Origin of the sequence: Marinococcus halotolerans DSM 16375 (genome assembly GCF_000420725.1) — a bacterium.
Classification (GTDB): domain Bacteria; phylum Bacillota; class Bacilli; order Bacillales; family Marinococcaceae; genus Marinococcus; species Marinococcus halotolerans.
Genome location: NZ_ATVM01000007.1, coordinates 57,672 through 115,178 on the forward strand (window position 1 = coordinate 57,672; position 57,507 = coordinate 115,178).

Genomic DNA, 57,507 nt, shown 5'->3' on the forward strand with positions numbered 1-57,507 from the left:
GTAGCCTCAATCAACCGTTCCTGTACATCTTCAGCCAGCCGTTCGCTTCTTTCAGCCTCGTGCTCCCCGTACCAGTAGCTTTCATCGCCGACACCTCCGCCGGCATTTACATGGACGCTTACAAACGCGTCCGCATCTGCATTGTTCGCCACCTGTGTCCGTTCATCGAGTGACAAGTACCGATCCGACTCCCGGGTCATTACAACGGTCGCTCCCATTGCCTCCAAATCGCGCTTCAGCTTCATCCCGGTGTCTAGTACAATGTCTTTTTCCTCGAGGCCGTTCGCTGCTGCCCCGCCGTCATAGCCGCCGTGGCCCGGGTCAATGACCACCGTTTTGCCCCGAAGCGTGCCGGGAGCGCTTTGATTCAATTCCCCGTCGATTGCTTCTAGCGTATTAGGACCGGCGATGCCATCAATCGCAAGCCCATACTCCCGTTGAAAAGCCGCTACCGCGTCCGATGTTTCGCTGTCGTATTCCTCGGTGTATTTACCCTGGTAGTATTCCAGCTGATGCAGGTCCTTCTGCAGATCAACCACTGCCTGACCGGTGCTTTCTGCTTTCAACACCCCGGGATCTGTGTTTTCCTCTTCTTCCTGCACTTCATCCAGCTTAGTCAGCGTTTCCGGCCCGGCCACCCCATCAATTGACAGTTCATATTCCTGCTGGAATTCCTCCACCGCTGCTTTTGTCTGAGGACCAAAATACGTGGTCGGCTGATCTGTTACATGAAAGCCGGCTTCGTTCAGTTGTTCCTGAAGCGCCTGAACTTCTTCTCCCTCATCATTAATACTGAGAAGATCGTTTGAAGTGTTTGTTTCTTCTGATTCTTCCTCCTCTGCTTCCTCTTTACTTTCCAGAACTCCCTCCAGAGCGGATAATGTTTTCGTGCCGGCAGCGCCATCGGTGGTCAGGTCGTTTTCTTCCTGAAACTCCTCTACCGCTTTTTCGGTTTTCGGGCCAAAGTAAGTGGTTGGCTCATCGGTAACGTGAAAACCGGCTTCGTTTAAGTCCTCCTGAAGAGCCTGAATACGCTCACTGCTCTTCCCTATGGAAAGTGAAGCCGTATTTTCGCTTTCCTCAGTTTCTTCTGTTTCATTTTCCGGTTCACTTTCAGACTCTGGTTTTCCCCCGACTTCTTCTAGTTCCTCAAGGGTGTTCGCCCCGGCTACCCCATCGATTGTAAGCCCTTCGGCCTTCTGGAAATTTTCTACCGACGTTTCGGTAAGAGGGCCGAAATATGTTGTCGGCTCATCGGTGACATGAAACCCGGCTTCATTTAAGTCCTTCTGAAGTTCTTTTATGTATTCACTGTCGTCACCTGATTTATATGTGCCAGAAGCAGAGGCACTGCCGCTATTATTAAGAACCGTATTTAATTCTTCCAGGGTTCCTTCGTCTGCGGTTCCATTATCCTGAAGCTGATATGTACGCTGGAATTCCTGAACGGCTTCCCTTGTTTTGGGGCCAAAATATGTAGTAGGAGTATCTGTGACATGAAATCCTGCTTCATTTAAATCCCGCTGCAGTTCGGCAACATGTTCATTGCTGTCGCCCTCCTGCAATTCATCCGAGGAAGCTGCACTGCTTTCGTCGGTCTCGCCCAAAGCCTCCCAGGTGTTGGGACCCGCAATACCGTCAACGATTAAACCATTTTCCTTTTGAAACTCCTCTACTGCTCCACTTGTTTTGGGACCAAAATATGTAGTTGGGTTTTCTGTGACCTCAAAGCCAGCTCCATTAAGTGTTTTTTGCAGTTCCTTTACGTCTCCTCCAGAATCTCCTTCCTCCAGCGTTTCCCCTGCTCCTTCTGCCGTCTGGGCATACAGCGGGAAGATTGATGCAAGAACCAAAGCTGTGCCGATTGGCAGCAAATACCTGCGTGTTGAAATATCTCATACCTCCTGATTAGTGTAATAAACTGTACTGCCCGTCCATTCTATCGACACTGCAGAGGGGTCACAATAGTTCCAAATTGTATTCTTTAATGATGATGTGCTCAGCAATATTACAAATGTTACACCAACTTTTTCATCTTTTTACCTTTGAATGAATGGAAATTCATAGGATTCCTTGCAAAACATACCTGTGTTGCATAGACTCTCTTGTATACATAAAGAACTAATTATAAATACCTAAAAAGGAGTTTTTATTTGTTTAAGCCAGGTAAATTTTTATTGTTCAGCACTGTAGTTGGGTCTGCTTCTCTTTACCTGTGGCAAGCTGGACCATCGGAGGTTCAGGCGTATAATTATGACAGTCTGCCATTAAGCGAACCCTCCTCTGGTGAAGACGTGCTTCAGCTGCAGCAGGACTTAAATGAAGCAGGGTTTCATGTGACGGATAATCCCACCGACTATTTCGGCCCACTCACAGAAAGTGCGGTAGAGGATTTCCAGCGGGCTAATGGGCTTGATGTGACCGGCGAAGCGGGAACACAGACCATTGACGTTCTTTCCAACGAGTTGGCAGACGGATTCCGGCGGGGCGACAGCGACGCCGCTGTTCAGGCCTATCAGGAGGGTTTAAATACGGCCGGCTTTCATGTGACCGACAGCCCAACCACCTACTTCGGTCCTAAAACGCAGGAGGCTGTAGAAGATTTTCAACAGGCCTACAACATCCAGATCAGCGGCATGCTGGACGCGGAAACGGTCGAGGCTCTGGAGTATGCTGCCTCTTCCCCCGAAAGCTTTCAAAACGGAGACCGGCATAAAGATGTACAACGCCTTCAGGAACAATTAAATGAGGCAGGTTTTCATGTAACGGATAATCCAACGATGTATTTCGGTCCGCGGACAGAGGCTGCCCTGAAGGATTTTCAGAAATCGGCCGGACTTTCTGCGGATGGCATCGCCGGAGAAAGCACATTGCAGCTGCTTGAACAGGACGCGGAAGGCTATGCCAACGGCATGGAGCACGAGGACATCCAAACGTACCAGCAGATGCTGAACGATGCCGGGTTTCATGTGACCGATGAACCGACCACCTACTTCGGGCCGCTGACCGAGCAGGCTGTAAAGGACTTTCAGCAGTCATACAGTCTTCCGGTTACTGGCATTCTTGATGATGAAACCATAAAGGTTTTGGAAACAGCCAGCGAACCCCCGGAGGTTCTTGAAAATGGCGTGCGCCACGCTTCGGTCCAGGAGCTGCAGCAGCTATTAAATGATGCCGGCTTCCACGTGACGGATAACACGACTAATTACTTTGGTCCAAAAACCGAAGAAGCGCTCCGTGAATTCCAGCAGCTTTACGGCCTTGAAGAAACAGGCACAGCTGACAGCGAAACCATGGAGACCTTGGAAGCCTATATCGATCAGACAGAAAATGCCCTGGAGCGCGGAGATTCAGGTGAAGGCGTCGAAGAAATGCAGACCAGCCTGAACGCACTTGGCTACAATGCAAAAGAAGATCCAGACGGATCTTTTGATGATTCTACAGAAGAAGCTCTTCAGAAATTCCAGACAGAGCAGGGTATCCCTGCGACTGGCATATATGACAGCGTTACAGAGGAAACCCTGGAGGAACTAGCAGCCGAATCGTTCCCTTCTCCTTTCGAGCATGAATTGCAGGAAGGAGACGCAGGAGACGACGTCCAGCTTTTGAAACAGCATTTAACAGCCGCAGGGTTTGAAACGAACTCAGGCGACAGCTTTGATTCGGATATGACGGCCCGGGTGGAGGAATATCAGGAGGAGCAGGAGCTTGCCGTCACCGGCACAGCTGATGCTGCCACACTAACATCTCTGCTTGAAATGGAAAGCAAAACCTATGACTTCTACGGTAAAGACCAGAACGGCCACGGCGTCGGCATGACCCAGTGGGGAGCTTACGGCATGGCCCAGGAAGGTAATAGCTACGAAGAGATTCTCAAGTATTATTATACTGACATTGACGTTACCACGAGCAGTGACTACCAGAACCGCGATATCCGCGTACTGCTCGGCGAGACCGACCAGAATTCCGCCACGATCGAAAGCGGCGAAAGCTACGACATCGTGGATGCAGACGGCGAGCCCGTGCTTGAAGATCTGGAAGGCACTACAGAGATTTCTTACGGCTCCGATGGGAGCGGCGAATTTGTTATTACTAACGGAGAGACGGTCGCAACGACCGAAAAAGCGATATCCACAGAGGGAGACGGAACGTTCCAATACGAGGGCACCGAATATAGAGGCAGTCTTCAATTCAAGAAATCGGACATTGATGGCATCCAGAGCAGCTGGGTGATGGATGTGGTCAACCATGTCGACATCGATGACTATCTCGAAGGCGTCGTTCCTTACGAAATGTACAGCAGTTGGGATGAGCCCGAGGCATTTAAAGTTCAGGCCGTAGCCGCCCGGGCCTATGCCTTCACCCAGGCTTCCCCGGAAAGTAATTTCGATGTATACGACGATACTCGCTCCCAGGTGTATCACGGCATTCCTACTGGCCCTCAGGATAAATCGATGATTCTGGATGCCATCCATGACACAAGCGGTACTGTACTCACCTATGACGGGCAGCTTGTGGAAGGGATTTATTCCGCCTCAGCAAGCGGCCATACCGAGGATGCAGAAAACGTATGGGGCAGTGAGTTTGACTACCTGACAGGCGTGGAGGATCCGTATGATGGTTCTTCTTATGCGCAGGTCAGCTGGGAAGAATCCTTCTCCACCGGAGACATTTCCAGCATGGAATATTTCCAGGAGGAGGAGAAAGGGGATGTCCTTGCTCTCCGGCCAGTAATGGAAAATGAACGACTGCAGGAAATGAACGTCGTTATGGAAGAAGAGACGATTACTTTATCCGGCGACCAGTTCCGGAGCGCCGTGGACTCCAATGAAATGGACTCCAACATTATGCGTATTGAAGAAAAAGAATAGCAAAAAACCCCCGCGTATTTAACTGGCAGAACCGGTTACAACGCGGGGATTTTTATTTACTGAATGTTTAAGAAAGCTCCCGGGTGATACGGGCGCCCATCTGCCGAAAGAGTCCAGGAAGATCCTGGTAGCCCCGTTCGATTTGGTAGACGTTTGTGATACAGCTCCGGCCTTCAGCTGCCAGGGCACCGATAACTACCGCCGCCCCACCCCGGATATCACGTGCTACCAGCTCCTCCGAGCCTGTCCAGTCTCCGGTGCCTGTAAACGTAGCAACCTGGCCTTCCGCCCCGTTCACGCATAGAAAGCCCCCGTCTTCGACCGTACCTGAAGCACCAAGTTTATTTAGCTCCCAGACGTATTGAAATCGCCCGTCGAGAATCGTTTCTTTGATAGAGCTGTTTCCTTCGGCTCTTGCCATCATCACTCCGTGAAGCGGCTGAATATCTGTATGGAAGCCGGGGTAGGCCGAGGTTTCAATCGACACTGGCTCGAGAGGCTTTTCCCACGATACATCCAGGTAGTTGTCATCATGGTCCTCTATGCGAAGACCTGCATCGCGCCATACGTTCACTTCTTTTTGAAGGAAATGGGCACCTGTGTTGTGAATGCGTACATTTCCTTTCGTGGCACCCACTGCCGCAATCACTGTAGAAGCAATGATCCGATCGCCCATGACGTGATGCGTGGTGCCATGAAGGCTTTTTACCCCATTGATGATCATTGTATTGGAAGATTCACTCTCCCATCCGATATCTGCTCCCATGTTATTCAAAAGCTTCATAACGTCGATCACTTCCGGATTAATGGCTGCATTTTTCAGCGTTGTCCGGCTCCCCTCTCTCGCCACCGCGGCAAACATGACGTTTAGCGTGCCGCCAAACGTTGGGTAGTGAAATTCAATGTCCTTGTCTTCAGCGGAGGCTCTGGAGCTGAAAACAATGCCTTCATCCAGTTCTTCTGCCTTGTGTCCCAACGTGTTTAAAGCCATGGTATGCAGATCGTGTTTTCTGCTGCCGATATTGCAGCCTCCCGGGATGGGCAAAAACAAAGACTCTCCCCACCGGGCGCTGCCGCCAAGAAGCAGCAGTGAATGCCGGATCCTGCTTGCTTTTGTCCGGTCGATCCCCTGATCTTCCCATGTCCTCTTCTGGACGATTAATGAATCCGCTCCCGAACGCTGAATGTCTACTCCAAGTTCTTCAAGCAGTTCCATAATGAGACGAACATCGTTCAGTTCAACAGGAACACTGTGCAGAGTTACCGGCTCTTCGGTGAGGGAAGCTGCCACCAATGCCGGGAGTACGGCGTTTTTCGCTCCTGGCACATAAACATCTCCTGTGAGTGGTTTTCCGCCTTCGATCTCATAGTAAGGGGAGCCGGCCGTTGAAAAAGCGGATGTCTTACGCTGTTCCATGCCTGGTGTCATTCTTTTTCTCCTTTCGGGGGACTGTCTTCAGAGCATCCGGATCTATAGCCACTCATCCATACGACTTCCGGCTCCAGATTCACGCCATAGGCTTTTAAGACGCTTGCGTGCATCAGCTCCATCAATTCCGACATTGATTTGGCAGAAGCACCGCCGGTGTTTATCACCCAGTTTCCATGCTTATCGCTAATCTTCGCATGGTTATTTTCGTACCCTTTTAAGCCGGCTTCTTCGATTAATTTCCCGGGAAATGGTCCGGAGGGCGGGCTTTTGAACGTGCTACCCACCGTAGCCACACCCTTCGGGAATTTCCGTCTCCGGATTTCCATTGCTTCCTTCGTTTTCCCCCGGACAGCTTCGGGATCTTCGGCATATTTATACTGAAAACAACCGCCTAATATAACGACTGAACGGTGCAAAAACATGCTGGTACGGAAATTCATATCCGTTTTCTCCCCCGGGGCGTGAATAATTTCCCCGTTTTCATTCACATACGTTACAGTGCGCAGTATGCCTTTTGTCTCTTTTCCGATACAGCCGGCGTTCATTGCCACCGCGCCTCCAACTGTCCCCGGGATCCCGGCGAAAAACTCAAACCCTTCCACTCCCCTGGCGGCCATATTGGTCGCCAGTGCCGGAAGAGCCATGCCGGCATAAACAAACACTTCTCCGCGCTCTTCATCCACGGTAATGCTTTTTAAATGCTTATTCAAATGAACCACAATCCCCGGAAACCATTCTTCGTCCACGAAAACGTTCGAGCCGTTGCCCATGGTCATAAGAGGCAGATCATGCTCATTTGCAAAACGCACCACTTCGCACACTTCTGCTTCTGTACGCGGAGCAGCATAATACCGCGCCGTGCCCGGAAGCTTCCAGGTATTCATTTTTTCCAATGATTTATGCTCTTCTAATACAAATGACATTCTTTACCTCCAATGCTGAGACATCAGCCGAATTTATTCCGGCGCTTTTCTTTTAGCTTTTCCTGAATAACCGGCCACAGTTCGAGTTTAAATACGTAATAATTCATTTTGGCCAAAAATAGCAGTGCTCTCGCTTTTTGCAGCCATGACGGTTGTTTTCGGCTTTCCGCGCGTTCATTTATCATAGCTTCAATCTGCGGGGAGACGGCGTTAATATCATAGTTCTGCACTACATAATCCCTGATTCTGCTCCTTGTTTCCGCATCCACCCTCAAGTATTCGAGCAGTTCATCGTAATCAGTGGACGACTCAATGTTTCTGCCGGCAAAATTATAGGCAGCAAGCTCCTGGATGTTGTCTTCGGTCACTAATTTAAATTGATATGATTCATTGACTACGATGCCTGGCTTTCCCAAATATAAGCCGTCGATGATGCTTCTGCCTTTTCCGGCGACCATGTCATAGTCCGGGATTTGTTCATGTACGTTCGGCACGTGGCCGAGTATATGCACGCTCAAACCGTATGCATTCTGCCATTCCTCGGCTTTTTGCCTGACTTCCAATTCATTCTTTCCTTCCCCGGCTATCGTGAGTGTCACTTCCCGGCTGGTGCTTCGGCTCAATTCGAGCGCTGTATTAAAAACGTTATATACGGAATGAATTTTATCATAATCCAGCCTGCTGATTAAAAGAAGGTTCAGCTTTTTCTCCTGTTTCGGAAGCGTCCCAAAATCAGGTTCCGGATAGTAGGTGAAGTCCAGCCGGTGGGGGAACACATGAATCTGTTCCACAGGAAAGTGATATTTCAGCAGATCCTGCTTATTTTCTTCACTGAACACGATGACTTCATCGCGTTTCATAATAACCGAAAACTGAGGGAAGACACTGCTCCCGGGAATTAAATATAAAGCCGGTGTTCCCGTCCACATAGTAATGAACCTGGTAAAGTACACGTTCATCTCTGTGATGGCAATGATAACATCAGGCTTCTCTGTTTGGATGCGGTGCAGAAAATGCTTAAGCAGCCTGAGGTTTTTCAGCGGCTTCCGGCTTTCAAATTTATCAATATCAAACAGCTGATCGACACCGGCATCCCGGTATTTTTCCGTGCCGTCCGTAAATTCCCCGTGGACCGTCACCTCATGACCCATCCGTCTGCCCAGTTTGGCATATTCCAGTAACGAAAAGGAAGCTCCTCCGCTAAAGCGGCCGTTTTTCAGCAGTAACTTCATTTTCTTCCCCCTGCTTTCCAGCTGTAGAATCACTTCGTTCTCTATGCGCCTGCTTCATGATTTTCCGCGCATGGCAGCATATTTTTTCTTCGCATACACTGCTATTTCTGCGATGTCTGCTTTTTTAATGATCAAAATGTCCTTTATGTTCAGCTGTTCTTTCCGGGCATACAGGCGGGCGTAAACGACAGCGCCGATAATATAGCTTATGGTGGAAGCAATCGCTGCTCCGTTAATGCCGAGACCCGGGATTAGCATAAAGTTTAAAACAATATTAATAATAAGCGGCAATGTAAAAGCTCTGATCGCATACAGCGGATACCCCCTGCCGGACATATCCGGGTGCAGTACCTTTGCCACGCAGAGCGCTATGACGCCGGGCATTAACAGCTGCAGCACAGTCGCCGACGGCACATACACTTCTCCGTACAGCAGCCGTATCAAAATCGGGGCAAGCACGATGATACCTGTACAAATGACGATAATCACCGGGTACGAGACCCGCAGGACTTTCACCGCCCGACGCACCGTTGCTTGTTCATTTGTGCTCGTAGCCCCTTTGGCAAAGAGCACCAATCCAATTGCAATCGGCAGCTGCCAGACGAGCTCTGCCATATTCGTTCCCACTGAATACAGCCCGATTTGATCGTCTTCCACTAAATACCGCAGAATAAAAATATCAATTTTGTAGTTCAGCGTTAATAAAAATAACGCCAATGCGTACGGGATCCCCCTCTTGCATATTTTCCATATCACACGGTAATCAAGGCGGAACTTCCAATTCACGTATGTATTTACCTGGATGAGAAAGTACAGTGAGATGCCAAGCGGAATCAAAAACTGCACGAGTGCTCCGCCGCGCACCCCGAAACCAAGCAGGGCCACAAGCAGAATGACACCGAAAAACTGCACGTTCGCTTTAATAATTTCACCGAGATTAATGGCTCCTATTCTATTCTTTCCGTGAAGAATGCCTTTATAGTAACCATGAAAAAGCTTCAGCGGCAAAGAAGCTAAAGCAATCAGCAGCACGAGCCAGTCGTATTCATCGCTCATGGAAAAATAAAAATACAGACCGACAACAGCCGTCGTCGCAGCTGTTGTAAACAGCCATATGCTTAAGACAGCTGAATTGATTGTATCTACTGAATATATCTGCTTTCCGGTAAAATATGCAGCCGACTGCCGCACTCCGAGATCGGCCAGGGAGTAAATAATATTAGGCAGGACAAAAACAGCAGTTACAATTCCCTGCCCTTCCGGCCCCAGCACTCTTGCCATAATGACGGAGGAAATGAACGTGCCAAACAGCAGCAGTATTCTTGTCCCAAATGAAGTGATAATATCGAATACGGTACTGCGCGGCCGTGTCTGTTGGTTCTTCATTTTATACGTTCCTTTTCAGTTCGTTGTATAGAATTGTATTTTTACGCAACATTTTTATCTTATCATACTCCGCCTGTAAACAGATGAGAGTATGTTAATGAGACTATGGGCTCTACGAAAGAAAACGCAGCACCCGGCTGCGTTCTTTCTTAAGCTTGTAGCACTAAGTGTTTAGAATATTCTGGTACACTTTATCAATTTTTGCGGCCTGGACTTCGACATCAAATTGTTCACGTACTTTCTGCATATTATTTTTACCCATCAGCTCCCGAAGCTCTGGACGTTCGAGCAGCAGCTGCATGCGGGCTGTCAGAGCCTCTACGTCACCGGGATCGATAATAAAACCGTCCGTGCCTTCTGTGATCATCTCCGGAATGCCGCCGACCCGTGTCGAAATAACCGCTGTTCCGTAGTTCATCGCTTCTAAAATCGCCATCGGAAAGCCTTCATTATATGAAGGAAGCACCATCACGTCTGCTTTTTGCAAATACATTTCTCTTTCCTTTTCCCCGGCCCAGCCAAGCACATGCACACAGTGCTCCAGGTTTTTTTCCTTCACCAGGGCTGCCACCTTTTCTACTTCACCGTCTCCGGCAATATGTACATGAAAGCCGCTGTGCGTTTCTGCGATCCGGCCGCATGCCTCCACTAAATCATACACACCCTTTCTATCTCCAAGGCGCCCCATAAAAAGAAAGTTTACCGGCTTTTCACTTTTGTCGTATGTATAGTTTTTTAAGGCGATGCCGTTTTCTATAACTGCAATTTTTTCAAGCGGAACAATATGACGGAAAAACTCCTTCCAGTAGTCGGAAAGCACCACTACCCGTTCACTTAACTGAAGAATGTACTGCGACAGCTTTTTTTCCAACGAATTCATATCCGTATAAAAGCTTTCAAACCTCGAACCGTGAATATGGAGCACGGTCGGAATACCTTTCTTTTTCAAATATAAAACGAACAGAGCTTTGCGGTAAAAACTCCCTGCCACCGAGGCATGCAGGTGAACGATGTCCGGCCTGTTATGCTTTACTTCCTTGACCAGCTGATAAAAAGCACGGATAAACATTTTCACCCGGACAGCTTTTGATTTATTGATATAAGAAGGGATCAGTTTAAAATCATATTTTTCCACCAGCGAAGAGGAAAGGACATTTTTCAGCACGGACACAATGCCGCCTTTGTCCTGTAAGTGTGAGCCGATGATAACTACTTTAGGCAATCAAAAACCCCGTTTCTTTTCATATTTAATTTAAAACAGGCCGAGAAACTTTTTCTTCTGCCTGACCTTTAACGGCTCATCAAGCAGCGGATCTTTATTTTCAATAATACGTTCGGCGTTATCCAAAAAGGTTTCCACGTACTCTGATCCGAGATAATGATCGATGTAATCATAGGCTTCGCGCAGGTCAAACGGGCGCATATCGATGTTGTGGGCATCCGTCGACACAATATGCGTTAAATTGTGGGTGACCATGTCTTCAGCAAACTGCTTGATGCTTTTGTTTACTTTACCGGTGAAGCAGTGGGCGGTAACCTGCGTGAGGGCACCGTTTTTCACGAATTCATGCAAAAGATCCGGCTGCTCGCGGAACGCCTTCGTCCGCTCAGGGTGTACGATGACCGGCACATAGCCCTCCACCTGCAACTCAAACATCAGCTGCTTCGCGTACCGTGGTATCTGCGCACTTGAAAATTCCACAAACACATAGCGGCTGTGATTGAGACCGATCGAAATGCCTTTTTTTAAATCATTGAGCAGTTCGCCGTTAATCCGGTTCTCCTGTCCCGGAAGCACCTTCACGTCAATACGGGCGCTTTTCAGTGACTCGTTAACGTAGTCCACCAGGTGCGGAATGTCGTGGCCGCTGTTGTCCCAGGCGCCGTTTTTGTGGTGCGGTGTAGCAACGACGGTATGTATGCCGTTTAACTGCGCGGCTCTTGCCATTTCGATGCTGTCCTGAATGGTACCGGCCCCGTCATCAATGCCGGGGAGTATATGTGAATGCAAATCAATCATAATCATTTGCTCCTTTACGTTTTTTCCATATCAACAGCTTATCACATTTTTATTTTTTTCTGCATGGTTATTCTCTATACTGGGACTTATATGATTGGAGTGATTACATGGACTACCGCCAGCTTGTCTATTTTATGGAGGCTGCCCGGCTCGAAAGCATCACCCGCGCCGCTGAGCACCTGTACGTTACCCAGCCAACGATCAGCAAGATGCTGCGGCAGCTCGAAGAGGAATGGGGAGTAACGCTGTTTGACCGTTCGCGTAAAAAACTGACCCTTACCGATGCCGGCGCAGTCATGCTCGAGCAGGCAAAAAAAATACGTCACGCCTACCACGGGCTTGAGCACGAGCTCGATGCCCTCCGCGGCTTAAAGCGTGGGCAGCTCCGCATCGGCCTGCCGCCGATCTTAAGCTCCTCCTTTTTCACCCGGGTGATCGCTCCTTTTCACGAAAAATATCCGGAAATCACCCTGCATCTTGAAGAAAACGGCTCGAAAAAAATTGAAGAGGCTCTGCTGCACGGCGAGCTCGACGTCGGGGCCGTGGTCCTGCCGACCGAGGAATCGCTTTTTCATACCCACCCGTTTGTCGACGAACCGCTCCAGGTCGTGCTTCCTGCCCGCCATGAGCTTGCAGCCCAGCCCGATGTCAGTCTGACCGAACTTAGCCGTGACCGTTTTCTTCTGTTTAACCAGGATTTCTCTCTGCGCCAGCAGATCATTACCGCCTGTCGGGATATCGGGTTTATACCCAGCATTCTGTCGGAAAGCTCCCAGTGGGATTTTATTGAGAAAATGGTTGCGAGCGGTCTCGGCATTACCTTACTACCCGAAAGTATCTGCCGGGAGCTTGGCGGCGAGGTCGTTATCCGGCCGCTTGCCGGAGAATCACTCCGTTGGAGGCTCGGCCTCATCTGGCACCGTGAGCACTACCTTTCGTTTATCGCAAAAGAGTGGCTTGATTTCTCCATTCCAGTGCTATCTCAAATGAAGCAGGAGGATTAACGATTTTAACATAGACACAGGTTATGATAATTATATTAACCATTCATTTTTATTATGGTTTCATATGAAGTATCCTTATAAATGAAAGGAGACTTCATTATGCAGGCACGGAAAATGCGTGAAAGCCGTATCGTCAACACTGACCAGGTACTGCTGAACGATTTAAATAATTACAATTCCCTTTTTGGCGGCGTTCTAATGAAAAAACTCGACAGCTGCGCCACGCTGTCGGCCCGCCGGCATTCCCGCGCGAAGGAATGCGTTACCGCTTCGACCGATTCCATCGATTTTCTCTGTTCGATTTTCCAGACGGATTCGGTCTGCATTGAATCATTTGTGTCCTACACCGGCACAAGCTCGATGGAAATTTTCTGCAAGGTCATCGCAGAAGACATGATGAGCGGGGAGCGCCGCATTGCAGCTACTGCCTTTTTAACCTTTGTCGCTCTCGGCGATCACGGCAAACCAGTACCGGTGCCAGGGATCATTCCGGAAACCGATGAAGAAAAAACGCTGTTTGAAACCGGCAAAGACCGCGAAATTGACCGCAAGCACCACCGGCAGAAAAGCAAGGAGCTTGCGAAATTCATTACACTGGAAAAACCATGGGATGAACACGAGGAGGTCACGCAGTATGATCACGTTAACTAGTATTCAAACGCTCCGGAGCGTCGATGAAGAACGAAGCGCATTAAGGCACAACAACGAAGAGCTGTATACGCTTTGGACACATGCGGTTCAGCTGACCCGCAAGCTGCAGCTCCGCTATCAAAGCCTTTGCTCGCTGCTTCAGCCGTCAGGAACCCTCCCGGCTGACGTTGAGGCTCTGCCGGATTCTGTACGCCGCCTTTATATCGAGGAGGTTCAGAAGCTTCGCAGACAGGCAGATGACGAGCAGCTGCAGCATTTTATTCAGACGCTTTCCCCTGAAGAACAGGAAGCCTTCTGTGCGATGACGGCCGGTGCTACACCGGAATCTATTAAAGGGCTGAAAAAATAACGAAACGAGTCCAGGCAATTACATTGTCTGGATTTTTTTGTAACTTCCCTGTCATTTAGACGACTATCATTTGTAGCAAATATCATATAATTACAGCCTATTGAACTATTGCTGAATTAACTATAAAATGAAGCAATACTACATAACTAGGCAGACAGGAGAAATGAACACATATGAAAAAAGCATTACTTATTATTGGCGGGCTGTTTCTGGCGCTCCTTATAGCAGTCGGCATTTACGCCTGGTATCTCTATGACTCCGTGGCAGATACCGCACAAAATATTAACGAAGGCGAAGACCGCCAGAGCAACCTCCGTGATGCGGACGTGGACATGGATTCGAGCGAGCCGATTTCCATTCTGCTTATGGGCGTCGACGCCCGGAACGGAAGCACCTCAGGCCGGACCGACACAATGATTGTAGCAACCATCAACCCGGAAACAGAATCGACCAAAATGGTCAGCATCCCTCGTGATACGTATACGGAAATAATTGGCCGCGGGAATCAGGATAAAATCACGCACGCCTACGCATTTGGCGGGGCTGACATGGCCATGAACACGGTGGAAAATTTTCTCAACGTACCGATTGACTACTATGCTACCATCAACTTCGAAGGGTTTGAGGACATCGTAGACGCTGTTGGCGGCGTCACCGTGGAAAACGATTTTGCTTTTAGCGATAACGGCCATGATTTCCCTGAAGGGGAAATTGAGCTGGACGGCGAGGAAGCACTCACTTACGTGCGCATGAGAAAAGAAGATCCGCGCGGAGACCTTGGACGCAATGAACGCCAGCGCCAGGTTCTCGAAGCCGTGGCGAATAAGGGGCAGAGCGTTACGTCCATTACGCGTATCGGAGACTACCTCGACGTTGTGGAAGAAAATGTGCGCACAAATATGACCTTTGACGACATGAAGGATCTGCGTTCGAATTACTTTGGCGCCCGGAACGATATTGAAAACATCAACTTTGAAAACGGGCAGGACCGGACCATTGACGGTATTTACTACATGGAACAGGACCCGGCCGAAGTGCAGGAAATCTCGAACACGCTCCGCGAACACCTTGAGCTTGAAAACGGAGAAGAAGCGCCCGCAGAATAAAGAAAACGGTGCCCTCAACAGAGGACACCGTTTTTATTTGGCTTTGGAGCGGTTTGGCATAAACCATTTTCGCTTTGCTTTTAATGGAAAAGGTTCTTCAGTACTGACGTACCGGTTATTCAGTACACATCCTGCGTTGTCCTTCAGCATTTGGGCGTACTCTCCGCTGGCAAGCTTTTCTATACTGTCGAAGGCGGTTTCCATGGAAGGATCCCCTTCAAAGGAATCAATGGTTACGTTTGCAGCAATGTGTGCCCACCGGTACTGAACCATTTTTTCAGCCAGATGCCTTTGCGGCTTTGGGGCGGATTTGTTGAAGCTCCCCGCGTTCACCTGCACGAGTGAACCATTTTTAATCAGCCGGTACAGCTCATCAGGATGCTGCTGGAATTCGGTTTCCTTTTCCGGTTCGGCAAGAATCGGCATGTACCCTTCCATACGCAGCTCATGTAAATGCGCGTGCATCTGATGGTAGGACAGTTCTTCACTCCAGTCCACAAGCACGTACCGGCTGCCGTTCAGCGTTAATGCTTCTTCCCTTTTTAATTCACCTGCCAGTGTCTCCGTCAGCCGCACGCACTGCCCTGGATAAATACGGACAGCGCCTAATTCACCGCGCCACTGCTTCTGAAACTGTTCAATTAAAAATGGAATCGTGTCTCCCGGATGTTTGTCGTTACCATGCCATTGCTTCGGGGCAGCAATTATATCCGTTATTCCTGCCTGATTGTACTCTGCGAGTAATTGCCTGACATTGTTTTCTTTCTCCGCCGTTTCATCTTCATCATTTAAGATGTAGCTGTTAATGTCAATCAATTCTTCCACTCCTTTTAACCAAGTTCCCCGACTTTAATTCTGCAAAATAATTTCGTAGTACAATGATAGCACAAATCACAGAAAAAAGTGATATGAACCTAGTTCTTTTTTCACTAAACCCTTTGATTTTTATCATAAAAAAAGGCTGAAAGCAACTACTCTGCTTTTCAGCCTTACGGATATTTATTTTATCTAGAAGCGGCCGGCGCCAATGTAACGGGATTTCCAGTAGGAGCTGTTCATATCGGAAATAGTGACACCTGTCGAGGCGCCGGCATGAAGAAACTTGCCGTTTCCAACGTAGAAGCCCATGTGCGATGGACCGGTTCTTGTTTCATAAAATACTGCGTCACCAACGCTTGGGTTCGACACCTTCGAAACCTGCGTCCACATCTGTGCAACTGTCCGTTTCGTCGTCACACCGTGCTGCTTCATCACGTACTGCACGAAGCCGCTGCAGTCAAACCCGCTCGGAGAAGTGCCACCCCACACGTACGGAGTGCCGATGTACTGTTTGCCTGTATTGACTACCGCTGACGAAGAACCTGTCGATACACCCGCTACTGCACTGCTCGAATTTGAACTGCCTGAGGAAGCTGTTACACTGCTGCTTAATGCCTTTCTCGTTACCGGCCCGACGACACCGTCCACGCCAATGCCGGCTGCCCGCTGAAAGTCTTTTACTGCTGCATCTGTTACAGGTCCGAACACACCGTCCACAGCGCTGCTATAAAATCCTTTGCTTTTCAGCGTGCTCTGCAGGCTGCTCACTTCACTTCCGCGGTCGCCCCGGCGGAGACTGGAAGATACGCTCGAGCTGGAAGAGCCTGAAGAATTCGAAGAAACGCTGGAGGAGGAGCTGCCGCCGCCGAGGTTCATTTTACTGAATGTGATTGGTCCGGCTACGCCGTCCACACCAATGTTCTTTGCGCGCTGGAACGATTTCAGGGAACTCGCTGTTACCGGGCCGAATACGCCGTCTATTGCGCCGGTGTGAAAGCCTTCGCTTTGCAGATACTCCTGCAGTTCTTTTACATCGGAATTCCGGTGGCCTGCTTTCAATGTCTGGTCTCCGAGCGCTGCGTCTGCAACAGTCGGTGTGGCGAGAAGTCCTGCTGCGAGGGCAGCGCTGAATAAGAATTTTTTCATCATGTTTTCGTCTGTAAGGTCTCTTAATATCCGGAGTGGGTATGTTGTGATTCTAAAGTTTCAGAAAAAAGCATCTGATAGAAATATATGTAATAAAAGGGATATTTTTTATTATTAAGAGTTTAAGACGATTACACCTCCTGTTATTTTATTTTTGAGTTATTTAATATGTTTTTTCCGTTTTATAAGCTACTCGTATTATATGTTGGCGATATAACTAATTCAATAGAACGAGAACTTTTGTTACACAACTGTAATTTTGCACACAAATACGTAACTTTATTGGTGATATTGGACCTACTCAAAACTTTATACCCGTTATAATAGACTCAGCGAATTAAAAAAAGCTTCTTCCGCCTGCAGTTTGGCGGAAGAAGCTTTATCTTTATATTACATTTGCAGTATTCTATGTTCTTTAATATAGTCAATGACCTCTTCAACGCTTATATCGTCTGCGAGAATATATCTGCTGCGCTGATGCACCTCCGGCTTTTCAAGAATATTAAGCTTTACGCAATAGCGGAACAGAAGTGTTATAAACTGTCGCAGCGTCGAGGCCTGGTAGGTGGATTTCTCCTTCAGTGAATCACCGAAGGCTTCAAAGTAATCCTTGGAGGAAAAAGGAGACTTATTTTCCCAGGAGACCAGGTTCTGCAAAAACGTTCTGAAAAAATCAACGCTTACGGCATACGTCTGCGGGGCTTTTTTAAATTTCAGCAGTCCTTCTTCCTCAATATAGTATAAAAGGAGCGTTTCCCTCCCCCGTCCTGCAGAAATGGTGTTTCCGTTCACCCGGGGCTGCTCTCTGAACGAGACTGTCGGAGCGGACAAGTCGACTAATCCGTTTTCCCCGGGCATTACAGTCTCTGCTCCGTTTCGCTCCGGATAACTGACGTCCTCTCCTGCGATAAAGGCCTCCATCCGCTCGAGGTTACGCATATGGTGCACGGCCTGCTCGGCCCGGTCGTAGTTATGGTCCTGGATCGCCTCGTGCAGAATTTCCTGTAACTGTTCTTCATATTTTGCTGCCATTAAGGGTAAATCTCCTTTCTTCAGTGACGGGCTCCGTAATATTAATCATTTTTGCGCCTGTATAGATATTGATTCATTTAGCTGCACAGGTGCAAAAATAATTAAACATTTGAATTATACTTAATACATTTTTTCATATTGGCGTTCCGGCGTCTATACTTTTTTACTGTATAATTATAAATTTCACACGGACCTCTTCTATCTTACGTTATTCTTCTACTACTTTCATCGGTCTTCATTCTCGATATTTACAGCTGCATTTATTAATTATTTTCATATAAACATGAAAAAGCCGGAAAAAAGCGTGAATCTGCTCTTTTCCGGCTTATATATACAATATGCAGCTTACAGTGTAACATCCACCGGACGGCGCTTTCGGAAAAACCTCCAGGAACGGTAGCCAATCTGCTTCAGGCGCTCCCGTACTTCTTCCAGATCTTCCCCGATTCTCTCCGGTACGTGCGCATCGGAGCCAAACGTCACCGGAACGTTGTAATACAGGGCGCGCTCAAGCAGATCATCCGACGGATACCAGCCTCCGCAGTATTTGGTTTTGCCCGAGGTGTTAATTTCAATGGCTGTGCCTTCTTCCCCGATTATTCGGAGCGTCTTATCCACCTCCGGGGTATCGATCTCTGACGCATATGGAAAATATCCCTTCAGGGCATCGATATGGCCCAGAATATCAAACATACCGCTTTTGGCGGACAGAGCAATCTGACGGTAATATTCTTCCTTTACCTGGCGGATACCCGCATCATCCATGCCTTCCCATCTGGACGTATCGAAAATGTTGATGCCGTTTACAAAATGAACCGAACCAATCACATAATCCATTGGATATTTCCCGTACTGCTTCCGGTAAGGTGCTTCCTGGTCAGGAAAATAGTCGGATTCCACGCCGATCAGCACTTCAATATCGTTTATGTATTTTTCTTTCAGCTGCCGGATTTCTTCAATATAAGCCGGGAATTCTCCTTTAGCCATCGTAATGCGTGGATGCGGCTGCTCTTCGTCGCTTGCAAAGAACGGGGAATGGTCGGAAATACCAATTACGTCGAGCTTTTTTTGGATCGCTGCCTGAATGTAATCCTCAATCGTTCCTTCTGCGTGTCCGCAGCGAACGTGATGATTATGAAGGTCAAATTTCACTTTGATCACCTTTCTTTTTCTTTTTATCGTACCATGCCTGTGTTAAAAATCTATTGAAAAAATGGTATAGACATCTATATATAATGTGTTACTATGTTTGTAAGCGTTACCTTATCGATGTCGTCAGATTCTTTGACAGAGTTTTTAAATTTTTAAGAAAATTGGTATAGACATCTATAACTAAAATAAGGTACATTTTCATCATACATTCTATAAAAGGGGGATCTACTTATGCTTGGAAACATTCAAATCATGGGCAAGTTCCAAAAGCTCGGGCGTTCATTAATGCTCCCGATCGCAGTCCTGCCGGCTGCCGCTCTTATTCTTCGCTTCGGGCAGGAGGATCTGCTCGATATCGCCTTTGTCGCCAACGCCGGCCAGTTTATTTTCGATAACCTGGCACTGCTGTTTGCGGTAGGACTGGCGATTGGTTTTTCGAGAGACGGCAGCGGCGCCGCTGCACTTGCGGGCGTTGTCGGTTATTTAATTTTAACTGGGGGACTGGAAGGGATAAACGAAGATATAAACATGGGAGTGTTTGGCGGCATAATCGCAGGTATTACGGCCGGACTTTTATATAACCGCTTTTATAACATTCAGCTGCCGCAGTTCCTCGGCTTCTTCGGAGGCAGGCGGTTCGTACCTATTATCACCGCCGTTACGATGCTCGTATTTGCATTTATATTCGGTTATGTGTGGCCGCCGGTGCAGACCGGTATTGATCAGGTTACCAATGTAATTACAGGAACTGGAGCCGCCGGAGCCGGGCTGTACGGATTTTTAAACCGGCTTTTGATTCCAACCGGTCTTCATCATATTATCAACGTGTATATATGGTTTGATTTTGGTTCCTTCCAGGGCTATAACGGGGAAATCACCCGTTTCTTAAACGGTGACCCGGACGCTGGCGCCTATACGGCCGGATTCTTTCCGATTATGATGTTTGGCCTTCCGGGTGCGTGTCTCGCTATGATCATGGCCGCGAAGCCCGAGCGCCGCAAAGAAGTTGCCGGCATGCTCGGCAGCCTGGCCCTCACTTCTTTTTTGACCGGTATTACAGAACCAATTGAGTTTACATTTATGTTTCTTTCCCCGCTGCTTTATGTCGTGCACGCGCTCATGACCGGGCTTGCAATGATGGTAACATTCCAGCTGGGAATATTGGACGCCTTTGGTTTTTCTGCCGGCTTCATAGACTACCTGCTCAACTTCGGCATTGCGACCAAGCCGGTGCTGCTGCTCGGGGTAGGGTTAATATTCGGTGTTCTTTACTTCGTGATCTTCTCAGCGCTGATCCGGCTGCTGAATATTAAAACACCAGGCCGCGAGGATGAAGAAACGGTCACCACCACCAATACGTTCAGCGGCGATGACAAATATGAATCGCTCGCCAAAAATTACGTAGCTGCCCTCGGCGGGTATTCCAATATTCAATCGATCGATAACTGTGTGACGAGGCTGCGGCTTCAAATGAACGATATGGACGAAGTCGATGAAGACAGGCTGAAGCAAAACGGCGCACGCGGCGTCGTAAAAGTAGATAAAACCAACCTGCAGGTCATTATTGGCACTGAGGTGGAGTTTGTCGCGGACGCTATGCGTACCCAGGACCCTGATTCCAAGGCAGAATAACCATTGCCCCCGTTTCAAAGGCGGGGGCTTTTTCTCTGCCAAAAAACAGGTATACTTTTACCGTGAAGAAAGGATGAGATGTATGATGATAGAGAACTATTTTTCCCAAATTCGTGAGCAGCTGAACACTGTGGAAGAACAGGAATACAGTCAGATGGAGGCTTGTGCCAAAGCGATCGCCAACACGCTCGCGCAGGACGGGATCATTCACCTATTCGGATGCGGGCATTCGCATCTTCTTTCGCTTGAAGTCTACTACCGGGCCGGCGGGCTCGTGCCGATCCACCCCATTCTTCACGAGCCGGTGATGCTTCACGAAGGGGCTCTGCGTTCCTCGGAGCTTGAACGGACAAATGATTACGCCTCTAAGTTTTTAGTGAATGAAAATATTCAGCCGGAGGACACCGTGATCGTTATTTCCACCTCCGGAAGAAACCCTGTACCCGTCGATGTCGCCCTCTACGCCAAAAAAGCCGGCGCTGCGGTCGCCGGTCTCACATCAGTTGCTTATTCTTCGGCTCAGCCCTCCCGTCATAAAGACGGCTTCAGGCTGATGGATGTCGTCGATATCGTCCTCGATAACCATGCTCCGCCCGGCGACGCCCTGCTGACGCATCCACATGTCCCGACTCCTTTTGCCTCAAGCTCTACAGCAGTAGGAACCGCCATGCTGCAGGCAGCTATTGCCCGTGCAATCGAAATAACGGCGGACCGCGGAGAAACCCCGCCTATTTTTGCGAGCGGCAATGCTGACGGCGGGGATGCCCAAAACGAACAGTGGCTGCAGAAATACCGGGACCGTCTTGGGTTTTAAAGGCAGTCGGGGTTAAGAGACCTCACAACCTCTTTCATGCCTTTTCACCACAATTTTCAGCCGGATGAAAAATCCGATGGCGGCACTTGTCAGCCCGACAGTGATCCCGAGCCAGAGGCCGAAAGGGCCGAGCGGTGTCGTGACAGCAAGCAGGTATCCCGCCGGCAGTCCGAGCGCCCAGTAGGACACGAGCGCCGTGAAAAACGGCACGGTCACATCTTTATAGCCCCGAAGCACGCCCTGAAGCGACGCCTGGGCAGCATCTGAAATCTGATAGACGATCGCAAACAGGAAAAACTGGGCAGCAAGCTGTACTACTTCTTCATTGGTTGTGTAAATGTAGGCGATCGGCTCGCGCAGCAGAAATATTCCTATGGAAGCCACGCCCAATATTCCCATAGCTGAAGCTACCCCGAGGCGTGTATACGCTTTGGCCCCTTCCAGGTAGCCGCCGCCGACTTCAAAGGCAACCACGATCGTCAGCGCAATGGAAATGCTTAACGGCACCATAAATATCAGGGACGTGAAGCTGAGCGCCACCTGGTGGGCAGCGACCGTAACGGTGCTGAACAGCGACGCCATCAATAAACTTACTGCCGAAAAAATACTCGATTCAAAAAACAGCGACATCCCCATCGGCACGCCGATCCGCAGCTGTTCCTTCCACGCCTGCCAGGATGGCCTGTACCAATCCAAAAAGATTCGGAACTGCCTCATAGCCGGAATCCGGAACGTCATCATAATACTGAACGCAAAAATGAGCCAATAGGAAATCGCCGTAGCGTAGCCGGCCCCGATGCCGCCAAGCTCCGGAAAGCCGAATTTGCCAAAAATTAATACGTAATTAAAGAACGCGTTAAACGGCAGTGTACCCAGCATGATCACCATCGTAATCCGCGTATGGCCCTGAGCATCAAAAAAGTTCCGGAGCACGATCGATAAGAAGAACGGAATAATTCCAAAAGCGAGGCCGATTAAATAATGCGAAGCAATTCGTTCGACGCCCGGCTCGAGCGACATAAACGAAAGAGCCGGGCTTAACGCCGCCGCTCCGAGCGTAATGACAAGCACTCCGAAAAGCACACCCAGATACAGCCCCTGCGTAATCGTGCCGGCAATTTTTCTTCCTTCTCCAGCACCAAGCTGCTGGGAGACGATCGGTGTAATGGCGAGAAGGATGCCGTTCACCGCTGTAAATACCGGCATCCACAGATTCGCCCCGATCGCCACGCCCGCCAGGTCGTCTGTCCCCGCCCGTCCGGACATGATTGTATCTATTAAATTCATGCCAAAATAGCTCAGCTGCGTAATCAAAATGGGTCCTAAAATAACCATAAACAGCCGCAGCTTCTCTTTAATCGTTTCTGCGTGATACATACTCTGCCTCCTGCTGACATCCCCGTCCGTTCTGTTCATCTGTATAGAATAACATTGATCAGCCGGAAAGGGCACCGTATTCATGCAGGCGGCTTAACCGCTGTCCATGTTTCCATAGGTGACTTCTGTGCTGTGGGAATACAGCTCGATGATATTACCGAACGGGTCTTCCATATATACGAGCCGGTACGGCTTTCCTTCCCGGGGACTCCATATCCGGCTCCGCTGTTTTCCTCCCTCCGCTTCTATGCGTGCGGCGGTTTCTTCAATGCCGGAGACGAGCAGACAGAGGTGAAAAAAGCGCTGCTGCCATGGCGGGCTGTCCTGCGGCCCAGGCCGGGGATCAACAAACTCAAACAGCTCGAGACCTACCTGATTACCTGTGGTCAGATGCGCGTTGCGCATCTCTTTTACTTCTTCACCGAGAAGATCCATCGTCATATTCGTGGAAGCATCGTCCGTTTGCTCAGCTTTCGCCGTAAACGGACCGGCCAGAAGCTCAAAATCCAGCACCTCTGTGTACCATTCGACAGCAGCGTCGATATCCGGCACGGTTAAACCGATATGGGTGATTCCCGTCATAATCTCCCTCCTTTGTCATACAAAAGCCGTTCCCATTATGGAAACGGCTTAACCCTGTAAGGGATGAAAAATATTAATAAAACAGCCGGTGCGGATGCTCTAAAATACCGGTGAGCTCCGCGAGAAACCGGCCGGCTGGTTCGCCGTCCAGGGCCCGGTGGTCAAACGTCAGGCTTAGCGGCAGCAGCTTTCGCTCCATCGGAGTGCCTTCGTAAAACTGGACCCCGTCCTGCACGGCGCCGACGCCCAGTATAGCCGCTTCGGGAGTATTTAAAATTGGGGTGAAGTATTCAACTCCGGTCGCACCGAGGTTCGTAATCGTAAACGTGGACCCCTGCATATCCTCAGACGCCAGCTGGTTTTCCCTCGCTCCGTGTCCGAGCAGACGGATGCTCTCTCCAATCTCCCGCACCGATTTGGCTTCGGCGTGGAAGATGACCGGCACAACGAGACCCTCTGTTAACGCAGCCGCTATTCCCAGGTGCACGTGATCGTAGCGGTAAAGCATACCGTCCTGAAACGAAGCGTTCGCCGCCGGGTGCTTCTGGAGAGCCAGCACCGCTGCTTTGGCAATGAACGCCGTCAGTGTCATCGTTTTCGCCTCCCCGTTCTGCTCAAGCTCGGCGTTCGCCTGCTTCTGTATCTGCAGCAGCCCGGTAATATCTGCCTTTCTCATCAGCGTAAGCTGAGCGCTTTCCTGCAGGCTCTGCTGCATACGCTCGGCGATGACTTTACGCATTCCTTTAACAGCCGTCACCTGAGTGGTGTCGAGCGATGGATTGGCGGAGGCCGGCTCGTTTTGCGGCGGAGCAGTGCTTTCCTCCTCGCCAGCCGATTCTATTAGCGTCTCCACATCCTTCTTCGTAATCCTTCCTTTCGGCCCCGTGCCTTCAATGCTGTCTACCGGAATGCCGTGAGCCGCGGCCAGCTTTTTGGCTGCCGGAGACACCCGCACACGCGATTCAGCCTGGGGCGCATGCGTTATTTCCCGGGAAATAGCCGGCTCTTCTGCGACCGCTTCTGCCGGTTCCGGGGCGGCCGGTGCTGCTCCTTCTTCGGCTGCTGTGCTTTCTGTTATTTGTTCACCAGGCTCTCCCATGTAGGCAATCACCTGACCGACCGCCAGTGTCTCGTCTTCTGCGGCGGTGATTTTGAGCATCCGGCCGTCTGCAGGCGCCTCCACTTCATTGGTGATTTTATCCGAGCTGACCGTGACAATCGGCTCCCCTTTTTTAATATCGTCTCCTTCCTTTTTCAGCCATTCGGCAATGGTTCCTTCGTTCATACTCATTCCAAACTTTGGCATGACGATCTCTGTGGCCATACTGTCCCTCCTTTCGTTTACGTAGTCATTGCGGTATCTTCACCGGTAAGCTCCATGACGGTCCGGACAATCGTGTCCGCAGACGGCAGATACAGATCCTCAAGGACCGGCGAAAACGGCACCGGTGAATGCGGGGCGGTAATCCGTTTGATCGGTGCATCGAGCGAATCAAATCCTTTATCTGCCACCATCGCAGCAATATCGGTCGCTACGTTGCAGCGCGGAGTCGCTTCGTCTACGACAATTAAATGGTTGGTTTTGTCCACCGAAGCTAAAATCGTATCTTCATCCAGCGGTGACAGGCTGCGCGGATCGACAATTTCCGCCTGGATGCCCTTAGCTGCCAGCTGCTCCGCTGCTTCAAGCGCGGTATGCACCTGCTTGCCGATGGCAACGATCGTAACGTCACTGCCTTCGCGTTTGATATCCGCCTTGCCGAGGTCGGTAGTATAATAGCCTTCCGGCACGTCACCTTTCATATTGTATAGCGTCTTATCTTCAAAAAAGACGACCAGGTCATCATCTTCAATCGCTGCAATCAGGAGCCCCTTCGCTTCTGCCGGCGTGGAGGGGACGACCGTTTTCAGCCCCGGTATTGCGGTAAACATTCCGTACAGGCTCTGTGAATGCTGGGCTGCTGCCCGGAAGCCCGCTCCGTGCATTGTCCGGATCGTCAGCGGCACCTTCGCTTTGCCGCCGAACATGTAGCGCAGCTTGGCCCCCTGGTTCATGACTTCGTCGAGGCAGCTGCCAATAAAGTCGTTAAACATCAGCTCCGTCACCGGCCGCATGCCGGTTGCCGCTGCACTGACGGCCGCTCCGACATATCCTGCTTCTGCAATCGGCGTATCGAGAATCCGGTCTCTTCCGAATTCCTGCACCAGTCCCTGCGTTACACCCATGACCCCGCCCCAGGCTTCCTCGTCCTGCAGATGATCGACAGCCGCGCCGCCGGCTACGTCTTCGCCCATTAAAATAACGTTTTTATCCCGGCGCATCGTTTCGGCAAGTGCTTCATTAATCGCATCGGAAAAGCTGATGGTCCGTCCCATTACGACTCCCTCCCTGTGTTCGTGTAATTCACATACACGTCCGTTATTAAGCTCCCGGCATCCGGGTAATCACTGCTTTCGGCAAATTCGACGGCGGCCTGGATGGAGGCTTTCACCTGTTCATCCAGCTTGTTCAGCCCTTCTTCATTGGAAAGGTTGTGCTGGAGCATATACTGGCGGAACTGTAAAATCGCATCCTTGTCCTTCAAATGCTCTTCGCGCTCCTCTGAGCCTTTATATTTCTGGGCATCGCCTTCGAAGTGCCCGTAGTTCCGGTACGTTTTGCATTCAATCAGAGAAGGACCCTCGCCGTTTCTTGCCCGCGTGACTGCGCGTTCTGCCGCTTCATACACAGCCATTGCATCCTTGCCGTCAACAATTTCTCCCGGGATCCCGTAGGAGGCTGCCCGGTCGGCAATATTTTCGCAGCTTGAAGCGTAGGAAAACGGGGTTGCTTCGGCGTAGCCGTTGTTTTCAGCTACAAAGATCACCGGCAGGTTCCAGATGGCTGCCATATTAATGCCTTCATGAAATGTGCCGTGGTTGTTGGCCCCGTCTCCAAAAAAGCAGACCGCCACGCCGCCGGTGTCCTGCAGCTTCGCTGTCAAACCTGCGCCTGTCGCGAGTGGAAATCCGCCGCCGACGATGCCATTTGCCCCGAGCATGCCTTTACTGACGTCAGCAATGTGCATCGAGCCGCCTTTACCGTTACAGAGCCCGGTTTCTTTACCATAAATCTCCGCCATCATGCCGTTCAGGTCACAGCCCTTTGCGATACAGTGCCCGTGCCCGCGGTGAGTGCTTGTGATGCTGTCTTTGTCATTCAGATGCGCGCAGACGCCGACGGCCACCGCTTCTTCCCCTGCATACAAATGAACAAATCCTGGCAGCACTCCCTTGCTGAACGTTTCATGGACAGTGTCTTCAAAATGCCGAATTTCAGACATTTTCTGGTACATCCACATGGCCTGATGGGAATCCATTGTCTGCGTTCTAGTGTTGGACGCTTCCATACTGCTCCTCCTTTAATATTCATTTATTGCAGGCAAAGAAGCCTGCGGGTCTTCCTGCTCTACATACTTGCAAGTTTTGTGCCAACAATATTAACGTTATTTCAGGCATTCGCTTTAGATTTCAGGCTTTTGCCTCCATTAAAAAATGGGACAATCTGGAGCACGAGGCCCCGGTTTGTCCCATTTTGTCGCAATTATTCCAGTCCGTACTTTTTCAGCTTACGGTAAAGCGTGCTTCTCGCCATTCCAAGCTGTCTGGCTGCAGCAGCCACCCGGCCGCTGCAGGCCTCAAGCGCCTTTTCGATCCGACCGTATTCCATCTGCTCCCGGTACGTAAACCGGCTCGCCTTGACCTGCCGGGATTCCGGAGCGGAAAGAAAAGGATCAAGAAGCACGTCCATCGGCACACTCCCTTCATAGTACGTATACATGCGCTCCAGTACATTAAAAAGCTCCCGGATGTTGCCCGGCCATTCGTAGCCGGCCATCTGGGCGAGCAGCTGTTTCGGCCAGATGGTGCTCCATCCCTGCTTCTCCGAAATGTAGCGGATCAGCTCCGGCAGGTCCTCCATCCGCTGCCTGAGCGGCGGCAGCATGAGCGGATACACATAAATGCGGTAATACAAATCCTCCCGAAACTTTCCTTCCCGAACGAGTTCGGTAATATTTTTGTTGCTTGCGGTAATAAGCCGGAAATTAACCGGGATAGAGTCTCTGCTCCCAACCGGCGTCACCCGTTTTTCCTGCAGCACCCGCAAAAGTGCCACCTGGGCTGCCGGGGAAATTTCAGAGATTTCATCCAGAAAGAGAGTGCCGTTTTTCGCTTCCCGGACTTTCCCCTCGGTTCCTCCCTTTTTAGCCCCGGTAAAAGCACCTCCATCGTAGCCGAAGAGTTCGCTTTCGAGCAGATTTTCCGGAATTGCCCCGCAGTTGACGGCGATAAACGGACCATTTCGGTATTCACTGTTGTCATGCACGAGTCTTGCCATCACTTCCTTGCCGGTGCCGGTCTCACCGAAAAGATGAACGGACACTGACTGTTTGGCAGCCTTTTTCACCTCAGTGATCGTTTGGTCAAAGGCCGGGCTTGCCCCTACGGCTTCTCCGCGGGAGAAAGGCTGTGCTGCCGGAATCTTCTTCTTTTTCACTTCCGGGCGTACAGGCTGATACCGGTAGCCGAGCAGCCGGCGGGTGGCTGCAGAATAGATTGGAACTGCCAGCCGGCTGACCGCCGGTTCTTTTCCCTGCTCCTCCTGCCATTCTGGATGGCGGTACACTTCGGTTCCGTAAGCATTTGTCAGTAAATACGGGGTGAACGTATGCTCGTTTGCGAGGGCGTATTGAAGCAGCTCAATTTCCTGCTGACGGAGCTTTTCCTGCCAGGAGCGCTCAATCGCAAATGCCGCTGAAACGACGGTGCCCATAATCTGTTCCTTCTGCGTAAAACCAAAGGGGCTCGACATATCAAGTACGCCGAGGATGCCTCCTTTGCCGTCGTATACAGGAACGGCTGCGCATTCCCAGCTTTTGGAGGCTTTTGCGTAATGCTCGTCTTTTACAACCGCAATCGGCTCCCCCGTAGAAAGACTGGTGCCGATGGCATTTGTCCCAACAGCCCGGTCGGTCCAGGCAACGCCCTCCCCAAAGTGAATGCTCGAGGCATGAGCAAGAGAGGCTTGATGCCCGTTGATGTACAGCACTTTGCCCTGTTCATCTGTAAGCAGAAGCAAAAGCTTCATGTCCTCACAAAACCCCTGCAGCTGCCGGAGCATTGGATCTGCCGCTTCCAAATACATTTCCCGTTCTTTTTTGTAGGCCAGCCACTCCTTTCGTTCCGGCAGCTGGCCAATCCCTCCAGCTGGATCGACTCCCTCCTGCGTACATGCATGCCATGACTCTGCGATCCGCTTTTCCATCCGTGTACGGTCCAGTATTCCCGTCTCCGACCAACGGTTCCATTCCGCTTTATTCACGATTCGCACCTCTCTTTTGAAAGCGTTTTCTTATGTATAATGTAGCACGCCCTGCCTGGAGAAAAAAGAGCCGGAACATAAAAAAACATCCGGCTTTTGGCCGGATGAGTTATTTCATATAGCGGTATTTGCCTTCAAAATAAACGAGCGGTGCTTCATCCTGGACGGTTACGTTTTCCACGGAACCGATAAACAGCGTATGATCCCCAGCGTCGACTTCATTATACTTCGTGCAGGCAAGCTGGGTGATAGCCCCTTCAATGACCGGGCGGTCTTCAAAACGCTCAAACTTCACTTCTGCGTCCTCTTCTGTCTGGCGGGCAAAATAGCGCGAGACTGCCTCCTGGCCGTTGCCGAGAACGCTGATGGCAAACTGATCTCCCTCCTGCATGTATTCGTGCATCGATGCCGTTTTCGCAACGGAAATGAGGATCAGCTTCGGCTCAAGTGAAACAGACATAAACGCGTTTGCCGTCATGCCGTGGACTGTCCCTTCAAGCTCCGTCGTAAGTACCGTGACACCGGTCGTAAATTTGCCCATGGCTGCTTTAAACAATCGATCATCCATTTGTGCGGCCTCCCTCATTATCAGCTAATCGTTATCCTGCGAGCATTTTAACGTAAATCAGCCCAGAAAACCAGAAAAGCCGCTTCGGCCGCTCCTACCGCGGCATGTGAATCCGGAATTTATACCGGTCTCCGCGGTAGGAGGAAATAACATGTTCAAACGGTTCTCCGTCCGCAGTGTAGGTAGTCCGGGAAATTAACAGCACCGGGGCGCCCGGGGCGATGCCAAGAAGCTCTGCCTCGCGCTCTGACGCAAGGGAAGCTTCAAGGGACTGATCCGCCGAGCCGATCGTAATGCCGTAATCCTGCTCGAGCCGGTTATAGATAGAGCCTGAGGCCGCTTCTTTGCCGAGCCCCGGAAACATCTCTGCATGCAGATAGGAATTTTCAAGCGCCATCGGCTTATTATCGGCGAGCCTGAGCCGCTCCATCCGGTAGACCGACCCGCCTTTCAGCTGAAGGAGTCTGGCGGTTGCCGCGTCCGCTTCCTCCATTTGAAACAGCTGCAGCTCGCTGCTTGCTTTCATGCCGCGCGCTTTCATATCTTCGGTAAAGCTTGTGAGGCCCTGAAGCATCTGTTCAATCTTATGCTCAGCTACAAACGTTCCTTTGCCTTTTTCCCTCGTCAGCAGCTGTTCGCTTACAAGCTCTGTGACCGCCTGGCGGACCGTCATACGGCTCACATCAAATTCTTCAGCAAAAATACGCTCGGACGGAAGCATATAGCCCGGAGGCCATTCGCCGCTCTCAAGCTTTCCGCGGATCATTTCCTGTATCTGGTAATAGATTGGAAGCGGGGATTTTTTATTAATTTTCATATACGGCACCCTCCCGTTTTCACGTTTTCACCCGGTAAATCGCCGCATCACTTCTGCAGGCACATCCTCCAGCGCTTCGTCATCAGCAATCACTGTTACGCTGGAGTGCTTTTTCAGTACGGAAGCCGGGAAATCTTCCTGCACCTCACCGTCCAACAGGCGAAGAAGTGCTTCTTTTTTACGTCTGCCGAATACAAGCAAAAGAATCTCACGGCTTTCCATAATGGTTTCAACCCCCATGGTTACCGCCTGCTTTGGCACGTCTTCGATACGCTCAAAATACCTGGCATTGGCTTCTCTGGTTGACGGCTTCAATTGTACCACATGCGTCCGGCTCGAAAAGGGGGTGCCGGGTTCGTTAAATCCGATGTGTCCGTTTTCGCCAAGGCCGAGAAGCTGCATATCAATGCCTCCCGCTGCAGCGATTTGCTGTTCGTAGCGCCTGCATTCCTGCTCCAGGTCAACGGCTGTCCCGTCCGGAAGATGCGTTTGTTCCGGACGCAGCTGCAGCGGCTGAAAGACTTTGTGCTGCATGTAGGCGTGATAGCTTTGCGGATGGTCCTCCGGCATGCCGGCATATTCATCAAGGTTAAATGTCGTAACCCGGGAAAGGTCGAGGCTTTCGCGGTCGTAGATTTTCTTCAGCTGCTGGTACGTGCCCTCCGGCGTGCCGCCGGTAGCAAGACCAAGCACACTGTCCGGCTTCTGTTGCACTCTCCCGGCGATCATTTCCGCCGCATGCACGCTCAATGCTTCTCTGTCAGTCACGCGGATAAGCTTCACGGCTTCACTTCTCCTTTCTTTTCAGTCGCAGGGACGCTCCCGCGGCACCAGACCTTCTGCACGTGCATACTGTCGTCCATCCAGACAATATCGGCATCTTTACCTGCCTGAATGCTGCCTTTTCGCTCTGCAAGTCCTATTTCATGAGCGGCGTTCCAGGAGGTCATGCGCACTGCTTCCTCGCGGCTGCACCCTGTAAACGCCTGAATGTTGCGGAATCCCTGGTCCATAGCTAGCATGCTGCCGGCAATCGTGCCGTCAGCCAGATACGGCTTATCTCCGGCCACCGTTACCTGCTGGCCGCCGAGATCGTACGAGCCTTCCGGCAGATTTTTAGCCCGCAGGGAATCCGTAATGACGCAGAGCCGGCCGGGCCCGGCTGCCTGATAGGCAAGCCTGACCATATCCGGATGGCTGTGGACACCGTCTGCGATAATTTCAACAGTAAGACCCGGGTTTAACAGCGCGGCAGCAGCAATGCCGGGCTCCCGGTGATGCAGCCCGCTCATGCCGTTGTACAGATGAGTAATGTGCGAAAGCCCGTTCTCTGCTGCCTCGTCTACAAGCGCTTTAGAGGCATTCGAATGTGCAGCAGAAGCGACGACGCCAATGTTTTTCAGGTGAGCAGTCAGCGCAAAGTCCGGGTCATGCTCCGGAGCCAGGGAGACAATCCGGATCGCATTGCCGGATGCACGGCGCCACGTTTCAAACAAATCCACCGAGGCCGGAACCATAAATTCAGCCGGCTGGGCCCCGGCTTTGGATGGTTCAAAAAAAGGACCTTCAACGTGCGCGCCTGCAATTTCCGCCTGCCCGGCCGCCGGCATGGACCGCCGGTGGTCAGCGAGCGCTTCCAGGGCTTTTGTAATATCCTCGCTCTTCTGGGTGATCGTAGTGGGAAGAAACGTCGTTGTACCTTCAGCCGGCAGTACCCGGGCCATCGTTTCCAGTGCCTCCGCGCTGCCGTCCATTGCGTCTGCTCCCTGCACGCCGTGAATATGCATATCAATCATTCCCGGTATAAAGAAGCCCCGGGAACCATCCACCATAACTGCCCCGCGGCGTGTTTCCTCCGGCACCTCCTGCAGGCGGTCCATGTCTCCTGTCCGGTGAATCTCCTGCCCGCGGATCCAGATGAACTGCCCGGTTGAGGTACGGTCTGCGTTTACAATAGTCGCTGAATATATAATAGTATCTTCCACTACGAGTCCCCTCCTTTTCTATATCGTACCAGTATAAAATATAGTTGTCTATACCAATTATGCTGAAAAACAGAAGCCCCCTCCTGCTTTACAGCTGATCCTGAGGCTTCTGGCCATTTAATACCTGCAGCACGTTTTCTGCTGCCCGAAGCGACATATTGTTTTCATTTTCTTCCGTGAAGGAGCCGATATGCGGAAGCGTAACCACATGCGAAAACGCGAGCAGTGGATGATCGGAAGGAACCGGTTCCTCCGAAAATACATCCAGACCGGCACTCCATATCCACCGGTTCCGGAGCGCTTCGACAAGCGCCTCTTCATTCACCACGCCTCCCCGCGACCCATTAATAAATACAGCAGACGACTTCATCCGGCGAAACGCTGCTTCGTCCATTAAATGGTACGTCTCCTCTGTGAGCGGCGTCATCGTGCAGACAAAATCCGACTGCTCGAGCAGCGGCTCAAGTGCTGTCCATTTTGCCCCGTATTTTTCCTCCGCTTCGCGCTTTCGCGAACGGTTATAATATAAAACGTCCATGTCAAAGCCAAAATGGGCCCGTTTGGCAATAGCCTCCCCGATCCGCCCCATGCCGATAATGCCGAGCTTCCGGTGGTGCACATCCACCCCAAAATAATCGTCCGGGAGCGTATTCTGCCACCTTCCGTCTTTCACGTAGCGGTCGGTTTCCGGAATGCGTCTGGCTGCCGCCAGCATCAGGCCGAAAATAGCGTCTGCGGTCGTGTCGTTTAATACTTCCGGCGTATTGGAGGCATATACGCCCCGGGCGTTTAAAGCCTCCAGATCCAGATTATCGTAGCCAACAGAGACGTTGGCGGCAATACGGAGATGAGGGGCCTGTTCCAGAAACGCTGCATCGATTTCATATTCGATACCGATAATGGCTTCAGCCGCAGCCATCGTTTCGCGGAACGCAGGATCGTCGAGCGTTTCGCTGCGTTCGAAGTAACGGACATCACACGCTGCTGCTAATTTTTCACGGGCTTCTCTGCTGACCCGGTTGTAGGCCACGACTATTGGTTTTTCCATACATATTCTCCTTTCGCTCCATTTTCAGTGATTTTCACTGATTGTTCACTGTTTTCTCCTTTATACACTCATTTTCTTTTAAAACGATGTTTTATCTTCGTTTCATCCTGGGAATAGTCCCTGTACAATATTCAAAAGAAAGGGGCATTTTCATGTTATTTATTGAAGCCCGCAAACGTATGCAGGAAGACGCTGTCAAAAACGGAGAACAGCAGGTCAAACAACCAAAGCAGGCCGCAAAGCGGAAATTCCGTAAGCGCAAAAGCAGCTGAAGCCGAACTTCATGATTACAACGTCCTTCAACAGGGTAACTGTTAAATAAGAATTTGAAGATGGAGGACGTTAACTACTATGAGAAAATTAATTAAAATGGCTGTCAAAGTTGGACCTTTTGTTTATCCGTATGTACGAAAATGGTGGAAAAACCGCAAACAAAAGCGCTGAAATTATGAAGCGCTCATATAAACGCTGAAAAGACAGCCGTTCTCGCACACAGAGGGCGGTTCTTCTTATGTCCAAAAACCGCCTCCTCCATGTTCCCCGTACGCCTACTGGCTGCCTTTGCCCCAGGCCTTTTCATTGACGAGCGCTTCCGGTTTTTCTCCTTTAAGGGCCTTTACGCACTGCTCTGCAGCCTCCATGTACATAGCTTCCCGGGTTTCTGTCGTGCCGGTGCCAATATGAGGAAGCAGCGTCACTTCAGGCATCGTGAAAAATGGATGGTCCGATGGCAGCGGCTCCTCTTCAAACACATCAAGGCCTGCCGCGAAAATCTCTTTTTCCTGAAGGGCGTTGATCAGCGCCTGTTCATCCACGACAGACCCGCGCCCGCCGTTTAGAAATACCGCTGTAGATTTCATTTTCCGAAAGGCCTCTGCACCGATCATATGCTTTGTTTCCCTGGTTAACGGCAGCAGGACCATTACCATATCTGACGAAGCGAGCAGATCATCGAGCTGTTCATAGACGGCACCGGTTTCTTTTTCTGCCTGTTCGTGCCGTGAACGGTTATAGTAGCTGACCTCCATCCGGAAGCCTTCCTTTGCGCGGCGGGCGATTTCTTTTCCGATGCCGCCCATGCCAATGATGCCGAGCTTTTTATGGTGAACGTTCAAGCCGAACCACTCCTTCGGTGCGTTCCGGTCCCATTGGCCGCTTTTGACAAGTTCATGCATCTCCATCAGCCGCCGGGAAGCGCCGATCATCAGCCCAAACATTGTGTCTGCCATCGTATCAACAACCGCCGACGGAGTGTTTGTGACCACAATACCATGCTCTGTCAGCAGACCGACGTCGAGGTTATCCACGCCGGCTGAAGCATTACTTACTACCCGAAGCTCCGGTGCCTGCTCCAGCAGCTCCTGATCCACCGGAAGACCCGCTCCGATAAGCGCCTCTGCTTTTGGCAGCACCTCCATAAATTTTTCGCGTTCTTTATTCGGACGGATCACATGAAGCTCTGCGTTTTCTTCCAGGTACTTCCGGACATGCTCCGGGGGATTCGTATAGGCAATAATAACAGACATGCAGATATGCTCCTTTGCGTACGTATTTTTTGTTGAAGCATTTGTTTTATCCCGGGCTTCACCGGGAATGGTCCCAGTACGAACCTAATACAGGAGGTATTCATTTATGGCAGATAAAAAAGGCTTCAGCGATAAAGTAAAGGGCGCTGTTAATAAAGTAAAAGGTGAAGCAAAGGATCAGGCAGGCAATGCCAAGGACGATCCGAAAATGCAGCGCGACGCCAAGAAAGATAAGGTAAAAGGCGAAGTGCAGAACAAAGCCGGCGACGCCAAGAGGCAGAACGAGGAAAAATAAGCAGTATTGGTAAAGCCGGAATCCTAAGCATTCCGGCTTTTTACGATATTCCGAGCTCCTGCAGCATTTCCTTCACCGTAGCGGCCGTCCGCAGATAGGAAAGCGAAATGTTCTGCGACGTGAACGCCATTGAAAGCTCCGGCCTGATCCCGGTCACAATCAGCTCCGAGCCAAGCAGGCGGAGCAGATGATGCAGATTCATAATGCCGTCGGCCACCTGTTCGTCATACTCGTCCATGCCGGAAAGATCGAGAATCAGTTTTTCATAATGAATGTTCCCGTACGTTTCAGAAATCTTGTGAAAGATCATTTCAAACCGTTCATAGGACAAATCCCCAATCACCGGTAGCACAGAGATCTTTTCTGTGATCGGCACGATTGGCGTTGAGAGCCGGTCTACCTGGCGTTCGCTTCTGTCCAGGTCGTCTTCGTATTTTTTCTGCCGGGTGATGTCGCGCTGGACGCCAAGAAAATACAGACGGTTCTCCATATAAATGGGCTCAATGTAAATTTCATTCCAAAACGGCGTGCCGTCTTTTTTGAAATTTTCGAGCTCAAGGACGTATTCCTCCCGGGCAGCCACGGCCCGTTTCATATTTTCTATTGCCCGCTCGTCCCGGTTTTCCCCCTGGAGAAACCGGCAGTTGTACCCTACGCTTTCTTCATATGTGTAACCGGTAACATCGGTAAAGCCCCGGTTTACATAAACGATAGGGTTATCCTCCTTGTTCGGATCTGTAATAACCAGTCCGACCTTCGAATGATCGATCGCTTTTAAAATTAACGAGTTTTCCAAGACATCATCGTTAAACTCATCCATGACGCGTGCAGCCCTTTCCCAGTTCAAGTGTTTATTATGTACCTCATATCTGCTATTCCTTTTTTATACTGCGCTGTAAACTTCCAATTTTCTTCTCCCGGTACATTCTTTTTCCATTATAATAGAGACACGATTTTAAAGAAATTGCTCCCGTTGTAAGTTTAAAAAAAACGGGTATGCAGTGCGTAAGCAGTTTCTGTGAAAAAATTGTCGTTTAAAGGAGCTTCGATATGTACGATTATATCATTATCGGCGGCGGAATCATCGGACTTGCTGCAGCCTATGCGCTGCTTGAAGAAGAACCCGGCGCCGGAGTAGTCGTTTTAGAAAAAGAATCCCATCTGGCCTCGCATCAGACAGGCCGGAACAGCGGCGTTATTCATTCCGGCATCTATTACCGCCCCGGGAGCCTGAAGGCTGTTCTTACAGAAAAGGGACGGAAATCGCTCGCTGCTTTCTGCGACCAGCACGGGGTTGACTATACTATTTGCGGGAAGATCATTGCCGCCAGGGACGAAAATGAATTACTGCAGCTGCGGAAGCTCTATGAACGCGGCAGACAAAACGGCCTGCAGCCGCGCTACCTGTCGCTTGAAGAGCTTGCAGAAAGAGAGCCGTACGTAAGCGCCCAGCACGCGCTGCTTGTGCCCGAAACCGGCATCGTCGACTACGGCGAGGTGGCCCAGGCTCTTGCGGCCGAAATCCGCAGACGGGGCGGTGATATCCTGATCGGACAGCAGGCCGAACAAATTCAGGAAGCCGAACAGAGCGTGAGCGTCACTACCCCGGACCAGACCTTTACCGGCCGGAAGCTCATCAACTGCGGCGGGCTGCACAGTGATAAAATTGCCCGCATGGCCGGTTACCATACAGATGTCCGTATTGTCCCGTTCCGCGGGGAATACTACACCCTTGCTCCGGAGGCGGAACACAAAGTCTCCTGGCTCGTCTATCCGGTACCGGATCCGGCCTTTCCTTTTCTCGGCGTTCATTTCACCCGTATGAGCCAGGGCGGCGTAGAGGCCGGACCAAATGCCGTATTAAGCTTCGAGCGGGAAGGATACGGAAAAATGGCTGTAAATCCGGCAGAGGCCTGGGAGCACCTCCGGTCCCCCGGACTGATGAAGCTTGCTTCCCGGTACTGGAAGGAAGGAGCGCGGGAATACGTGCGTTCGTTTTCGAAGCAGGCATTTACCGCAGAGCTGCAGCAGTTGATTCCTTCTCTTACAGCCGATGAGCTTGTACCTGGCGAATCAGGGGTGCGCGCCCAGGCCCTTCAGGAAGACGGGACGCTGATGGACGACTTCTTTTTCATTACAGGAGCCCGCAGCCTGCACGTATTAAATGCCCCGTCGCCCGCGGCAACAGCTTCGCTTGAAATCGGAAAAACGATAGCCCGAAAAGTGAAAGGATGACTCTCTTATGACATTGTTTACCGGTATTGATCATGTACAGCTTGCTGCCCCGCCGGAAAGCGAGGAACAAGCCCGCCACTTTTTTCATACCATCCTCGGCATGCCCGAGATACCAAAGCCCGAAGATCTAGCCAAACGAGGCGGTGTTTGGTTTGACTGCGGCGGCCTCGAGGTTCATATTGGTGTCGAAGAGCCGTTTTCTCCGGCCCGCAAGGCCCATCCGGCGCTCCGCGTGCACAGCCTCGAGCTTGCCAGAGAACGCCTGCAGGAGTTTAACTGGCCCGTAAAGCCCGAACAGCCGCTGAACGGCTCTCCCCGCTTTTATACGGAGGACCCGTTTGGCAACCGCATCGAACTGATTGAAAGGTAGTAAAAAGCCCCCGGCATTTACCGCCGGGGGCTTCTAATATCAGCTTTACAGACTGAGCATTTTCACCGAGTTTGGGTGCAGCTCTTCCTTTAATTGCTCATACATTGTCGTTGCGCAGTCTTTTCCTTCCAAGATTAATTCCTCTTTCGCCTCACGGCCTTTATAATTCTTTAGTGAAATCTCATGGCCGTCCTGGTCTACTGCAATCAGCATATACCTTTGTTTCATGGATGCTCCCCCTTTTCTCTTCCCTCTCTTTATGCAGCCGTAGTGTTTTTCATCTGTTTATATACGTCGTCTCTGTCTACTGGTTGTTTGTTTAAGGTTAAATGGGCTGTCAGAGATATTATTTTCCCGCATACCGCCCGGTGTAAACTTTCCCCGCTTATGACTATCTGCTTATAACCTCTGGTTTTCTTTAACGCCGTTGCGGGTACATAGTCTTTAAGTCAATTAGTATATACCGCTCTTATTCATGTTATTTATTATACGCCGAGGGAGTGAAATACGATGGATTACTCCATGTCGCGTCAGGTTATTTACTGCTCGATCACAAAACAAAGGGTGCTTCACGAATTATCCTACGTTTATAAAGACGGCGTGTTTGACTCTGTTGCTACGTGCACGGGAGTGTCAGAAGCCTGCGCGGATTGTCCTCTGCTGGAGTTCAACCGCGCATACGAAGCAGCACCCACGCCCCGGAAACAACTCGTCAGTGGATGATATCTCTGTTCATAAAAAATCTTCCTTCCCACTCGCGCGTGGTCAGGAAGATTTCTTTTGTTTATTTTTATAATAGCGCAGGGTTTTCTGGGTATCATTTAAATCCCGCATCAGCCGGTAGGGCTTGCTTGCCAGCCGGAACGGCATCCGTACGACAAACGGAGTTCTGCTTTCCTTGTACTCCTCTGTTAAACGAGTAGGCTTCGTAGTCACGCGGTCATACACTTCGCTGTACCATTCCTTCATAATATCACGGTTTAGTGTGAGCTCCCGGCCGCACGTGCGGCATTCCATGCTGTACACATCCCCATTAATATATTCCACGTTGTGGGGCGTCTCTTCCTTACAATGAGCGCACTGTAAGTAAATAAGCTCCTTACGTTTTTTCATCGCTTCAGCCCCTCCTTTACTTATTGCTCTTTTATTATACCACGATTTGAAGACGTAAAAAGAAGCTGCCGCTAATTTCAGCAGCGCTTCCTTCTCAATTTATTTCCACTCGTGATCCTGCATTTTCCTAAGACGCCAGATCGTTGATTCTACTGTCTGCTCCACGTCCTGGTACGTAATAACCTCCCCTTTTCTTACAGCACGGGTCATTCGTACATTTTTGTCCACCAGGCCAATTGGAAGCGCCCCTTTTTCCTTTGCTTCCCGGGCTTCCATTACCGTGCCGTAAATGGTGAAGCCGCCAATCGAATCCAGATGCTCATCCACCTCCAGATCGCGCTTCGCCACAGCCACTGTTTCAGCAATATGGCCGGCGTCGGGAGCGATCGTCGCCTGGCCGTCCAGGAACGCCCGTGCCACAGAAAGCGGCGTTTCCAGGCTCGTAAGGTGATACGGCCGGTACAGCACGTAGTTTGGTCCGTCTCCCATTTTTAAATATTTCATTTCCGCGTTCACTTCCTCCATGTCAGAAGCAACGATGGCAAACACGCCCGGGGCGATGCCGTTAATGTATTCCACAATATGCTGTTTGTCGACTTTGCCTCCCTGCTCCCGCAGCTGGAAGAGCTCCGGCAGATCGGCGACCCCGGCTTCGAAGCCGTTCATGCCCGGCTTCTCCGGCACAAAGCCGGTGGCGTTCGCCACAGCATTCATCTCCACCATCGTTTTCGTGCCGTCCTGGAAGGAGGCAAGCATTTTTGGGCTCGATCCCTTCTCTCTGGCTTCCGCTGCTGCGGTGTCGGGATTCGCTTCAACATTTAACGGGTTGTTTTTGCCTTTACCAAGCGCCACCACCTCAAAGCCAATTGCATCGGCAAAATCGTACAGCTCCATAATCGCTCCCGGCTCGTCTCCTGCCGACCCGGTGTATACAACGCCGCTTGCATCCGCCATCCGCTTCAGCAGCGGCCCGACAGTAACATCCGCCTCGACGTTCAGCATGACGATATGCTTCCGGCTCAAAATCGCGTTCCAGGCAATTTCTGCTCCAATGTTCGGCACCCCGGTCGCATCCACGACAACGTCCACTTCCTCGAGTGCGCATACGAGCAGTGCTTTGGTGGAAGCCACCACTTTGTTCATGCGGATAGCCTGCGAGGCTTCTTCTTTATCGTTAGTAGAAACAATATTTCCCCGCTCAATGCCGGCATGCCCGTATGCGTTAATGACGTTATCTTCATTTATGTCCGCGGTAATGACAACCCGCATGCCCTTCATGTTTTCAATCTGCGCGATCATGCCGCGTCCCATCTGGCCGGCGCCGACAAGACCCACCTTAATGTAGCGGCCCTCTTTTTCGAGCGCCTGCAGCTTCCGGTTAATTCCTATCATTGCTCTCCACTCCTATCCAGCTTTATTTTTTACGAAATACGATGGTGCTTCCCACCTGTATCGCAGGCAGCGGTTTGGCTTCTATACAGACCGTCCCCGGGAGATCTGAATTTGTCTCCCCGTTAAACTGAAAGGTCGCATGCCCGAGATCCCGCAGCGTTTCGTTCGCTTTACCGCCAACAAACGTCAGGGAAAACACTTCTCCGTCAATGACCAGCTCATCCCCGGCTTCCAGATCCCCGTTTAACCCTTCGGCGTTATGCACAAAGCTGATGTCGTACAAATCCTTGGGGGCTGTTTCGTTGAATAAAATCATCATGCCATCGTCCATCAGCATCTGGGCGTCCTCTCCAATGCCGACTACGGTGGCTGTAAATACCTCTGTTTTCATCTGCACGGTCACTCCTCCTAAGAAATACAGAGCGGGCAGCACGTGCCCGCCGTTTTTATTTTTATGAATACAGGCCGAAGCTGAAAAGATAAGCGATCACAACGGCAAGCGGGCCGGTAATAACCCTTGAAAACAGGACGGCCGGTACGCCGACGGAAATGGTCTCCGGCTCCGCCTCGCCGAGCGTCAGGCCAACCGGTACAAAGTCCGCCCCCACCTGCGGATTAATGGCGAAAAGAGCTGGAAGCGCCATCGCCGGCGGAATGTTTCCCATGCCAATCTGGGTACCGATAAGCACCCCGACCACCTGGGCAATAACAGCACCAGGACCGAGCAGCGGAGATAAAATTGGAATCGCACATATAAAGGATAAAAGCAGCAGCCCGAAAATATTACTGGCAAGCGGCGATACAAAGTTTGCGATCAGGTCACCAATGCCGGTGAATGTGATAATCCCGATAATCGTACTGACAAAAGCCATAAACGGGAGAATGTTCCGGATGACTGTATCAATCGTTTCACGCCCCGCCTGGAAGAAGACGCTTACCACGTTCCCGACGGCACGGCCGATACGTTCGATAATATTTGCCTTTTTCGGCCCCGTTCCCTTTGCTTTCATTTTTGCGTCGTCTTTAACCTGCCTGGCCACGTCCCGGTCCATCAAGGAGCTGTACGGGGAAGCTTTGTCCTCTGCTTCCGCTTCGGCAGCCGGCACCTCGTCCTCACTGATAGCCTTCATGTCTCTTTCAGCTACACCCGAGACAAAATTCTCTTCGTTAATATACTGCGCCAGCGGCCCGGCCGGTGACGTGCCGTGAATATTGACCGTCAGCACGCCCATTTTCGGGTAGACCCCGCAGCGTGCGGTGCCCCCGCAGTCAATAACCGCTGCGGCGATGTTTTCTTTATCATAGGAGGCTTTGAACCCATCCACCGCTTCGCCGCCTGAGAGCTCCGCCAGGCGCTCGGCGACGGGGTGAATACCGCCGCCGGTTACCGACATAATATACCTTTTTTGATCATTTGGATGAATGACGAGCGGGCCTCCCCAGCCGCCTCTTCCCTTCGTTACCTCTACCGGTTTATATTCAGCCATTATTCTTCCCTCGCTTTTTCTTTTAAATTTTCATTTATGCGCTGGCGCTTTTTTCCGTGGAACCATCTTCTGTATTAGCTGCCTGACGTCTGAGCATAATGGCGGTGATCCATTCGGTTACCACGCCGCGGATTAATATAACGATCAGACCGACAATAAAGAAGCGGATAGCAAGCGGGCCGGCAGACAGACCAAGTGTTGTAATACCTGCTGATATTCCTGTGTAGACGAAAAGCTCGGCCGGGTTCGCGTGAGGAAACAAACCGGTAATTGGATGCACAAACGATACGGCAGAGTCGTAAAACGCCGGCTTCTGACGCTCCGGCAGGAAGCGTCCAAAGGTGTAGCACATCGGGTTGGTTAAGAAAAACACGGCCAGGACCGGAAACAGCGTATAGCGGAGAAAGAAATATTTGGTGCTCTTCTGGGCCAGCGAGTAAATCCGTTCTTCGCCGATGAATTTAATCATGGCGTTCACGGCAAGAATTAAACATATGAGTGTCGGAATAATACCTGTAACGAGCCCGACAAACGTTTCACCGCCTGCCTGGAACATGCCGATAAAGCCTTCTGCGAGCGTTACTAAGAAATCCATTTGTTATCCCCCTTTTTGTGTTTACGCTTTTGTTCTGCAAGAATCTGCTGGGCTGCCATCAGATGAGCCCGCTTCGGATGCTTCTTTTTCCCGGCAGCGCCTTCGGCCTCCCACTGTTTTTTTAAGTCATGGATGCTTTCACCCATCAGCTCCGGCGCTTCGGCGAATCTGGCGAACACCGTCACTCCTCTCATAATCCTGGCATCGATCACCGTTCCTGCCTCATTGGTTACGAGCAGAAGCACCGTGCCAATGCCAAGCAGGCGTTTATCAATGCCTGTACCGAGATATCCTGAAGGGCGTCTGCCCATCGAAGCAATCATGTTGTTATAGTATTTCATCTGGCGGAAGGTCAGATAAAATTGAATCAGCCATATGACGACAAACGCAGCGATAAAATAACCCCACATCCTCACCCCTCCTTTACATTTGTAACAACTTGTAACCTTTGTAACCATATTAAAGCGTTTTCATACAGCCGTCAATCTATTTTTCAGATATTTTAAAAATTTATTTTTGTGCGGGTTTCCCGGAATAATTGGCAATTATTTCTTTTATTTTACATATGTTCTTAATTACACATTTGTTCATACATATATTAAAAAAATATGCCAACGGCTTTATTGGCATAAAAAAATGGCTCCTTTGACAGGAGCCAGGCGCACGTTATTCGGTTAAGGCTTCTGCAATTTGATTATCCACGATCAGCACATCCAGATAGCCGCCCTTTAATGCAGCTTCAATACCGAGAACTTTATGGGACCCCTGGGCTACGCCGACGACTTCGGGAATACTTTTGATTTCCTCAAGCGTGAGGCCAATGACCCGGTTGTTGATCGGGTGATCCACGCCGTGGCCGAGGGCGTCGAAAAACTTCGAGCTGATGTCTCCGACTGCTCCGGCTTTTCGGAGCGTGACGATATCTTCCTCCTGCAGGTATCCCATCGTTTCCATTGTGGAATGCTGCAGCGGGTTGCCGAGGCCAACGAGGGCAAGCTCTACGTTCCTGCCTTCCTCAAGCACCTGGGCAATGTCCTTGGACTGTACGAGGCGTTCCTTCAGGTCGTCGGTTTCGACCATGGCCGGGGCATACAGATACGAGCAGGAGGCATTCATTTTCTGCGCAAAGTGAAACGCCAGCTGATTGGAATGCAGATGCACGTATTTGTTTCCCATTCCTCCGATCAGCGGCGTAATCTGAATGTCTCGATGCTCGACGTACGGATACTCTTCAATCAGTGAGCGAAGCGTTGTGCCCCAGGAAATGCCGATCCGCTTTACCTGCTCCGATCTCTTGGCCACATAGGAAGCGGCCGCTTTTCCGATCAGGCGTTTACCGAGATCAGGTGTGAATCCTGTCGTTGAGACAACCACCGCTTCTTTCAGCCCGTACTTTTTTTCAAGCTTCTGCTCCAGGTCGACGGTATGCACACTTTCATCTTTAATATATATTTCAACAATGCCTTCATCCCGGGCCCGCTGCAGCATTTTGGAAATGACCGGGCGGGAAACGCCCTGCTTTTTGGCGATCTGCGCCTGGGTCCATCCGTCAAAATGATACAGCTTTGCTACTTTTACGGTTTCTCTTTTTTCTTCCCAGTTGAGCATAATTCTTCCCTCTATTCCATAAATTCATCTGATGCCAGTATATCACTCCCTGCCAAAAAACTATATACGCTTACATCGCTTTTTATTGATGGATCGGACGTCCGACAAGCGCAGATGCCCCTTCAAACATTGCTTCTGAGAGCGACGGATGCGCATGCACCTGACTGCTCCATTCTTCAGCTGTGCCCTCCAGATGGATATAGGCTGCGGGCTCTCCAATCATTTCGGTAACATGCGGGCCGGCCATCACCACTCCGAGAATTTCACCGAACATTTCCCGGGAAATGATTTTAACAAAGCCCCGGGACTCTCCCATCGTCATTGCTTTGGCGTTGCCCCGCAGCGGCACAGTTTTTACTTTAACATCGCTGTACATCTGCTTTGCCTCCTGCTCGGACAGCCCGACCGAGGCTATTTCCGGAAAGGTGTAAATGCACCGCGGCACGAGCGAGAGATCCATGGAAGGAGCCGCGCCTGCAGCATGCTCCGCTGCAATAACGCCCTCGGCACTTGCCGCATGGGCAAGCTGCCAGCCGCCGACAATGTCTCCTGCAGCATAAATTCCCGGCACTGATGTCTGCATAGAACCATCAACCGCTACGAAACGGCCGTCCATACGTAAATGGAGATCTTCAGCAGCAGCGATAACCGGCGCACGTCCGGTGGAGATGAGCAGCAGATCTGTGGTAAGCTGCCGGCTGTTCCCGGAGGCGTCCTGCACACTGACGACTGCCTGCTCTCCCTGCTGCTTGACAGAAGTAACCGAGGTGCCGGCAAGAATAGTCACCCCTGCCTCTTCCAACGCCCCGGCCAGCATTTTTGCAGCGTCTTCATCCTCCTGCGGGATCAGTCGTTCAGCTGCTTCAACAACCGTCACCTGCACGCCAAGCGACTGATACAAACAGGCATATTCAGTACCAATAAATCCTCCTCCGACAATGGTCATCGATGCCGGAAGTGAATGGCGTTCATAAATGGTGTCGCTCGTGTAATACTCGCTCTCTTCAAGGCCCGGAATAGGAGGAACCGCCGGCACGGAGCCGGAAGCAATGATTACCGCTCTTCCGGCCACCACTGTTTCCTTTCCGTCCGTGCCGGTGACCGTCACCTTTTTATTCGAATGAACCGCCCCGCGCCCCTGAAATACCTGGATGCGGCCTTTTTTCATCAGCGACTGAACACCCTGGCGGAGCTGCTGAATCACCTGGTTCTTCCGCTCAAGCATCTCTTCGTAGCGCAGATGAAAGCCTTCCACCTGGATCCCGTATTTTGAAGCGTTTCGTACGTAGTTTACTGCTTCTGCGCTCTGCAGAAGTGTTTTAGACGGTATGCATCCCCGGTTCAGGCATGTGCCCCCGAGCTCGCGCTCCTCCACGAGGGCGGTGGACTGGCCAAGGCCCGAAGCCCGGAGCGCAGCTACATAGCCTGCCGGCCCTCCGCCGACAATTACCTGGTCAAACGTTTCCATCGGTCCACCTCCTTTTAGACAAACAGCTGATACGGCTGTTCAAGCATTTGTTTAAAATCTGTTAAAAATGCAGCCGCCGGAGCTCCGTCTATAATACGGTGATCAAAGGACAGGCTTACTGCCATCATCCGGCGCACTGCGATTTCCCCGTCTATGACCACCGGCTTTTCCTGCATGCGCCCAACACCGAGAATAGCCGCTTCCGGCTGATTAATAATCGGGGTGAAGTGATCCACCGCATACATTCCCAAATTACTAATCGTAAACGTGCTTCCCGAAAGCTCTTTGCCGGGGAGGGTACCGTTGCGGGCCGCGGCCGCTGTCTGTTTGGTTTCAGCAACTAATTCTGCGAGTCCCTTTGTTTCTGTATTGCGGATTACCGGCACCAGCAACCCCCGGTCCGTGGCTACAGCGAGCCCCATATGCACAGACGACTGCTTTGTAATCCGGTTGTCTGTCATGGAGGCATGAACGGCCGGATGCTTTTGAAGCGCCCGGCTGCCTACAAGCATCAACAGCTCTGTCACCGACAGCCGCTCGCCGGTCTGCTTTTCAATTACTGGAAGCAGCTGGGTGCGCAGTTCCATGGCAGCTTCCATGTCAATTTCGGTGTGAAGCGTCACGTGCGGAACCTCGCCCGCGCTCTGCTGCATACGCTCTGCAACCACTTTCCGTACGCCCTGGAGCGGCTCGGAGCGAAGCTCCTCTTCTGCGGACTGCGAAGTGACATCGGCCCGTCTGATTTTGCCGTAGCTTCCGCTTCCTTTCACGGCAGACAGGTCTACGCTATTTGCCTGTGCTTCTTTTTTCGCAAGCGGCGTACTGCGCACGTGCTGCTTGTCTGCAGCCGCGTGAACATCCGCAGCGTGAATACGCCCTTTCGCTCCGCTCCCCTGCACCAGCGACAGCTCTACGCCGCTCTCCCGTGAGAGCCTCCGTGCTGCCGGTGTGGCACGCACGCCTTCCACTTTTTCAGTTCCCGCTGTCTGCTCCGCCGCTGTTTGGGCCGGCGTTTCCCGAATGCTTTCCGGCTCTGATTTATCTTCGGTTCCCGGTCTTTCCTCCGGCACCTGCTCGCCCTCTTCGCCAATATAGCCGACAATGCCGTTTACCGGCACCTCTTCATCTTCGTCGTAGTACCGTTTCAGCAGGACGCCTTCTTCATAGGCTTCTACTTCAATATTTATTTTATCGGTCATTACCTCAAGCAGCGGCTCTCCGACCTCCACCGGGTCTCCTTCCTGCTTAAACCACTGCAGAAGCGTTCCGGTTTCCATTGTGCTGCTTAATTTGGGCATAAATACTTCCTTCGCCATGAATGCTGCCCTCCTTTACCGGCGGTGGACGCTGTCGCGCGCCGCCTGCATAATATCATCCATCTGCGGAACCATTGCTTTTTCGAGTGCCGGATTATATGGCACAGGAATCGGCAGCGCCCCGAGCCGGCGAACAGGGGCATCCAGATAATCAAAGGCTTCGCTTTCTGCGATCATGCTGGCGATTTCACCGCCGTATCCGCCTCTTTTGACGGCTTCATGCACGACGATCACCCTTCCGGTTTTTTTGACGGAATCCACGATCGTCTTCTCATCGAGCGGTACGAGCGTCCGCGGGTCAATCACTTCCACGTCAATTCCTTCCTCTGCCAGCTTCTCTGCTGCCTCGAGTGCTTTATGCACCATCACAGCGGTCGCAACGATCGTCACGTCTGTGCCTTCACGCTTTACGTCCGCCTCTCCAAGAGGAATCGTATACGCCTCCTCCGGTACGTGCTCCTGTGTTTTGTACAATAATTTGTGTTCGTAAAAGATTACAGGATTCGGATCAGCAATAGCGGCCTTTAACAGCCCTTTTGCGTCTGAAGCTGTCGAGGGCTGCACTACCTTTAAGCCGGGAACGTGGGCTACCCAGGCTTCCAGACTCTGTGAATGCTGGGCTGCAGCTCCGGTTCCGGAGCCTGAAGGCGTCCGCAGCACCATTGGCACATTGCCTTTGCCGCCGTACATATACCGGAGCTTCGCTGCCTGGTTGACCAGCTGATCCATCGCAATTGTAATAAAATCCGAAAACTGCAGCTCGACGACCGGCTTCATACCCGTGAGCGCCGAGCCGATTGCAGCACCAGTGATTGCCGCTTCGGAAATCGGAGTGTTACGTACACGTTCCGGGCCGAACTCTTCAATCATTCCGCGGGTGACGCCAAAGGCACCGCCGTAGACCCCGATATCCTCCCCGAGAATAAAAACATCCTGGTCCTCCCGCATTTCCTGCGACAGCGCTTCGCGGACGGCTTCAGCAAAGGTAATGCTCCGTGTCGTTTCCTTGTTATTTGAAGAATTTACTGCGCTCGACTGCATCGTCAGGCACTCCTTTCTGTATTAAGCGTATACATCCTCAAGCAGCGTGTCCGCAGAAGGTTCGGGGCTCTGTTCCGCAAATTCCACTGATCGTTCGATACGTGCCTTAGTGTCTTTTTTCACCGTATCTGCTTCTTCTTCGGTAATGATGCCCCGCTCAATCAAGGCATCCTGGAAAAAGCGTATCGGGTCTTTGTCCTTCCATTCTTTTTCTTCTTCTCTTGTCCGGTATTTTTTAGCATCGCTTTTGGAGTGGCCCTTCCACCGGTAGGTTTTCGCCTCGATAAGGACCGGGCCGCTCCCGTTTCTTGTATACTCCACAGCTTCTTTCATGACCGTCATTACCTCGGGAAGATTATTTCCGTCAACGACATGCCCTGGGATGCCGTAGCCGGACGCACGGTCGGCAATATTTTCGATTTTCACCATATCCTTTACCGGGCCTGACATGCCGTACTGATTGTTTTCGCAGACAAAGATGACCGGAAGATCCCAAATAGCGGCCAGGTTCACTGCTTCGTGAAAGCTGCCTTCATTTGCCGCCCCGTCTCCGAAGAAACAGACGGTAATATAGCCTTCCTGGCGCATCTTTGATGTGAGTGCTGCTCCTACAGCTAAAGGAATCCCGCCTCCGACGATACCATTTGCGCCCAGGTTGCCTTTTTCAACATCCGCAATATGCATGGAGCCGCCTTTGCCCTTACAGTAGCCGGTTTCCCGGCCAAACAGCTCTGCCATCATCCGGTCCGGGTCTGCCCCCTTAGCGATGCAGTGCCCATGGCCCCGGTGAGTACTCGTAATCTTGTCTTTATCTTCAAGCATCGCACATACACCCACGGCCGAAGCCTCCTGTCCCACGCATAGATGGGTCGTGCCGTGTATCATGCCTTTAGCGAAAAATTCATCTACTTTTTCATCGAACCAGCGGACGGTCCACATCTGCTCGAGCCAGTCGACCAGCTTTTCTTTTGGCTCTTCCCACATCCAGTCTGCCTGCGTCACAATAACGCCTCCTTTACATTTGTTCTATATTATAACCTTTGTAAACATAATAGCCTCATTTCATTCGTTCGTCAACTAAACATTTGTAAATTATCGTTGATTTTAAGATATTGTTTCCGCTTTCATAAATTCAGCTGGTTTTTGCAATTGTATTTTCTGTAAACATTTGTTTACTGCAAATAAAAAAAGAGACGCCGCTACGCCTCTTTTCCCTGCCGTTCTATAATTTCTGCCTGGTGGCTGACGACGAGCTCCACCACCTGTCTCACATGTTCATCATCAAGGGAATAGTATACGGTTCTTCCTTCCTTCCGGAACTTCGTCAGCCCCAGCTTATGCATGTAACGGAGGTGATGGGACGCCGTTGCAATGGAGGAGTCAATCACTTCGGCAATACTATGTACACTCAATTCCGGTGTCAGGGCCAGCGCCTGGGCGATCTGCATCCGCTTGCCGTCAGCGAGCCCCTTCAGCATGTCTGTCATGATATCAAGCGACCGCTCCTGAATCTGCTGCTGAATCCATTCCACGTTTGCCTGTACTTCTTTGTCTTCATTTGGCATTTCTATTCACCTGCCTGATCGTAATCATTCTTATTTCAATTGTACGCTTTCTTTATCTGCTTTCAACCGATCTGCTTTATTTTTTCATATACCGGCTGCACTTTGCCTATAGTTTGGAATCTTTGTCCCTTTCTATAATACAACGCATTGTGCAAGGTTTATCCATACATAGCGCGCCGGCAGCATTCCCCGTCTTTATATATGCTGAGTCTACCATGGAATAAATAAGAACCGCGCGGCTTCACAGGAGAGACCATTGACTGATACGATACCTGCTTCATTTGAAGAAGCATATGAAAAATACACTCCGCTCGTCAAACGTATGATTACACGCCTCCGCATTTATCAGCAGCAGGAGGAATATATGCAGGCCGGATATGTAGGGTTATGGAAGGCATACTCTACCTTTTCTCCCGAAAAAGGTGCTTTTCCGGGATACGCTTTTATGCTTGTGCGCGGGGAGATGCTGATGATGCTCCGCAAAGAAGTCCGGTTTTCCGAGCGGCATCAGCTGTTTGATGACCACCGGCCCTTTGAGCAGTCGTCGGAAATGGAGGACCGCTTTGAGCTTGAAGCTTATTTCCCCCTTCTTTCAGAACGGGAACGAACCTGGCTCACCGAATTCGCCGTCCATTCCCTTCCCATACGTGATATTGCCGAAAAACACGGGGTAGCGGCTTCTACAGTCAAATCATGGCGGAAATCCGCGTTGCGCAAGCTCCGTGCATACGCTGAAGAAGAGCAGCCGGATTAATAGCCTTATTCTTCACCGGCTCGAGTTTTTTCGCTGTCCAGCTTTCTCCACCACCGGCGACAGGTGGAGAAAGCTTTTCTAACCAGAAGGTGGACAGCGCTTGTAGCCGGTTTGCAAGTGGATAGAACTTTTCTTTGTATGATACAATTTAAATGCTGTTACCAGTAGAGAAATAAATGGAACGATAAATACATAGGAGTGATGTTATTGTGGCTGAGTCATTGACCATTGAACGTACAAAATCTCCGAAAACGAAGCCGGATTTCTCTCAGCTCGCTTTCGGGAAAAACTTTACCGATCACATGTTTGTTGTGGATTATGTTGAGGGAGAGGGCTGGATTGACCCAAGAATTGTGCCGTACCAGCCGCTTACCATGGACCCTTCCAGTCTTGTTTTTCATTACGGCCAGGCTGTATTTGAAGGGATGAAGGCCTATTACTCGGGCGGCAATATTATGCTTTTCCGCCCGGAAAAAAACTTCGAACGCCTGAACCAGTCCAACCGCCGGATGAGTATTCCGGAGGTCGACGAGCAGTTATTGATAGATTCTTTAAAGGAGCTCGTTTCACTTGAGCGTGACTGGATTCCCCGCGGCGAGGGACAGTCATTGTACATCCGCCCATTTGTGATTGCGACGGAAGCAAGTCTCAGCGTGAAGCCATCCTCCTCCTACAAGCTTCTGATTATTTTAACTCCTGTCGGCTCCTACTACGGCAGCGGCGGAGATGCCATGAAGCCGGTCAGCATTTATGTGGAAAACGAATTCGTCCGCAGTGTCCGCGGCGGCGTCGGCTTCACTAAAACGGCCGGTAACTATGCGGCCAGCCTGAAGGCCCAGGAGCAGGCCGGAAGCGCCGGCTACGACCAGGTGCTGTGGCTCGACGGCGTAGAGCAGCGCTATATTGAAGAGGTCGGCAGCATGAATATTTTCTTTAAAATCAGCGGGAAGGTTGTAACGCCTGCGCTGAATGGAAGCATTCTTGAAGGAATTACCCGTGACTCCGTCATCGAACTCCTGCATTACTGGGATATTCCTGTGGAAGAGCGCCGCATCGACATGGAAGAAATACGTACTGCGTATGAAGCAGGCACTCTGGAGGAAATTTTCGGCACAGGCACAGCGGCGGTCATTTCTCCAGTAGGCAAGCTGCGCTGGGACGCCCAGACCTACAAAATCAATAATGAAGAAACTGGACCTCTTGCCAAACAGCTGTACGATACAATCACCGGTATTCAAACCGGGGATCAGGAAGACGTCCTACACTGGACCCGCACCGTATAATAGTAATAAACAACGGCTCTCCATCACGGAGGGCCGTTTTATTCTGAATGAAATTCTTCCGTTTTTCTTATTGTATGCTAAAATATACCTACACATCATTTACAAGTGATACCGCACGGAAAGAGGAGGAGGGGACGATTGAAACAATTAGCGCTTTCTTTACGCGATGGCCGTATGCTTAGTATTGCTATGTTCGGTGATCCGGACGGAACACCTGTCCTTTATGTACACGGAGTCGGAAGCTCCCGGCTTGAAGCCGCAATCGGAGAAGAAGCTGCTGCTTCCAACTCTCTTCGTATTATTTCTGTTGACCGCCCGGGCTACGGTCTTTCCACTCCCGATCCTCATGGTACCTTTCTGCAGTTTTCCAAGGACATCGATGAAGTAATGAATCATTTTGAAATTCAGCGCTGCTCCTTAATCGGGGTCGGCTGCGGAGGCCCTTACGCAGCGACCAGCACCAGTCTTTTGAAGGGACGAATCAGCGAGCTCCATTTGGTCGGTTCGCTCGGCCCCACAGAGGACCCTGAATTGTTTCGCCTGCTCGATACCTCCTTAAAAGCACCGCTGCAGACGATTCAGGAAGCGCCGGAGCTACTGCGCAGCCGGTGGGAACAGACGAATATGGAGGATAAGATCTTCCAGACGGAGTCCGAGCAGCTTTCCAAAGAAGAACAGCAATATGTGACTCCGTTTATTCTGGATAAATGGAGATTTGCGGTCCAGGAATCCGCCCATTCTGCGGAAGGCTTCCTCCGGGACCTCCAGACGCTGATGACGCCATGGGCCTACCATTTGGAAAACATCGATACGCCGGCTTATATCTGGGCGGGAGAGGAAGACGAAATTATCCCCCTCCGGCATGCAGTCTATCTTGCCAACCATATCGAGCGTTCCGCCCTTGAAACATTTCCCGGCATGGGCCATATCGCGACAGAGGTGCTCGGCATCAATACAGCTCTTCAGCAGATCAGTAAAAACCGCGCCCTGTCATAAAACGAAGCCGCCCCGGTAAAAGGACGGCTTCGTTTATGGTTTAGCGGATCGCTTTTAAAATAAAGCTTAGAATTACGACGAAAATAATCGCACCGATTAACGCCGGGAAAATCGCAATACTGCCGATGACCGGTCCCCAGGAACCAAAGATGGCCCCGCCGATCCAGGCACCAATAATACCTGCAATAATGTTACCCAAAATGCCGCCCGGGATGTCCTTGCCCAGTATTAAACCGGCAAGCCAGCCAATCAGGCCGCCGACGATAAGAAATAGTATAAATCCCATTACATTGACTCTCCTTTCGTTATCTCGTTCAATCCCCCTTTTTCCCGTAATTTTTGATTGTTAAGCATTAAAAAACACAGATTGCAGGAACAAAACTGTGTTTAAACGGAATCAATATAATCTTTAATCGTTTTCAGCATCTGATCATTTCCGGTCTGAAACGGTGTCGGCTGAAACAATACCAGTTCATCCATTGCCTGCTTAAGCGTTTTTTCTCCTGTCATCGAGATAACATGGCCTTTGCTTGTAAAAGATTCAGTTAACTGAAGCTGATGGTCATCGTTATGCTCCCCGTGCTTTTTCAGTCTTGGTACGACGATGGTTTTTTTATGGTACTTCAGTGCTGTAGTGACCGAGCCGGTGCCTGCATGACTGATAACAAGTTCTGCCTCCCGAAATAGTTTTTCCATCTCTTCTGAAGGAATAAAACGGCGAATCGTCATATGTTCACTTTCGAATTTTGTATTGCCATTCTGTACAACGACGTTGTCCTGAATATACCCTTCCTTTATTAATGCTTCCACTTCGTGCAGAAGCCGATGAAAAGGAAGCTCGTGGGTTCCGAGCACTACTAGTATCAATAGATACTCCCTCCATTTACTGCTTTCGGATAGAATTTTTTCATCGATTCCCACTGAACGATAAACAAATCCGCGATAGGGTACACTAACCGCCCCGCCAGGTTGGGCGAATGTGATTTAGCAAAGCTTTCAATATAGATGACTTTTTTACGAAAGAGCTTTGCAATATAACACATCGGCACCGCTGTATGAACACCTGTGGTAACTACTACATCAGGACGCAGCTTTAAAAATAAAAACAGCGATTTAACGATATTGTAGGAAAACTTAAACAAGTACCGGAACGGATAGTTTCTGGCTCCGTATACTAAAAAGGACATCGGGTACTTTTCTTTCATATCTACTGTTATATCTGTTTTTTCTGTGATCACATGATAATCGTATTCTGAAAACAGTGGTTCGAGCTGCAGTAACTGGGTTAAATGACCGCCGACAGACGAAATAAATATTACTTTTTTCATTTTATAGAATCCTTTTTATTAATATTTGTTTCTGCTGCGAAACGATAGATTATTTTGCTCCGGCTCAGAATATTTTACGGTCAACGCCATCGCCACTGCCAGATAGATGGCAGCTGCCGGGTAATACAGGATGTGGCCTGCAATAATAGAAGCACTTATGCCAAGCCCCATGCTGATCAGCCCAAAGAAAAAATAAATATTCAGGGCCGCCATTTTATATTTAAGGAGGTTTCGGATAATCAAATACGCTGTTAAAAATATCGGAAACGTCAAAATCAACAGGCCAATAAATCCATAATCGAAAAACCAGTCGAACAAATCCATTTCAATAGGGGCCGCTGCTTCTTCATTAGGGTAATTCTGATACACACCCATTCCCACGATTTTTTGAACAACCGGAGCTTCATTTAATTGATGGAAGGCCTCCGCTAAATGCTCTTCCCGTCCGCTCAGGATAGCAGAATGGTAAGGAATACTGTTAATAGTATTTAAAATTTCCTCGTTTGGCTCCTCTTCCTTTGGCTCTTCCGCATCTTCGCCTGTGCTTTCTTCGCTTTTGCTTTCTTCACTTTTGCTTTCTTTATTGTCCGTATCCTCTGACTGCTCTTCGGCAGAAGCACTTTCCTCTTCCTCTTCGGCAGGTTCCGGTTCTTCATTCATGCTTTCGGTAACGGCAAGACCAAGGTTATTGCCTATCGGCATGGCCGGAGTGGCTACGGCAGTTAGAATGAAAACGACAGCCAAAAGCACGAAATTAAGATATCTTCGCTGAAACAGCATTATTATTGCATATATGACTCCAAGCACAAGGCCTGCAATAAGGCCGACAAAAGCAACCTTGGTGCCTAGCGTCATCATCGCCCATACGATGAGTAGCGCACCTGCCATGACTGCTATCTTTTTCCATAGTTTTTCTGTTTTCATTAACACGAGCACCACAAAGGGGAAGCCCATGGCGGTAATAGCGCTTATCTCATTGCCGGAGAAAAACCAGCCTGTGTGTCCCTCTTTTGCTAAAAAGCCATACGCTCTTCGGCCTGTCCCGGTAATATCAGCGAGGAACACCACAACTCCTATCAGGAGCATATTTATTCCTAAAATGTACGGAATGATTTTTTTATGTAAACCTTCATTTATTTGCTGGTAAATGAACGTTAAATAGGTAAAAACGATGATTGGGAAATAAATAGACTTTACAATATTTGTCATTTCGATTGAAAGAAAATACGGATCTTTCACGAAATAATTGACGCCGAAATTAATCGCAAAGTACACGAATAATACAGGAATATAAATGAATAAAAGCTTTCTTAACCATCCTGTAGAAAAAAAGTATAAATAGATCAGACCTGCGCCAATAAATAAAGCACGGAACTGGGAAGCGAACGGCGTGTCAAAAAATATTAATAAATCCAAAACCGGCTGTACCAGTAAATAAGTTAAAAGAACAATTCTGGCAATATTCTCAAACCTAAGGCTTGTAGCTCTTTCCATCAAGTCGCATCCTCCTAAAAAGGACAAATAATATTAGTGCAGCTGCACGTATTCTCACGACGAGAATACTATCATATATTATACCATTCCACTAGAGGGAAAAGTATCTAAACCGCCCCAATCATTACTCATTTTGTTTTCAGCTGATGCAAAGCTTGCTGATATAGAGCTTCACTTGTTTAGTTAAAAACTCTGCAAGGAAAAGCTTTGCGTAGAGATATGCTGCTTAGCTTCCCTTAAAGTTTTTGCTCATGTACTGCTTCCACTCTTTATTCAGTTTTTTAGTTTTTCCTTTTTGCACTACCTGTTTAAATAACTGCACCTGGGGTGTGTGCACAAAAGCATTTCTCCACACCTGTATTTTTTTGGCTGGAGTTAATTTTTGCTTTTGTTCGTTAAAATACTGGAAAAAGGTTTTATATCTTCTGTTTCTTGTATAAATTTTACTCACTTCCACGATATGTGTCTGTTCAATTTTTTTTGCTTCATGCTCTGGACGTTGAGGCAAAAAATAATCTTTTTTATATTCAAACAGCTGTTCAAGACCTTTTACTTTCGGCTCGAAGCTGTCAGATATTCGGTTCATCGAGTGAACCCGGTACAGTATTAATACATCCTCGACTGCATAGACTTTATAACCGTTTGCGAGTATACGTAAATACAAATCTGTCTCCTGCGCACTCACCACGCCCGGCCTAAATCCGTCCACTTCCGTAAGGCATTTTCTTTTTATAAGCGGAAAGGAAGCTCCTCCTATAAAGTTTTCCGTCAATATTTTAGCGAATGCCTCTTCGTTACTATATAAGTAGTTGTTTCCCCTGTTCATGTAACGTTCAATCTGCAGGTCCTGATAAACAACCAGACTGCTGCAGGTTACGATGCCGACAGTACTGTCGCGTTTAAATGCGTCATGCTGTTTTTCGAGCTTCGTATCTGCCCACACATCATCATCATCCAAAAAAGCAACGTAGGCGCCGCTGCTTGCTTCGAGTCCTTTGTTTCTGGCAATGTTTCCTCCCTGCGGAGTGCTGTGTGTAATCACCTTCAGCCTGGGTTCATCAATACTTTTTAAATAGGCAGCAGTATCGTCTTCAGATGCTTCATCTATCACGATAATTTCAATGTTTGTATATGTTTGGGTTCTCGCGCTTTCAACGGCCTGCTGCAAAAGTGTCCGCCTGTTTCTTGTTGGAATAATCACGCTGATTAACTCTGGGAAACTCATTGTACACTTCCTACTTTCTAAAGAGGTTTATTGATTACCACGAAATATTCGGATAAACTGGTCTTTAATATTATCAATTACGTATTTTTTAGACATTTTATACGCCTCATCCTTCATGCATTCGTACTCATCGTCATCTGCATATATTACTTTTCCAAGATAATAAGCAAACTGTTTTTTATCACCCGGAGACACTAAATAGCCATTTTCACCGTGACGGATATAGCCCTTCAGACCTCCAATACTGCTTCCCACCACTGGCCGTTTTGAAGCCAGTGCTTCGAGTCCTACCAGTCCCAGGCTTTCTCCCTTTCTTTCAGTCGGAAAGCAGAACACTTTAAAGCAATTCATAAGCTCGGCAACTTCTTCCTGCTTTAAAGCTCCGTAATGAATAATAGCCTCTCCGATTCCAAGCTCGTTTACTTTTTCCCAAAACTGATCTACTTCCCCGCCCCCACCTACAACAATCCCTTTAACAGACAGATTGTCTTTACGGAGCAGAGCTATTGACTCCAAAAAAGTGTCCCAGCCCTTACCGTAGTCTAGTCGGCTTATAAATCCAATATATGTATATTTTTCGGCCAAACCATATTTTTGCTTTAACGCCGGGATGTTATCTCTTTCATAAAAGACTTCCGGATTTACACCACCAGACGGAAAAACGTACAGCTTTTCTTTGGGAATTTTATGTTTTTGTATCACTAAATCGCGGAAGTATTCAGATGGGCAGATGATTTTATCTGCACGCTTCAACGAAAGCACTGTTATTTTATTCATAATTTTCTGCTTCATGTTTTCCGGTACAACGTCGCTTCCATGAATGTTCACGTAAACATTCAGCTTTTTTACATATCCCGCGACCAGCACAGGTATAGAAGACAAAGACGGGTAGTGTACATAAACAGCATCATATTTGTTTGCCAGCGCTTTTATCAGTGTTTTGACGTAGAATAATCCATAATTCAAATACCTTGAGACAGGCCTCTGGTGTTTTGTTAATACAGCGTTTTCCACTTTTATTCCATTTTCTTCGAGCATCTTTTCTGAATTTCTTACAAATGTTCCATACGAAGGGTATTTATCGCTTGGATACATATTAGAAACAAGC

Annotated in this window: 57 protein-coding genes (2 of these 57 running past the window's edge); 14 read left to right on the forward strand and 43 right to left on the reverse strand. The window is 49.9% G+C overall.

The genetic code is table 11. The features are described 5' to 3' along the window. Window positions 1-1,874 carry the 5' portion of an N-acetylmuramoyl-L-alanine amidase gene (locus tag G548_RS18730; protein WP_022793454.1) on the reverse strand. It extends 190 nt beyond the left edge of the window, so 1,874 of the gene's 2,064 nt are visible here — the first part of the coding sequence; its start codon is at window positions 1,872-1,874; the stop codon falls past the left edge of the window. 279 nt (window positions 1,875-2,153) lie between these two features. Between G548_RS18730 and G548_RS0107050 the strand changes: the two genes are divergently transcribed. After that, entirely contained in the window at window positions 2,154-4,871 is a 2,718-nt protein-coding gene (locus G548_RS0107050; RefSeq protein ID WP_022793455.1) for a peptidoglycan-binding protein, read from the forward strand. 67 nt (window positions 4,872-4,938) lie between these two features. Here the strand turns inward: G548_RS0107050 and G548_RS0107055 are convergent, their stop codons facing one another. From G548_RS0107055 to G548_RS0107080, 6 genes are all read right to left on the reverse strand, one after another. After that, complete coding sequence (locus tag G548_RS0107055; RefSeq protein WP_022793456.1) at window positions 4,939-6,300, reverse strand: UDP-N-acetylglucosamine 1-carboxyvinyltransferase; 1,362 nt, start codon at window positions 6,298-6,300, stop codon at window positions 4,939-4,941. Beyond that, window positions 6,297-7,226, reverse strand: coding sequence for a UDP-N-acetylmuramate dehydrogenase (gene murB, locus G548_RS17590; RefSeq protein WP_022793457.1), 930 nt, complete (start codon window positions 7,224-7,226; stop codon window positions 6,297-6,299). Before murB ends, G548_RS0107055 begins: the two co-directional genes overlap by 4 nt. Window positions 7,227-7,249: 23 nt before the next feature. Beyond that, window positions 7,250-8,458: a glycosyltransferase family 4 protein gene (locus G548_RS0107065; protein ID WP_022793458.1), complete on the reverse strand. Its 1,209-nt coding sequence runs from the start codon at window positions 8,456-8,458 to the stop codon at window positions 7,250-7,252. A 54-nt stretch (window positions 8,459-8,512) separates the two neighbouring features. Then, window positions 8,513-9,844 (reverse strand): flippase, encoded by a 1,332-nt coding sequence (locus tag G548_RS17595; RefSeq protein WP_022793459.1) that lies wholly within the window; start codon window positions 9,842-9,844, stop codon window positions 8,513-8,515. A gap of 163 nt (window positions 9,845-10,007) precedes the next feature. After that, complete coding sequence (locus tag G548_RS0107075; RefSeq protein ID WP_022793460.1) at window positions 10,008-11,066, reverse strand: glycosyltransferase family 4 protein; 1,059 nt, start codon at window positions 11,064-11,066, stop codon at window positions 10,008-10,010. 30 nt (window positions 11,067-11,096) lie between these two features. Then, window positions 11,097-11,864, reverse strand: a complete 768-nt coding sequence (locus tag G548_RS0107080; RefSeq protein WP_022793461.1) for a tyrosine-protein phosphatase — start codon at window positions 11,862-11,864, stop codon at window positions 11,097-11,099. A 107-nt stretch (window positions 11,865-11,971) separates the two neighbouring features. Here G548_RS0107080 and G548_RS0107085 point away from each other — a divergent pair, with 107 nt between their 5' ends. The 4 genes from G548_RS0107085 (at window position 11,972) to G548_RS0107100 (ending at window position 14,974) form a co-directional block, all read left to right on the forward strand. Further along, window positions 11,972-12,868 carry a LysR family transcriptional regulator gene (locus tag G548_RS0107085; RefSeq protein WP_022793462.1) on the forward strand — a complete coding sequence of 299 codons (897 nt, stop codon included), beginning with the start codon at window positions 11,972-11,974 and terminating at the stop codon, window positions 12,866-12,868. Between the two features lie 99 nt (window positions 12,869-12,967). Then, window positions 12,968-13,519 (forward strand): acyl-CoA thioesterase, encoded by a 552-nt coding sequence (locus tag G548_RS17600; protein WP_022793463.1) that lies wholly within the window; start codon window positions 12,968-12,970, stop codon window positions 13,517-13,519. Beyond that, window positions 13,503-13,868, forward strand: coding sequence for a hypothetical protein (locus G548_RS0107095; RefSeq protein ID WP_022793464.1), 366 nt, complete (start codon window positions 13,503-13,505; stop codon window positions 13,866-13,868). Before G548_RS17600 ends, G548_RS0107095 begins: the two co-directional genes overlap by 17 nt. 173 nt (window positions 13,869-14,041) lie before the next feature. Continuing rightward, window positions 14,042-14,974 (forward strand): LCP family glycopolymer transferase, encoded by a 933-nt coding sequence (locus tag G548_RS0107100; RefSeq protein WP_022793465.1) that lies wholly within the window; start codon window positions 14,042-14,044, stop codon window positions 14,972-14,974. A 33-nt stretch (window positions 14,975-15,007) separates the two neighbouring features. Here G548_RS0107100 and G548_RS0107105 read toward each other — a convergent pair whose 3' ends face one another. The 4 genes from G548_RS0107105 to G548_RS0107120 all read right to left on the reverse strand — a co-directional run bounded on the left by G548_RS0107105 (window position 15,008) and on the right by G548_RS0107120 (window position 19,123). After that, a complete protein-coding gene (locus G548_RS0107105; protein WP_022793466.1) occupies window positions 15,008-15,790 on the reverse strand; it encodes a CpsB/CapC family capsule biosynthesis tyrosine phosphatase in 783 nt (260 codons plus the stop codon). A 192-nt stretch (window positions 15,791-15,982) separates the two neighbouring features. Further along, window positions 15,983-16,939 carry a C40 family peptidase gene (locus tag G548_RS0107110; RefSeq protein ID WP_027847254.1) on the reverse strand — a complete coding sequence of 319 codons (957 nt, stop codon included), beginning with the start codon at window positions 16,937-16,939 and terminating at the stop codon, window positions 15,983-15,985. A gap of 390 nt (window positions 16,940-17,329) precedes the next feature. After that, complete coding sequence (locus G548_RS0107115; protein ID WP_022793468.1) at window positions 17,330-17,971, reverse strand: hypothetical protein; 642 nt, start codon at window positions 17,969-17,971, stop codon at window positions 17,330-17,332. A 345-nt stretch (window positions 17,972-18,316) separates the two neighbouring features. Beyond that, the gene (locus G548_RS0107120; protein WP_027847255.1) at window positions 18,317-19,123 is read right to left on the reverse strand and encodes a histidinol-phosphatase; all 807 of its coding nucleotides are present in this window, start codon (window positions 19,121-19,123) and stop codon (window positions 18,317-18,319) included. 249 nt (window positions 19,124-19,372) lie between these two features. Between G548_RS0107120 and nagE the strand changes: the two genes are divergently transcribed. Then, on the forward strand, window positions 19,373-20,755 hold the full coding sequence (gene nagE / locus G548_RS0107125) for an N-acetylglucosamine-specific PTS transporter subunit IIBC (RefSeq protein ID WP_027847256.1): 1,383 nt from the start codon (window positions 19,373-19,375) through the stop codon (window positions 20,753-20,755). A gap of 85 nt (window positions 20,756-20,840) precedes the next feature. Next, window positions 20,841-21,569 (forward strand): SIS domain-containing protein, encoded by a 729-nt coding sequence (locus G548_RS0107130; RefSeq protein ID WP_027847257.1) that lies wholly within the window; start codon window positions 20,841-20,843, stop codon window positions 21,567-21,569. A gap of 12 nt (window positions 21,570-21,581) precedes the next feature. Here the strand turns inward: G548_RS0107130 and G548_RS0107135 are convergent, their stop codons facing one another. From G548_RS0107135 to G548_RS0107195, 12 genes are all read right to left on the reverse strand, one after another. Further along, a complete protein-coding gene (locus G548_RS0107135; RefSeq protein ID WP_022793472.1) occupies window positions 21,582-22,946 on the reverse strand; it encodes an MATE family efflux transporter in 1,365 nt (454 codons plus the stop codon). Between the two features lie 93 nt (window positions 22,947-23,039). Continuing rightward, window positions 23,040-23,528: a VOC family protein gene (locus G548_RS0107140; protein ID WP_022793473.1), complete on the reverse strand. Its 489-nt coding sequence runs from the start codon at window positions 23,526-23,528 to the stop codon at window positions 23,040-23,042. Between the two features lie 73 nt (window positions 23,529-23,601). Beyond that, complete coding sequence (locus tag G548_RS0107145; protein ID WP_022793474.1) at window positions 23,602-24,852, reverse strand: dihydrolipoamide acetyltransferase family protein; 1,251 nt, start codon at window positions 24,850-24,852, stop codon at window positions 23,602-23,604. 17 nt (window positions 24,853-24,869) lie between these two features. After that, window positions 24,870-25,904 carry an alpha-ketoacid dehydrogenase subunit beta gene (locus tag G548_RS0107150; RefSeq protein ID WP_022793475.1) on the reverse strand — a complete coding sequence of 345 codons (1,035 nt, stop codon included), beginning with the start codon at window positions 25,902-25,904 and terminating at the stop codon, window positions 24,870-24,872. After that, entirely contained in the window at window positions 25,904-26,917 is a 1,014-nt protein-coding gene (locus G548_RS0107155; protein WP_022793476.1) for a thiamine pyrophosphate-dependent dehydrogenase E1 component subunit alpha, read from the reverse strand. The genes G548_RS0107150 and G548_RS0107155 overlap by 1 nt, the downstream gene beginning before the upstream one ends. Window positions 26,918-27,111: 194 nt before the next feature. Continuing rightward, a complete protein-coding gene (locus tag G548_RS0107160) occupies window positions 27,112-28,890 on the reverse strand; it encodes a sigma-54-dependent Fis family transcriptional regulator (protein ID WP_051143846.1) in 1,779 nt (592 codons plus the stop codon). A 109-nt stretch (window positions 28,891-28,999) separates the two neighbouring features. Continuing rightward, a complete protein-coding gene (locus G548_RS0107165) occupies window positions 29,000-29,458 on the reverse strand; it encodes a flavin reductase family protein (protein ID WP_022793478.1) in 459 nt (152 codons plus the stop codon). Between the two features lie 94 nt (window positions 29,459-29,552). Beyond that, window positions 29,553-30,275 carry a GntR family transcriptional regulator gene (locus G548_RS0107170; protein WP_022793479.1) on the reverse strand — a complete coding sequence of 241 codons (723 nt, stop codon included), beginning with the start codon at window positions 30,273-30,275 and terminating at the stop codon, window positions 29,553-29,555. A gap of 27 nt (window positions 30,276-30,302) precedes the next feature. Then, window positions 30,303-31,058, reverse strand: coding sequence for a glucosamine-6-phosphate deaminase (gene nagB, locus G548_RS0107175; RefSeq protein ID WP_022793480.1), 756 nt, complete (start codon window positions 31,056-31,058; stop codon window positions 30,303-30,305). Further along, window positions 31,055-32,260 (reverse strand): N-acetylglucosamine-6-phosphate deacetylase, encoded by a 1,206-nt coding sequence (nagA, locus tag G548_RS0107180; RefSeq protein WP_022793481.1) that lies wholly within the window; start codon window positions 32,258-32,260, stop codon window positions 31,055-31,057. The genes nagB and nagA overlap by 4 nt, the downstream gene beginning before the upstream one ends. 88 nt (window positions 32,261-32,348) lie before the next feature. Further along, window positions 32,349-33,308: a 2-hydroxyacid dehydrogenase gene (locus tag G548_RS0107185; RefSeq protein WP_022793482.1), complete on the reverse strand. Its 960-nt coding sequence runs from the start codon at window positions 33,306-33,308 to the stop codon at window positions 32,349-32,351. Window positions 33,309-33,856: 548 nt separating this feature from the next. Continuing rightward, window positions 33,857-34,834, reverse strand: coding sequence for a 2-hydroxyacid dehydrogenase (locus G548_RS0107195; RefSeq protein ID WP_022793484.1), 978 nt, complete (start codon window positions 34,832-34,834; stop codon window positions 33,857-33,859). Between the two features lie 106 nt (window positions 34,835-34,940). Here G548_RS0107195 and G548_RS0107200 point away from each other — a divergent pair, with 106 nt between their 5' ends. Continuing rightward, on the forward strand, window positions 34,941-35,129 hold the full coding sequence (locus tag G548_RS0107200) for a CsbD family protein (RefSeq protein WP_022793485.1): 189 nt from the start codon (window positions 34,941-34,943) through the stop codon (window positions 35,127-35,129). A gap of 40 nt (window positions 35,130-35,169) precedes the next feature. Here G548_RS0107200 and ytvA read toward each other — a convergent pair whose 3' ends face one another. Next, window positions 35,170-35,949, reverse strand: a complete 780-nt coding sequence (gene ytvA, locus G548_RS0107205; RefSeq protein WP_022793486.1) for a YtvA family blue-light photoreceptor — start codon at window positions 35,947-35,949, stop codon at window positions 35,170-35,172. A 230-nt stretch (window positions 35,950-36,179) separates the two neighbouring features. On the opposite strand from ytvA, the gene lhgO reads away from it, so the two are divergent. Next, entirely contained in the window at window positions 36,180-37,364 is a 1,185-nt protein-coding gene (gene lhgO, locus G548_RS0107210) for an L-2-hydroxyglutarate oxidase (protein WP_022793487.1), read from the forward strand. 7 nt (window positions 37,365-37,371) lie between these two features. Beyond that, window positions 37,372-37,734 (forward strand): VOC family protein, encoded by a 363-nt coding sequence (locus G548_RS0107215; protein WP_022793488.1) that lies wholly within the window; start codon window positions 37,372-37,374, stop codon window positions 37,732-37,734. Window positions 37,735-37,779: 45 nt separating this feature from the next. Here the strand turns inward: G548_RS0107215 and G548_RS0107220 are convergent, their stop codons facing one another. Further along, complete coding sequence (locus tag G548_RS0107220; protein WP_022793489.1) at window positions 37,780-37,962, reverse strand: hypothetical protein; 183 nt, start codon at window positions 37,960-37,962, stop codon at window positions 37,780-37,782. Between the two features lie 282 nt (window positions 37,963-38,244). Here G548_RS0107220 and G548_RS19160 point away from each other — a divergent pair, with 282 nt between their 5' ends. Next, window positions 38,245-38,457, forward strand: a complete 213-nt coding sequence (locus G548_RS19160; RefSeq protein WP_156847915.1) for a hypothetical protein — start codon at window positions 38,245-38,247, stop codon at window positions 38,455-38,457. Between the two features lie 42 nt (window positions 38,458-38,499). Here G548_RS19160 and G548_RS0107225 read toward each other — a convergent pair whose 3' ends face one another. The 12 genes from G548_RS0107225 to G548_RS0107285 form a co-directional block, all read right to left on the reverse strand. Continuing rightward, entirely contained in the window at window positions 38,500-38,847 is a 348-nt protein-coding gene (locus tag G548_RS0107225; protein WP_022793490.1) for a hypothetical protein, read from the reverse strand. A 99-nt stretch (window positions 38,848-38,946) separates the two neighbouring features. Beyond that, window positions 38,947-40,239, reverse strand: coding sequence for an NAD(P)H-dependent oxidoreductase (locus G548_RS0107230; RefSeq protein ID WP_022793491.1), 1,293 nt, complete (start codon window positions 40,237-40,239; stop codon window positions 38,947-38,949). Between the two features lie 22 nt (window positions 40,240-40,261). After that, window positions 40,262-40,630: a PTS glucitol/sorbitol transporter subunit IIA gene (locus G548_RS0107235; protein ID WP_156847917.1), complete on the reverse strand. Its 369-nt coding sequence runs from the start codon at window positions 40,628-40,630 to the stop codon at window positions 40,262-40,264. 61 nt (window positions 40,631-40,691) lie between these two features. After that, a complete protein-coding gene (srlE, locus tag G548_RS0107240) occupies window positions 40,692-41,726 on the reverse strand; it encodes a PTS glucitol/sorbitol transporter subunit IIB (RefSeq protein WP_022793493.1) in 1,035 nt (344 codons plus the stop codon). Between the two features lie 34 nt (window positions 41,727-41,760). Further along, window positions 41,761-42,321, reverse strand: a complete 561-nt coding sequence (gene srlA, locus G548_RS0107245) for a PTS glucitol/sorbitol transporter subunit IIC (RefSeq protein WP_022793494.1) — start codon at window positions 42,319-42,321, stop codon at window positions 41,761-41,763. Then, window positions 42,309-42,731, reverse strand: a complete 423-nt coding sequence (locus G548_RS18735; RefSeq protein WP_022793495.1) for a transcriptional regulator GutM — start codon at window positions 42,729-42,731, stop codon at window positions 42,309-42,311. Before G548_RS18735 ends, srlA begins: the two co-directional genes overlap by 13 nt. Window positions 42,732-42,987: 256 nt before the next feature. Further along, complete coding sequence (locus G548_RS0107260) at window positions 42,988-43,929, reverse strand: sugar-binding transcriptional regulator (protein ID WP_022793497.1); 942 nt, start codon at window positions 43,927-43,929, stop codon at window positions 42,988-42,990. A gap of 82 nt (window positions 43,930-44,011) precedes the next feature. Next, complete coding sequence (lpdA, locus tag G548_RS0107265; protein ID WP_022793498.1) at window positions 44,012-45,397, reverse strand: dihydrolipoyl dehydrogenase; 1,386 nt, start codon at window positions 45,395-45,397, stop codon at window positions 44,012-44,014. Window positions 45,398-45,411: 14 nt separating this feature from the next. Further along, window positions 45,412-46,713: a dihydrolipoamide acetyltransferase family protein gene (locus G548_RS0107270; RefSeq protein WP_022793499.1), complete on the reverse strand. Its 1,302-nt coding sequence runs from the start codon at window positions 46,711-46,713 to the stop codon at window positions 45,412-45,414. Between the two features lie 15 nt (window positions 46,714-46,728). Next, a complete protein-coding gene (locus G548_RS0107275) occupies window positions 46,729-47,754 on the reverse strand; it encodes an alpha-ketoacid dehydrogenase subunit beta (RefSeq protein WP_022793500.1) in 1,026 nt (341 codons plus the stop codon). Between the two features lie 21 nt (window positions 47,755-47,775). Then, entirely contained in the window at window positions 47,776-48,738 is a 963-nt protein-coding gene (locus G548_RS0107280; RefSeq protein WP_027847262.1) for a thiamine pyrophosphate-dependent dehydrogenase E1 component subunit alpha, read from the reverse strand. Between the two features lie 215 nt (window positions 48,739-48,953). Further along, a complete protein-coding gene (locus G548_RS0107285) occupies window positions 48,954-49,319 on the reverse strand; it encodes an ArsR/SmtB family transcription factor (RefSeq protein ID WP_022793502.1) in 366 nt (121 codons plus the stop codon). Between the two features lie 256 nt (window positions 49,320-49,575). Between G548_RS0107285 and G548_RS0107290 the strand changes: the two genes are divergently transcribed. From G548_RS0107290 to G548_RS0107300, 3 genes are all read left to right on the forward strand, one after another. After that, the gene (locus tag G548_RS0107290; protein WP_022793503.1) at window positions 49,576-50,073 is read left to right on the forward strand and encodes a sigma-70 family RNA polymerase sigma factor; all 498 of its coding nucleotides are present in this window, start codon (window positions 49,576-49,578) and stop codon (window positions 50,071-50,073) included. 206 nt (window positions 50,074-50,279) lie between these two features. Then, window positions 50,280-51,356 carry a branched-chain amino acid aminotransferase gene (locus tag G548_RS0107295; RefSeq protein WP_156847916.1) on the forward strand — a complete coding sequence of 359 codons (1,077 nt, stop codon included), beginning with the start codon at window positions 50,280-50,282 and terminating at the stop codon, window positions 51,354-51,356. A 138-nt stretch (window positions 51,357-51,494) separates the two neighbouring features. After that, window positions 51,495-52,352, forward strand: coding sequence for an alpha/beta fold hydrolase (locus G548_RS0107300; RefSeq protein WP_022793505.1), 858 nt, complete (start codon window positions 51,495-51,497; stop codon window positions 52,350-52,352). A 40-nt stretch (window positions 52,353-52,392) separates the two neighbouring features. Here G548_RS0107300 and G548_RS0107305 read toward each other — a convergent pair whose 3' ends face one another. The 6 genes from G548_RS0107305 to G548_RS0107330 all read right to left on the reverse strand — a co-directional run. Beyond that, window positions 52,393-52,638, reverse strand: coding sequence for a GlsB/YeaQ/YmgE family stress response membrane protein (locus G548_RS0107305; protein ID WP_022793506.1), 246 nt, complete (start codon window positions 52,636-52,638; stop codon window positions 52,393-52,395). Between the two features lie 101 nt (window positions 52,639-52,739). After that, window positions 52,740-53,219, reverse strand: a complete 480-nt coding sequence (gene pssE, locus G548_RS0107310) for a PssE/Cps14G family polysaccharide biosynthesis glycosyltransferase (RefSeq protein WP_022793507.1) — start codon at window positions 53,217-53,219, stop codon at window positions 52,740-52,742. Beyond that, window positions 53,216-53,680: a PssD/Cps14F family polysaccharide biosynthesis glycosyltransferase gene (gene pssD, locus G548_RS0107315; RefSeq protein ID WP_022793508.1), complete on the reverse strand. Its 465-nt coding sequence runs from the start codon at window positions 53,678-53,680 to the stop codon at window positions 53,216-53,218. The genes pssE and pssD overlap by 4 nt, the downstream gene beginning before the upstream one ends. 18 nt (window positions 53,681-53,698) lie before the next feature. Beyond that, complete coding sequence (locus tag G548_RS0107320; RefSeq protein WP_022793509.1) at window positions 53,699-55,174, reverse strand: O-antigen ligase family protein; 1,476 nt, start codon at window positions 55,172-55,174, stop codon at window positions 53,699-53,701. A 226-nt stretch (window positions 55,175-55,400) separates the two neighbouring features. Then, on the reverse strand, window positions 55,401-56,399 hold the full coding sequence (locus tag G548_RS18740; RefSeq protein WP_022793510.1) for a glycosyltransferase family 2 protein: 999 nt from the start codon (window positions 56,397-56,399) through the stop codon (window positions 55,401-55,403). A 27-nt stretch (window positions 56,400-56,426) separates the two neighbouring features. Further along, window positions 56,427-57,507, reverse strand: the 3' portion of a protein-coding gene (locus G548_RS0107330; RefSeq protein WP_022793511.1) for a glycosyltransferase family 4 protein. Its footprint extends 11 nt past the window's final position; 1,081 of the gene's 1,092 nt are visible here — the last part of the coding sequence; its start codon lies off the right edge, out of view — the gene reads right to left on this strand; it ends in the stop codon at window positions 56,427-56,429.

What these genes read in the sequence shown, in the direction of transcription:
- G548_RS0107055 (WP_022793456.1), bottom strand. Translation starts at nt 6,300, where the DNA reads ATGACACCAGGCATGGAACAGCGTAAGACATCCGCTTTTTCAACGGCC.
- murB (WP_022793457.1), bottom strand. Translation starts at nt 7,226, where the DNA reads ATGTCATTTGTATTAGAAGAGCATAAATCATTGGAAAAAATGAATACC.
- G548_RS0107065 (WP_022793458.1), bottom strand. Translation starts at nt 8,458, where the DNA reads ATGAAGTTACTGCTGAAAAACGGCCGCTTTAGCGGAGGAGCTTCCTTT.
- G548_RS17595 (WP_022793459.1), bottom strand. Translation starts at nt 9,844, where the DNA reads ATGAAGAACCAACAGACACGGCCGCGCAGTACCGTATTCGATATTATC.
- G548_RS0107080 (WP_022793461.1), bottom strand. Translation starts at nt 11,864, where the DNA reads ATGATTGATTTGCATTCACATATACTCCCCGGCATTGATGACGGGGCC.
- G548_RS0107085 (WP_022793462.1), top strand. Translation starts at nt 11,972, where the DNA reads ATGGACTACCGCCAGCTTGTCTATTTTATGGAGGCTGCCCGGCTCGAA.
- G548_RS17600 (WP_022793463.1), top strand. Translation starts at nt 12,968, where the DNA reads ATGCAGGCACGGAAAATGCGTGAAAGCCGTATCGTCAACACTGACCAG.
- G548_RS0107095 (WP_022793464.1), top strand. Translation starts at nt 13,503, where the DNA reads ATGATCACGTTAACTAGTATTCAAACGCTCCGGAGCGTCGATGAAGAA.
- G548_RS0107100 (WP_022793465.1), top strand. Translation starts at nt 14,042, where the DNA reads ATGAAAAAAGCATTACTTATTATTGGCGGGCTGTTTCTGGCGCTCCTT.
- G548_RS0107110 (WP_027847254.1), bottom strand. Translation starts at nt 16,939, where the DNA reads ATGAAAAAATTCTTATTCAGCGCTGCCCTCGCAGCAGGACTTCTCGCC.
- G548_RS0107115 (WP_022793468.1), bottom strand. Translation starts at nt 17,971, where the DNA reads ATGGCAGCAAAATATGAAGAACAGTTACAGGAAATTCTGCACGAGGCG.
- G548_RS0107130 (WP_027847257.1), top strand. Translation starts at nt 20,841, where the DNA reads ATGATAGAGAACTATTTTTCCCAAATTCGTGAGCAGCTGAACACTGTG.
- G548_RS0107135 (WP_022793472.1), bottom strand. Translation starts at nt 22,946, where the DNA reads ATGTATCACGCAGAAACGATTAAAGAGAAGCTGCGGCTGTTTATGGTT.
- G548_RS0107140 (WP_022793473.1), bottom strand. Translation starts at nt 23,528, where the DNA reads ATGACGGGAATCACCCATATCGGTTTAACCGTGCCGGATATCGACGCT.
- G548_RS0107145 (WP_022793474.1), bottom strand. Translation starts at nt 24,852, where the DNA reads ATGGCCACAGAGATCGTCATGCCAAAGTTTGGAATGAGTATGAACGAA.
- G548_RS0107150 (WP_022793475.1), bottom strand. Translation starts at nt 25,904, where the DNA reads ATGGGACGGACCATCAGCTTTTCCGATGCGATTAATGAAGCACTTGCC.
- G548_RS0107155 (WP_022793476.1), bottom strand. Translation starts at nt 26,917, where the DNA reads ATGGAAGCGTCCAACACTAGAACGCAGACAATGGATTCCCATCAGGCC.
- G548_RS0107165 (WP_022793478.1), bottom strand. Translation starts at nt 29,458, where the DNA reads ATGGATGATCGATTGTTTAAAGCAGCCATGGGCAAATTTACGACCGGT.
- G548_RS0107170 (WP_022793479.1), bottom strand. Translation starts at nt 30,275, where the DNA reads ATGAAAATTAATAAAAAATCCCCGCTTCCAATCTATTACCAGATACAG.
- G548_RS0107185 (WP_022793482.1), bottom strand. Translation starts at nt 33,308, where the DNA reads ATGGAAAAACCAATAGTCGTGGCCTACAACCGGGTCAGCAGAGAAGCC.
- G548_RS0107195 (WP_022793484.1), bottom strand. Translation starts at nt 34,834, where the DNA reads ATGTCTGTTATTATTGCCTATACGAATCCCCCGGAGCATGTCCGGAAG.
- G548_RS0107200 (WP_022793485.1), top strand. Translation starts at nt 34,941, where the DNA reads ATGGCAGATAAAAAAGGCTTCAGCGATAAAGTAAAGGGCGCTGTTAAT.
- ytvA (WP_022793486.1), bottom strand. Translation starts at nt 35,949, where the DNA reads ATGGATGAGTTTAACGATGATGTCTTGGAAAACTCGTTAATTTTAAAA.
- lhgO (WP_022793487.1), top strand. Translation starts at nt 36,180, where the DNA reads ATGTACGATTATATCATTATCGGCGGCGGAATCATCGGACTTGCTGCA.
- G548_RS0107215 (WP_022793488.1), top strand. Translation starts at nt 37,372, where the DNA reads ATGACATTGTTTACCGGTATTGATCATGTACAGCTTGCTGCCCCGCCG.
- G548_RS0107220 (WP_022793489.1), bottom strand. Translation starts at nt 37,962, where the DNA reads ATGAAACAAAGGTATATGCTGATTGCAGTAGACCAGGACGGCCATGAG.
- G548_RS19160 (WP_156847915.1), top strand. Translation starts at nt 38,245, where the DNA reads ATGGATTACTCCATGTCGCGTCAGGTTATTTACTGCTCGATCACAAAA.
- G548_RS0107225 (WP_022793490.1), bottom strand. Translation starts at nt 38,847, where the DNA reads ATGAAAAAACGTAAGGAGCTTATTTACTTACAGTGCGCTCATTGTAAG.
- G548_RS0107230 (WP_022793491.1), bottom strand. Translation starts at nt 40,239, where the DNA reads ATGATAGGAATTAACCGGAAGCTGCAGGCGCTCGAAAAAGAGGGCCGC.
- G548_RS0107235 (WP_156847917.1), bottom strand. Translation starts at nt 40,630, where the DNA reads ATGAAAACAGAGGTATTTACAGCCACCGTAGTCGGCATTGGAGAGGAC.
- srlE (WP_022793493.1), bottom strand. Translation starts at nt 41,726, where the DNA reads ATGGCTGAATATAAACCGGTAGAGGTAACGAAGGGAAGAGGCGGCTGG.
- srlA (WP_022793494.1), bottom strand. Translation starts at nt 42,321, where the DNA reads ATGGATTTCTTAGTAACGCTCGCAGAAGGCTTTATCGGCATGTTCCAG.
- G548_RS18735 (WP_022793495.1), bottom strand. Translation starts at nt 42,731, where the DNA reads ATGTGGGGTTATTTTATCGCTGCGTTTGTCGTCATATGGCTGATTCAA.
- G548_RS0107260 (WP_022793497.1), bottom strand. Translation starts at nt 43,929, where the DNA reads ATGCTCAACTGGGAAGAAAAAAGAGAAACCGTAAAAGTAGCAAAGCTG.
- lpdA (WP_022793498.1), bottom strand. Translation starts at nt 45,397, where the DNA reads ATGGAAACGTTTGACCAGGTAATTGTCGGCGGAGGGCCGGCAGGCTAT.
- G548_RS0107270 (WP_022793499.1), bottom strand. Translation starts at nt 46,713, where the DNA reads ATGGCGAAGGAAGTATTTATGCCCAAATTAAGCAGCACAATGGAAACC.
- G548_RS0107275 (WP_022793500.1), bottom strand. Translation starts at nt 47,754, where the DNA reads ATGCAGTCGAGCGCAGTAAATTCTTCAAATAACAAGGAAACGACACGG.
- G548_RS0107280 (WP_027847262.1), bottom strand. Translation starts at nt 48,738, where the DNA reads ATGTGGGAAGAGCCAAAAGAAAAGCTGGTCGACTGGCTCGAGCAGATG.
- G548_RS0107285 (WP_022793502.1), bottom strand. Translation starts at nt 49,319, where the DNA reads ATGCCAAATGAAGACAAAGAAGTACAGGCAAACGTGGAATGGATTCAG.
- G548_RS0107305 (WP_022793506.1), bottom strand. Translation starts at nt 52,638, where the DNA reads ATGGGATTTATACTATTTCTTATCGTCGGCGGCCTGATTGGCTGGCTT.
- pssD (WP_022793508.1), bottom strand. Translation starts at nt 53,680, where the DNA reads ATGAAAAAAGTAATATTTATTTCGTCTGTCGGCGGTCATTTAACCCAG.
- G548_RS0107320 (WP_022793509.1), bottom strand. Translation starts at nt 55,174, where the DNA reads ATGGAAAGAGCTACAAGCCTTAGGTTTGAGAATATTGCCAGAATTGTT.
- G548_RS18740 (WP_022793510.1), bottom strand. Translation starts at nt 56,399, where the DNA reads ATGAGTTTCCCAGAGTTAATCAGCGTGATTATTCCAACAAGAAACAGG.